This is a genomic window from Mesorhizobium sp. M0659 (genome assembly GCF_040320605.1).
Lineage (GTDB): Bacteria > Pseudomonadota > Alphaproteobacteria > Rhizobiales > Rhizobiaceae > Mesorhizobium.
In genome coordinates this window covers 56049-112079 of record NZ_JAMYPY010000001.1, presented here as the reverse complement: position 1 = coordinate 112079, position 56031 = coordinate 56049, and the positions used below count along the sequence as shown (strand labels likewise).

Below are 56031 nucleotides of genomic sequence, written 5' to 3'. Positions count from 1 at the left end.
TCACTTCATCATGGATGAGCAGGATGCCGTAGCGGTCGCAGATCTCGCGTATACGCGGATAATAGCTGTCCGGTGCGACGAGGGCCGAAGTCGCCGCACCGCCGATCGGCTCCATGATGAAGGCGAGCACGCTGTCCGGGCCCTCGGCCTGAATCTTCTCCTCCAGCATGTCGGCATAGCGGACGCCGCGCTGCTCCATCGAAAGATTGTCGCGGTCGCGCCATGCCGTCGGCGCCGGCACGGTCGGCATCACCCGCATCATCGGTGTGAACGTTTCGGCCAGCGCATCGTCGCCGGTTATCGAAAGCGAACCCAGCGTGCCGCCATGATAGGAGGGAAAACGCGTGATAACCTTCCAGCGCTTCGGCTGGCCGGTCGCGACCGCCCATTGCCGCGCCAGCTTGATGCAGGATTCCGTCGCCTCCGAACCGCCGGAGACGAAGAAGATTCGGTCCATGCCCTCCGGCAGTTTGCCGGCGAGCTCCCGCGCCAGTTCTTCCGCCGGCTCGTTTTCGAAATGCAGGCGGTAGGCGAAGGTGGCGCGGTCCATCTGCCGCTTCATGGCGTCGAGCACGTTGCGGTTGGAATGGCCGATATTGGCGACCATCGGTCCGCTCGATCCGTCGATGAAGCGGCGGCCGTCCTGCGTCCACATATAAATGCCTTCGGCGCGGTCGATCAGCGGCCGGCGCAGGCTGGAGAGGTAGAACAGGTGCGAGGGCGCGCGCGTTCCTGAACCAGTTGATGAGGGCTTCTGCATGTCAGGACTTTCCGAGGTAGCGATCGATTACATTCCTGGTCACGCGCTCGACCATCGGGTCCTGCCTGAGCAGGCCGGCGACCCATTCGCAGCTTCCGGCGTGGAAAACCTCGCCCTTGCCGCGCGGGAAATTGACGATCATGCCGTTGCCGCGTTTGACCTTTTCCAGATTGGCGTCGGTCGCCTCGCCAAACAGCGTTTCGGCCGTAAAGCGGCCATCCTCGTCGGTGAGAAACTGGTCCTCGATCGGGATATCGGCGCTTTCCTCGACCTGGCTCGCCATGCCGACGGCCAGCACCTGCAGCCCGTCAGGCGCACCGCTGTCCGGTGTCGGATAGGGCAGGCCGCCGCGGATCTCGAAATCGAGCCCGTCGACCTCATAGCCATAGACATGACTGTCGGCGCCAAGCAGGTCGCCATAATAGATTCCGGTGCCGGCAAAGGCCCAATGCTCGGGCCGATAGACCGGAAAGCCGCGCACGCCGCGCGGCGCGCAGCCGCCCCAGCCGGCATAGACGCCCCTCGTTGCGTTGAGGCCGAAGGTCAGAGCGCCGGGACGGCCGATCTCCGGCGCTTCCCAGGAGTTGGTGGCGCGGGTGACGTCGCCGCCATAGGCCGGGTCTTCGGCCCGCGCGCGGTATTTGTAACAGACCTGCCGGCGGCCTTCGTCCTCCAGCCTTGTCTGCCACATGAAATTGCCGGCAAAGCGCGCCGCATGGCCGCCGCGCTCGACGTAGCTGTCGACGGCGTCCCGCATTTCCCAGGTCCAGTACTCGTCATGGCCGCCGAAGACCACGCAGTCATAGCCATCGAGGATTTCGGGCGAGAAGTGCAAATCGTGCTGGCTGGCGAGATCGACGCCGTAGCCGGCGCGCTCGGCAAAGCGGAAGAAGTGGCAGTCATAGCTCGCCCAGCCGGAGGAGGTGTATTTCTTCGAATGTCCGGTGGCGTACGCCCATTCCATGTGCGGATAGCGCGGCACTGTTTTCGGCGGCACCGCGACCTCCAGGGGCACGCGCGGCGCGTCCTTGGGCAGCACGACAAAGCCGCGGCACCACGGCCGCTGCGTCGACACCATGCGCGCATACTGGTCGCGGCCAGGTCCGGTGATACCCTGATAGGCGTTGGAGCCGCCCCAGGTGTTGTAGGACAGCCAGGTGCCCGTCGCCGCCACCTGCAGCACGCGACCGGGTTTTCTGCCGGGCAGGGGCGCGACGATGATGAGGTGATGGCAATGGATAGGCTCGCGCCCGTCCGCCGTCAGCGTCAGCCGATAGGCGCCGGATGGCCAATCGTCGCCGATGCGAAATTCGAAAGACGCCTCCCAGCCGCAGCCTTCGACCGAGCACTGGTCGGGCGTATCCTGCCAGCGCGCCGAAAGCCCCGTTTGCTCGAAGACCTTTGTCTCGCTGCCGCCGTCGCGGACAATGACAATGCTGAAGCGCGGCGCCGTCGAGCTGACATGCATCGTCACGGTCTCGCCGGCGCGGTAGGAAAATCGATCAGAATAGCACCAGATCTCGCCCCGCTCGCCGTCCATTCCCGGCCATTCATAGTAATGGCCGCGCACTGCCTCGCGGCGCTGCTCGGGCGTCAGTCCGAAATCGGGAAATTCGGTTGGCAGATGGGTCATGAACACCGGAAAAGTGACAGGCCGCCATTTCGGCCATCTGCCGGCCAAGCGTCAAATGGAAACGATCGGGCCAGCAATTGCATACGACACAATTGCTTGGCCGCTCTTGGCCGCACCCGGCAAACCGACTATCTCAGGCGAGGCGGTATGTTCCGCCTCGGGAGCCGGCATGCTGAGAGTGCAGAAGGTCAAGGTCGATGACATCTACGTGCCGACGGCGCGCAAGAAGACGCTGCATCCCGAAACGGTCCGGCACCTGGCCGAAGACATACTGGAAAACGGCATGAAGACGCCGATCCAGGTTCGCAATGACGGCAAGCGCCACATCCTGGTCGAGGGCCTGCACCGGCTGGAAGCCGCCAAATGGCTCGGCGAGACCGAGATCGACGCCTATCTGGTGCAAGCCAAGCGCCACTGAGGCGCGCGACCGATCGACAACAGCCAAACCGATCATTTTTCCGCGGATTTTTTCGCAGGGCATGTCGGCACGCGGCGTGCTCGCTCGTCCTTGGGGGGAACCTGAGGAGACCGACATGTCCAGACGAATCTATTTCGCCATTCTTGCCTCGGTCGCTGCCTTGTTTGCAGCGCCCGGCCCAGCCAATGCAGAGGAGACCAAGCCCGCCATGACCACCGAAGCAACAGCCATGCCGAAGCCGGAAAAGTCCGGCCTGCTGCCGATCGACGGCCTGAATTACTACTATGCCGTCTACGGCAAGGGCGAACCGCTGCTTCTGCTGCATGGCGGCCTTGGCACGTCCGACATGTTCGCGCCGTTGCTGCCTAGACTGGCGGAAAACCGCACCATCATTGCCGTCGACCTGCAGGGCCATGGCCGCACCGCGCTCGGCGAGCGACCCTTCAGCCTGGAGGGGATGGGCGACGACATGGCTGGTATCGTCAAGGCGCTCGGCTATGACAAGGTCGACGTGCTTGGCTATTCGCTGGGCGGCGGCGTCGCCTTCCGCATGGCCGTTCAGCATCCCGAGACGGTGAGACGTCTGGTCCTGGTCTCGACCGGCTTCGCCGCCAATGGCTTCTATGACGAGATGCGCGGCCAGCAGGCGCAGGTGAGCGCGGCCGCCGCCGATTTCATGAAGGACACGCCGATGTACAAATCCTACGTCGCCGTCGCCCCACGTCCCGACGATTTCCCCAAACTGCTCGATGCGCTGGGCAATTTCATGCGCAAGGATTACGACTATTCCGCCGATGTGGCGAAGCTGAAGATGCCAGTCATGCTGGCCTATGGCGACAGCGACATGTACAAGCCCGAGCACGAGATCAAGTTCTACCAGATGCTCGGCGGCGGGCTGAAGGATGCCGGCTGGATGCGTGAGAACCTGTCGCAGAACCGGCTGGCCATCATTCCCAACCGCACTCACTACGACGTCTTCTTCGCACCGGAACTGACGGCCGCGGCACTGCCCTTCCTCAATGGCGAAACCAAGGTGAAGACCTGGGACGAAGTCCTCAGCGAAACGAAATAGCTTGCCTGAAAATACATGCCGGCCGTCTCGAAGAGGCGGTCGGCTTTTTTGTGCCTGCGAAGCTACGGAGCCTTGGCGCAGCCATTGGTCCTATCGGCGCAATCGATGGCGCCATCAGGGCTTTTCAATTGACCGGAAGGTACCTGTCGATATCATCAAGAGACCTTCAGTGCGATGGGTTCGAATGATGACGAAATACCAGGGCGGATGCCATTGCGGGGCAGTGCGCTACGGCTCCGAGGCGGCGCCGCTTAACCAGCGCGTCTGCCACTGCCGGCGCTGCCAGAAGGTCATAGGCGCGGCGTTCAACGCCCGCCTTTTGTTTCGCATCGACGATGTCACGGTCGAGGGAGAGGTGGCGACGGTCAACACCTCTCCGGACCTCAAGCGCGGCTTTTGCGCCGCTTGCGGCACCACGCTGTTTTCCCGACGCGACTCCGCCGGCATCGTCGGCATCACCACCGGCTCGCTCGACGATCCCTCGCTGTTCAAGCCGGAAATGCATATGTGGACCGCCTCGAAGCAGCCCTGGCTGCAGCTCGATGACGGCCTGCCGCACCATGAAGGCGCGCCGCCTCCGAACTGACGCCGGCCTTACCGGAAATTAATCCCGAAACCACGACATAGCCGGCAAAGCGTCATTGGCGGGCCATGATTGCCTGCCTATCTGTCGTCTGCGGGCCGGTATCGAGGAGACGACCGATGAGCGACAGAATCAGCACTCTGGACGAGCTTTTGAGCGATCCGATGGTCCTCCTCGTGATGGAGCGTGACCGCGTGCGCCCCGAACAGGTTCGCCTGCTGCTCGAACGTGCCCGCCGCCCGGCCGCCGACGCCGTGCCACCGGCGCATGTGGTGGCGAAAAGCTGCATGCAGCAATGGCTGGGAAGGTAAGGCTATGATCCTTCGTCCGGCCAATTCCTAATAACTTGATTCAAACTTTGTTGGTAATTTCTCGTTAGTAATCGAGGCCGGTTTGTCCGGCGGCGTCTGTTTGCCTTCGGTCTGTTGTGTTTTGCGTACAGGTCCAGATGCGGATTTCAGGCGTCGTCAGTTTCATGTTGGCATCGCTGTGGCTTGCCGGCTGTTCGTCCACAGCGGGCGTCGATGGCTTGCAGCCGTCGAACGAGACGACCAGTTCGGTCGTGCGTCCGAGCGCGCCGGTCACAGCGGCTCCGGCGGAGACCGCCGACCTCGCGCCGATGCGGTCCGACATGGTGGCCGACAACGCTGTGGCCGACAATGCGCCGCCCTTTTCCATGGTCGAGGAAGAAGAGGCCATCGTCGCGGGCACGCCGCAGGGGAGCACCAGACCACAGCTCGAGCCCGCCGCTCTGATGTCTGCGCCGAAGCGGTTGACGCGCGCGGCGCCGGCCATGCTGGCCTCGCCGGTCACCCGCTACGGTTTCCGCGACGCCAAGCCGATCAATTTCGGCAAGGCTTCGCCACGCTACCTTGCCGTCCACGGCGTCGACGTCTCGCGCTGGCAGGGCAATGTCAACTGGCGCAAGCTGCGTGCCCAGGGCGCCAACTTCGCCTACATCAAGGCGACCGATGGCGGCGACCATCTCGACCCGATGTTCATGAAGAACTGGCGCAATGCCGACGCCGCCGGGCTGAAGCGCGGCGCCTATCATTTCTTCTACTGGTGCCGCACTGCGGGCGAGCAGGCCGACTGGTTCATCCGCAATGTGCCGAGGGTCGAAGGCGCGCTGCCACCGGTAATCGATGTCGAGTGGAACGGCGAATCTTCCTGCAAGCGGCGGCCGTCGCGGGCCACCGTGCTGGAAAAGATGAAGGTGTTCATGGACAAGCTGGAGCGCCATTACGGCCAGCGGCCCATCATCTACACCGCGCCGGATTTCTATCGCGACAATCTCAAGGGTGCGTTTCTCGATTATCCGTTCTGGCTGCGCGCCGTCGCGCGGCATCCCTCAAAAGTCTATCCCGGCCGCAAATGGCTGTTCTGGCAGTATTCCGGCTCCGGCCTGTCGCACGGCGTGACCGGCCGCATCGACCTCAACGTCTTCCATGGCGACGAGCGCGCCTGGCGGGCATGGGCAGGCGGGCAGACGACCGTCGCCGACGCCGACTGAACGTCAGGCAGGTGCCGGTGCGCCTGCGCTGCCTGCCGCTGCGCCTTGGGTTGAATTTTCAGCATCTCGCTAACGATCCGCTCACTCTGTCCTTTAGCGGTATCGCAACAGCCTTCCGGTAACGTGCCCGTGATCGGGTTTCGGAGGGGTCCATGCGCAATCCAGTTGTGGCTGTCGCTCTTGCCGCCGCTGTCGGCTACGGGTTTTTTAGCTCGCTCGGCCACATGCCGGGCGGAAGTGGCGCTTCGCTGGCTGAGTCGAAGCAGAACGTCGTGTCTTATTCCACCGAGGACAAGGCGATGCAGGCCGCCAAGGACAGCGGCCGCTCGACCCTCAAGCGCTTCCACGAACTGATGAACGCCGGCACGCCCGGCACCTACACGGTAAAATTCCCGCTGACCCAGAACGGCGCCACCGAGCATATCTGGCTGCAGCTGGTCGGCTACAGCGAAGGCTCTTATATTGGCCTGCTCGCCGACGTGCCGGTCAATGGCAACAAGTACAAGATGGGCGACAGGATGACGGTAACCGAGGCCGACGTCGAGGACTGGATGATCAAGAACGGGAAGGTGATCTACGGCGGCTACACCACGCGCCAGGCGCTTGCGGATATGCCGAAGGAACAGGTCGCCAAGTACGGGTTGACCTTTAAGGATTAGACACGGGCGAGCTTGATCGTGGCGCCTTGAGGGTTATCGAGCCGTTCGCGTTCGCGTATCTCTGCCGTTTGCGCCAGCACCCAGTCGCGAAACACCTTGATTTTGGGCGCGTTGCGGCGGCTCTCCAGATGCACCAGCCAATAGCCGTCGCCGTCCGAGCCAAGCACGTCGAATGGCTGTATCAACTGGCCCTTTTCCAACAGGGCGCTGTAAAGGTTTCTGGTGAGGATCGCGGCGCCCTTGTCGGTCAGCGCCGCCATCGCATCATAGGCCTGCGTACCCAGCTTCGGGCCAGCGATGACGCGATCGGGCTCGAACGGCACGCCGGCAGCCTTGAACCAGATTTCCCACCAGGGATCGTCGGCACAGCATAGCGGCAGTTGGTAGAGATCCTCAGGGCGGTGGATGCCGCCGACGCTTTCGGCGAGTCTCGGGCTGAGCATCGGCGTATAGTCCGCCTTGAACAGATAGTGAGCCGTCAGGCCCGGCCATTTTCCACTGCCGGTGCGAATGCCGACATCCATGTCGCCGCGCGTGAAATCGACCAGCCCGTGCGATGTATTCACCTTCACGGCAAGATCGGGATGCATCAGCTGGAATGTTCCAAGCCATACGGCCAGCCAGTTCGATGCGAAGGTTTCCATGGTCGTCACCGACAGCACGCCGGTCGCTCCACCCTTGGTGGCGACCCATGCGTCGGCCAGGGTCGAGAACGCGCCTGTTGCGTGCGGCGCCAGCTGCTGTCCGGCCTCGGTCAGCGCGATCTGCCTTGTTTTTCTTATGAAAAGCGGCGTTCCGGCACGTTCTTCCAGCACCTTTATCTGATAGCTGGCAGCTGATTGGGTCATGCCGAGTTCTTCGGCTGCCTTGGTGAAACTGCCCAGCCGGGCCGCGGCTTCAAAGACCCTGATGGCTCCTAATGGTGGTAGTTCCCAGCTCATGACGCATCAATCCCGCTGATGCATACTACGCGACGTTCGATTGGAAACCAAGCCCGGAAAACGGCATGCTGCATTCATCGGATCAAACCCTGGAGGATACGGCAATGACCACCACCATCGCTCTCTACAACACGCTTCGCCGCCCGGTGCTCGACCTCTTCACCGCGCCGTTCAGGCCTCGCAAGCGCGGCCTGCTCGACCGCCGCTCGCTGTCGGATCATTTCCTCAGGGATATCGGTATGCTTGACGGACGCGTGCCTCCCGGCACCATTGGCTAACAAGCTCTTTGACCAGGGGAGGGAAAGATGACTGTGCCATCCGAGGATCTGGCGAAGAGCCGCCAAACGATCAACGCCTATGAGGACTATGCCGAACGCTACGACGCTCTGGTGCGGCACGTTCCGAACCAAAGAGAACAGAAATGGCTGAAGCGCCTGGTGAAGATCGCCGGCAAAGGCGGCCGCATACTGGAAGTCGGCTCGGGACCCGGATACGACGCGGACTTCGTCGAAGGGCTCGGTGTCCAGGTTCGGCGCACAGACGCAACGAAGCGGTTTCTCGAGTTGCAGGCCGCACGCGGCAAGCATGGTGAGTTTCTCGATCTCATCACCGACGATCTCGGCGGCCCCTACGACGCGGTGCTCGCATTGTGCGTCCTGATCCACGTGCCGCGCGAGCAGGCCGACCAGGTGCTTGCCAAGATTGCCGGGTCGCTGCGGCCGGGCGGCGCCTTCCTCGTCTCGATGCGCATTGGCGATGGCGAGAAGAGCGGCGAATATCATACGGTCTACTGGCGCAGGGACGACTTCGCGGCCCGACTCGAAAACGCCGGGCTGGTTCTTGTCGGAGACGAATTCAACGTCGGCCGCGATCGCGAAGAGTGGACCACCTTTCTGGCTGTGAGGCCGTCATGACGCGCCGCGGACTGTTTTTGTTCGTGCTGCTCAGCCTCCTGTGGGGCATTCCCTATTTGTTGATCAAGCTGGCGGTTGCCGAGGTGTCGGTGCCCTTCCTGGTCTTTGCCCGAACAGCCGTCGGCGCCCTGGCGCTGCTGCCCTTCGTCCTTGTCCAGCGCAGTTTCGGATGGCTGAAGACACATTGGCGGGCGGTCGCCGCATTCTGTCTGGTCGAGATGATCCTGCCATGGGGGCTGATCACCCATGGCGAAGTCAGCATCGACAGTTCCACCGCGGGACTGCTGATTGCCATGACGCCGGCCGTAACCGTCGCGCTCTCAAAGCTGATGGGCTCGGATGAGCGGCTGGGGATACGCCGCTGGACTGGCCTTTTCCTCGGTTTTGCCGGTGTCTTCGTGCTGGCGCTGCCGACCTTGGGTGGCGGATTTCTCGCGGTCGTCGAGATTCTCATGGCCGCGGCCTGCTATGCCTCGGGTTCGATCATCGCGTCGCGCTGGCTGAACGATGTGCCGGCTACCTCGCTGACGGCAGTCTGTCTGGCAGGGGCCGCGCTGATCTACGCCGTGCCGGCGGCGTTGGCCTGGCCGGCGGCCATGCCGTCGACAACGGTGGTTGGCGCAATCCTCGGTCTTGGCGTGTTTTGCACGGCGATTGCCTTCGCCACCTACTTCCTGCTGGTGCGGGAGATCGGCCCCGAACGGGCGGTCGTCATAACCTATGTGGCGCCCGCCGTCTCCGTGGCAGCCGGCGTGCTCGTCCTTTCAGAGCCGCTCGATATCGGCATTGTCGCGGCCTTCGCGCTCATCCTGTGCGGATCATATCTCGGCACGTGGCGCGCTCCGCCAGAACCGTCCGTGTCCGCGACCTCGGCAAGTTGACCCGCGGCCGCCAGCCGCCGTCAGAAATAAGGGCGCAGGTTCTCGCGAATGCGGTCCAGCACCGTCTTTCCCGATCTATCAGCGGTGAAGGTCTTGCCGGTGATGGTCTCAAAGGCCTGCGTATAGACACGCGACGTCTGCTCGATGAGTTCGGCGGGGATTTTCGGAATACGGTCCTTGTAGGGATCGCAGCGCGCGGTTACCCAGGCGCGAATAAAGTCCTTGTCGAAGCTTTGCGGCCGCTCGCCTGCCTTGAAGCGCTCCTCATAGCTTGCCGCAAGCCAGTAGCGGCTGCTATCGGGCGTATGGATTTCATCGGCAAGGACGATGGCGCCATCCTTGTCCGTGCCGAACTCGTATTTGGTGTCGACCAGGATCAGGCCGCGCTTGGCGGCCAACGCCTTGCCGCGCGCAAACAGCGCCAGCGCATAGCGCGAGACGGTGTCCCATTGCTCTTCCGACAGCAGGCCGCGCGTCAGGATCTCGTCGCGCGTCAAGGGCTCGTCATGGCCGCCATCGAGCGCCTTGCTGGTCGGCGTGATGATGGCCTGCGGCAGCTTCTCATTGTCGCGCAGTCCGTCCGGCAGGCGGATGCCGTACATATCGCGTTCGCCGTTCTTGTATTTCGTCAGCACCGAAGTGCTGGTGGTGCCGGCGAGATAGTCGCGAACGACGATTTCCACCGGCAGAATGTCGAGCCTGGTGCCGACGACGACATTGGGGTCGGGATAATCGAGCACATGGTTTTGGCAGATGTCCGCCGTTTCCTCGAACCAGTAGCGCGCCGTCTGCGTCAGCAGCTCTCCCTTGAGCGGTATTGCGGTCAGGATCACATCGAAGGCGCTCAGCCGGTCGGTGGCGATGATGATGCGGCGGCCATCCGGCAGATCGTAATTCTCGCGGACCTTGCCTTTGTAGTGGTTCGGGAGTTCCGGAATGAAGGCATCCGAGAGAACGCGCAGTGCTGTCATCCTGGTCTCGTGGCTCCTAACAGTTTGGGCGACTCTTAACAAAGTTGGCGGGGCTTCGATACCCGAGGAAGGGCGGTTCGTCCTTTGCGAATAATCAAGACATTGCCTTCGCCGTGCTATCTATTTGCAGCTTCCTGCACTCCTGGGGGACGCGGTGGACGTAGAGCTCAAATTTCTGATTGTCGGATTTGCCTGCGCGATCGCGGGTGGTCTGTCGTTCATCACCTTCGTCAAATGGCGCGAGGTGCAGGCGATGAGCCACTGGCTGCCGGCGCCGGGCAAGATCATCTCGTCGCGCGTCGAGGCGCGTGAAGTCAGAAGGTCGGGCGTCGGCTCGGACAGCAGCGACACCACCGAGATGCGCAATTTTCCGGCGATCACCTTCGAATACAAGGTCGGTAAAAAGAAATATCAAAGCTCGCGCTACAGCGTGAAGGAGAATCTGGGGAATTTCGAAGTCACCGAAACCCTGGCGCAGTTTCCCACCGGCGCTGAAGTGACCGTCTTCTACAATCCGGCCGATCCGGGCAAGGCCGTGATCGAACGCACCCTGCCGGACGGCGCCTTCAAGTTCATGGTCAAGCTCTCGGCCTGGCTGGTGATCGGCACGGTGGTGTTGGTGTTTTCGCTCGGTGGCGTGCTGGAGGCGATCCGGCCGCACCTGCCCAAGCCGCAGAACCTCGGCGCCGGAGCGCTGCTGCTGTTCATGGGCCTGATGATCCTGCGCATGGCCTTCGTCCAGAAGTCGCTTGCCGAGCAGGCGGCAAAATGGCCGGTCGCGCCCGGCCGCATCGATTCCTCCGGTCTGCAGGCGCTACGAAACTACAGCGGCCACCGACGCTGGAGCACCGTTTTCAAATCCCGCATCGTGTACAGCTACGGCGTCGCAGGCCAGCACTACACCTCAGACCGCGTCACCTTCGGCGCCACGGTCACCGCTTCAATGCCCGGCCTCGTCAGCGGCCAAGGGCGCAGCTATGCCGAGGGCGGCAAGGTCGACGTGCATTACGACCCGGCCAACCCCGCCTCGGCAGTGCTCGAATGCAGGGTGCGCGGGCTTTGGCTGCTGTGGGTCTGTTCGGCCGCGTTTCTGGGCGGCGCGGCGTGGCTGGTCGGTTTTATCTGAGGCGCCCACTTTCATGACAAGACATCCAATGATCGTCCGCAGGCTGGCTGTCGTTTCCCTGGCTCTGCTCGGCGCCGTGCAGGCAGCGAGCGCAAAAGAATGTCTGCTCAGCCATGCCACCTACCGCGAGCCGCGTTCGGGCGCGGTGATGCAATTCCGGCCGCTGAACAATGAGCCGGCGGCACTGGCGGCCGAAGTGTTTTCGGTGACCGTGCCCAACACCGACACGCGCTTGCCGGCCGACATCACCTGGACCAATGGCAAAAATTCGCTTCCGCTCGGCACCATCCACCACGCCTGCACCGACGACGACCGCGAAGCGGGGCTGGAGGATGGCAGCGGGATGTGCCGGATATGGATGGGCCAGGTCTATGCCTTGACCGGAGGCGGAGCCGAGCAGCTGAATTCACGCGAAGCGACACCGGCGCCGAAAGGGCTGTTGCTGCCCGATTTCGGCGCGGGCTTCACCGAATTTGCCGATTTCGCCAATGCCAATCCGGACGGCTCGGCCTGGGATGCCTTCACATTGACAGGATGCAGCGATGAATAGCGCCATGAGACCGATTGTCTGGATTTGCGTGCTGTTTGCCGCCGCGGCGATATCAGCCGCTGCATATGCGGACGAGCCGTCGCCGTCGCGCCCGCCGATCGACAAATGCGTCTGGGAAAAAATGGCCGACAAGACGGTTGGGCTGGCCGCTTGGGCGCAGCGCTGCGATTTCGGCTTCCGCCAGATCCATTTCGAGTTCGCCGGCAATGCGCTCGCCATCAAATACAGCGATGGCGGCACGCCCGATCCGCTGGTCGAGGTGTTCGACATTCAATCCGGCGAAACCGCAGAGGCCGCAGTGCTGCGACTGTTGCTGGAAAAGACCGACAAATCAGTCAGCGCCCGCTGCGTGCTGACGCCCTACACCGAGGGCACCGTGCCCACCGGCGTCAAACGCTACACATTCAGCCCCGATGCTGCCTATGCCAAAGAGCTGAAAGCGGTGGTGAGTGATGACGTTCCCGAACCACCCTGCGGCGACTGGGGCGAAATGCCCGACGGCATCCAGTACTTCGAGGTGCCGGCGGGCGAGGGGCACAAGCTGCTGTTTGTGCGTGCGGGGCAGGACGAGCCGCTGTTCGACGATCAGACGCTGCGGGTGTCGGGATAGGATGTTGTCCTGAAGGCTACCGCTTATGCCTCTACATATTCCGCGAGACTGATTCCTTTGGGCACCTCCAGCCCATCGGCACGCAAGCCCTCGATGTGAAAGCGTATAGCGTCGCGAATTTCGATTTCTACTTCTGGCACGGTAGCACCAGTTGCGATGCAGCCGGGTAGGTCCGGCACATAGGCAGAGAAATTGTTGCCTGCTTTTTCAATCACCACCGCGTAACGCATATAGTCACTCCTTCAAACCGGACTGCTTGAGGATGCTGTTCAGTGTTCCTGGCGCAACCTCTTCAGACGGTTTGCCGGCCACGGTGACGCGGCCGGCTTTGGTTTTGTGCTTATATTGGCGATGGCTGCCCTTGGTTGCAACCAGATACCAACCGTCGGTCTCCAGCAGGCGAATGACTTCGCGGACTGTAAGCCGAGGCGGCATGAGTTCTCAGCTGCACCCGCTCGTCGATCCACAAGTATCGCACTTCTCGCAGGTTCCGTTCCGCACCATTGTGAAGTTGTGGCATTCCGAGCATTCGTTGCCGGTATAGCCCTGCATCAATGATTGCTGACGCCGCGTAGAGGCAAGTGCCTTTGCCTCGGCCGCTTCTTTCGCTGCTTCGTCGGTGAACAGCCCGGTTGGGTCGGCTGCCTCTTCGTAAACGATGTCTTCGACCAATTCCTTGGCCCGCTCCTCATAGTCGCGCTTGTAGGCGATGGCTTCGTCGCTTGCTGGTTTCAGCGCTAGCACGTTGGAGCCCGAGAATGCAGTTGGAGTGACACGGGCAGGGGCCGCAGCGGGTGATCCGGCAAAGCCCTTGGGGTCGCCACCTAAGCCCGTCACCAACTTCACTGGTGACGCGCCGCGGGTAAGGCCCTTCGAGAACGGCGTCGCCTTGCCTTCGTTGATACCGCGTCCGAGCGCCGTCTTGTCGAAATCCGACTGGTCGACATGGGCGAGGTCGTGGCGGCCGAGGTAGGACACGGCGAGTTCGCGGAACACGTAGTCGAGGATCGACGTCGCATTCTTGATCGCGTCGTTGCCCTGCACCATGCCGGCCGGCTCGAATTTGGTGAAGGTGAAGGCCTCGACAAATTCCTCGAGCGGCACGCCATATTGCAAGCCAAGCGAGATGGCGATGGCGAAGTTGTTCATCATCGCCCGGAAAGCGGCGCCTTCTTTGTGCATGTCGATGAAGATCTCGCCGATGCGGCCGTCGTCGAATTCGCCCGTGCGCAGGTAGACCTTGTGGCCGCCGACGACTGCCTTCTGGGTGTAGCCCTTGCGGCGATTCGGCAGTTTTTCACGATCGCGGTAGAGGCGTTCGATGACGCGCTCGACGATCTTCTCGGTGACCTGCACGGCACGCTGTGAAGCGGGCGCCGCGATCAACTGCTCGACCGCATCGTCCTCGTCGTCCTCGCTGTCGGCGAGCAGCGACGAATTGAGCGGCTGCGACAGCTTCGAGCCGTCGCGATAGAGCGCGTTGGCCTTCAGCGCCAGCTTCCACGACAGCATGTAGGCGCCCTTGGCGTCTTCCACCGTCGCATCGTTGGGCATGTTGATGGTCTTGGAGATGGCGCCGGAGATGAAAGGCTGTGCCGCCGCCATCATCTGGATGTGGCTGTTGATGGACAGCGAGCGCTTGCCGATCTTGCCGCACGGGCTGGCGCAGTCGAACACCGCGAGATGCTCGGCCTTGAGGAAGGGCGCGCCTTCCAGCGTCATCGCACCGCAGACATGGATGTTGGCGGCTTCGATGTCCTTCCTGGAGAAGCCGAGCGCCGGCAGCATCTCGAACGAGAAGTCGTTGAGCTGCTCATCGGTGAAGCCGAACGTCTCCTTCACCCAGTCGGCGCCGAGCGTCCACTGGTTGAAGACGAACTTGATGTCGAAGGCCGACTTCAGTGCTGCATTGAGCGCCGCGATCTTGTCGTCGGTGAAGCCCTTCGCCTTGAGCGAGCCGGGGTTGACCGCCGGCGCCTGGTTCATGTTGCCGTGACCGACCGCATAGGCCTCGATCTCGGCGATCTGGCTTTCTGAGTAACCCAGTGTGCGCAGCGCTTCCGGCACGGCGCGGTTGATGATCTTGAAATAGCCGCCGCCGGCAAGCTTCTTGAACTTCACCAGCGCGAAGTCGGGCTCGATGCCGGTGGTATCGCAATCCATAACCAGGCCGATCGTGCCGGTCGGCGCAATCACGGTCGCCTGCGCATTGCGGTAGCCATGCTCTTCGCCGAGTTCGATGGCGCGGTCCCAGGCAGCCTTGGCGTGCGTGGCCAATTCCTGCTGCTTCAGGTCGGACGCGACCAGCGGCACCGGATTGACGGCGAGCTTCTCGTAGCCCTGTTTCTCGCCATAGGCGGCACGGCGATGGTTGCGCATGACGCGCAGCATGTTCTGCGCATTGCGGTCGTAATCGGCGAAGGCGCCGAGCTCGCCGGCCATCTCGGCCGAGGTGGCATAGGCAATGCCGGTCATGATGGCGGTGAGTGCGGCGCAGATGGCGCGGCCCTCGTCGGAGTCATAGGGAATGCCCGACGTCATCAAGAGGCCGCCAATATTGGCGTAGCCGAGGCCAAGCGTGCGGTATTCGTACGACTGCTTGGCGATCTCCTTCGACGGGAACTGCGCCATCATCACCGAGATTTCCAGAACGACGGTCCACAGCCGCACCGTGTGCTCGTAGGCGGCGATGTCGATGGTGCCGTCGGCATTGCGGTAGGGCAGGAGGTTGATCGAGGCCAGGTTGCAGGCCGTGTCGTCGAGGAACATGTATTCCGAGCACGGGTTCGAGGCCCGGATCGCACCGGCCGAAGCGCAGGTGTGCCAGTCGTTCATCGTCGTGTTGAAATGCAGGCCCGGATCGGCCGAAGCCCAGGCGGCGTAGCCGATCTTTTCCCAGAGGTCGCGTGCCTTCAGCGTCTTCAACACCTTGCCATCCTTGCGGGCGGTCAGGTGCCAGTCGGCATCGTCCTCGACGGCGCGCAGGAAATTGTCCTTCAGCGACACCGAATTGTTGGAGTTCTGGCCGGAGACGGTGAGGTAGGCGTCGGAATCCCAATCGGTGTCGTAGGTCTTGAACGACATCGAGGTGTAGCCCTGCTTGGCGAACTGGATGACGCGGTAGATGTAGTTCTCGGGCACGGCCGACTTCTTGGCCGCCTTGATCTCGCGCTTCAGCGCGGAGTTGAGCGCCGGGTCGAAACAGTCGTCATCATGGCCTTCGCAATTGATGCAGGCCTTCATGATCGCTTCGAGATGTTTTTTCACGATCTTGGAGCCGGTGACCAGCGACGCCACCTTCTGCTCTTCATTGACTTTCCAGTCGATGAATTCCTCGATATCGGGATGGTCGGCGTCGACAATGACCATCTTGGCTGCACGACGCGTGGTGCCGCCCGACTTGATGGCGCCCGCCGCGCGGTCGCCGATCTTGAGGAAGCTCATCAGGCCGGACGAACGGCCGCCGCCCGACAGCTTTTCGCCTTCGCCGCGCAGCATGGAGAAATTGGAGCCGGTGCCCGAGCCGTATTTGAACAGGCGCGCTTCGCGCACCCACAGGTCCATGATGCCGCCTTCGTTGACGAGATCGTCCTGCACGCCCTGGATGAAACAGGCATGCGGCTGCGGATGCTCGTAGGAGGACTTCGACTTGGTCAGCTTGCCGGTAAACGGGTCGACATAATAGTGGCCCTGGCTCGGACCATCGATGCCGTAGGCCCAGTGCAGGCCGGTGTTGAACCATTGCGGCGAGTTCGGCGCAACGCGCTGGGTGGCGAGCATATAGGCGAGTTCGTCGCGGAAGGCGCTCGCGTCTTCTTCCGACTTGAAGTAGCCGCCCTTGTAGCCCCAATAGGTCCAGGTGCCGGCCAGCCGGTCGAAGACCTGGCGGGCGTCGATTTCGGAACCGTAGCGCTCGGCTTCCGGCAGCTTGGCAAGCTCGGCCTCGTCGGCGACGGAGCGCCACAGGAAGGAGGGGACGTCGTTCTCCTCGACCTTCTTCAGGCGCGCGGGCACGCCGGCCTTGCGGAAATACTTCTGCGCCAGGATGTCGGCGGCAACCTGCGAGAACTGCGCCGGCACATCGATATTGTCCAAGCGGAACACCACCGAGCCGTCCGGATTCTTGATCTCCGAAAGCGCCTTGCGGAATTCGATCTCCGCGTAAGCTGATTGGCCTGGCTTGGTGAAACGACGCTCGATGCGCATTGGTCCGGTCCCTTTTGTCTATATATAGCGCTTTTCCCCGGGGATTTCTGCCCCCAATGCGAAACGCGCATGTCCGCCGTCTGCCGGCGTTCGAAAACACCGGCTCTCCTTGTGGCAGTCTTCGTCGCCTTGCTGGTCGAGCTTCTTACGAAGCCGCTGTTCCAACTCTGCGCCGAACCCTGCGGGGTCCCTCAAAACTGAATTTTTCCTCGATTCCCTCGACCGAGGGAAATTCACACTATCTAGCGTCGAACCTGCCTGCAAACACTAAATATAGTGTTAACAGACAATTTATTCCAGTCCGACAAATCTCCCTTTTCGCTCCCGAAGCCCCCACGATCCAACGCTTCCGCCAGCCTCGTAAACAGGCGGAAATCATGGCCAAAACGCACAAAATCCGGGAAAAATGACCGGGCTCGAAACTCTCCGGTCGCGCCCTCAACAAGAGCACATGGCACATAAAAGGCGACTCGGTTTGCGTCGTCAAGGATTCGTTTGCGTAGCTTTTGTGACCCCAACATCTTGTGTGTCACATATGTGGATAACGGGGACAAAAAGCGGCTGAGGGAAGCCCGATTCTGCCGGCGTGGACCGCTGGTGAGCGGTTCACCCGAGACAGGCCCGGCCGGATTCTGGCTCACAGCCTTTTCATTTTAGCTGGCGTGCATTATGTCTTTGGCGTCGCGCGGGGGCGCGTCTTGTCAATTCCAAGAGCATCCGTTACGCCCCGCCCATGACAGTTACCGTCCGTTTTGCCCCCTCACCAACCGGCCGCATTCATATCGGCAATGCCCGCACCGCCTTGTTCAACTGGCTGTTTGCCATGAACAACAAGGGCCGTTTCATCCAGCGCTTCGACGACACAGACATTGCCCGCTCGAGGCAGGAATTTTCCGACGCCATCCTCTACGACCTGCACTGGCTGGGGATTTTTCCCGACGCCACCGAATACCAGTCGCGGCGCTTCGAAACTTACGACGCGGCGGTGGAGCGGCTGCAGAGAGCCGGCGTTGTCTATCCCTGCTACGAGACCCCCGAAGAACTCGACCTGCGCCGCAAGGTGCGCCGCACGCGCGGCCTGCCGCCGGTCTATGGCCGCGAGGCGCTGGCGCTTTCGCAGCAGCAGATCGCCGAATACCGCTCCGATGGCCGCCGGCCGCACTGGCGCTTTCTGCTGCCGAATTTCAGCAGCGATCCGCTGCAGCCCGAACGCACCGAAATCCACTGGAACGATCTGGTGCGCGGCGAGGAAACCGTCGATCTGGCCTCACTGTCCGATCCGGTGCTGCGGCGCGAGGACGGCACTTATCTCTACACGCTGCCTTCGGTCGTCGACGATATCGAGATGGGGGTCAGTCATGTTATCCGCGGCGACGACCACGTCACCAACACCGGCGTGCAGATCGCGCTGTTCAAGGCATTGGGCGCCGAGCCGCCTGTCTTCGGCCACCACAATCTCTTGACCACGGCCTCGGGCGAGGGCCTGTCGAAGCGCAGCGGTGCGCTGTCGATCGAAAGCCTGCGCGAGGAGGGCATCGAACCGATGGCTGTGGCTTCGCTGGCCGTCCTTGTCGGCACCTCGGAAAATGTCGCGGCGGTGCATGACATGCCGGCACTGGCCGCGCGCTTCGATCCCGCCGCCACGTCGAAATCGGCGGCCAAATTCGACCCGGACGAGCTGTTCGTGCTCAATCGTGCGCTCATGCACCACATGCCGTTTTCCGAGGCGCGGGATCGGCTGATCGTGCTCGGCATCTCCGGCGACAAGGCCGAGCCGTTCTGGCTGGCGGTGCGCGGCAATCTCGACCGGCTGAGCGACGCGGTCGGCTGGTGGCGCATCCTTGCCGACGGCCCGCAGCCCGCGCCGGAATTTTCCGACGAGGATCGCGACTTCCTGCAGCAGGCCTTCGACCTGTTGCCGGAAGAGCCGTGGACCGGTACGGTCTGGAAAGACTGGACGGCCAGGATCAGGGAAGCCAGCGGCCGCAAGGGCAAGGCGCTGTTCATGCCGCTGAGACTGGCGCTTACCGGACTTGCTTCCGGGCCGGAGCTTGCAGATCTATTGCCGCTGCTGGGTCGGGAAGGAACGTTGGCCCGACGACCCTGACCTTGCGCTGGTCCGGCGGGATCAGCGACACTGGCGACACCACCGGTTTGACGGCAAGGCGCTTGATGGCAGCGCGGTCGAGCCCGCCCTGCATATTGGCCAGCGTCTCCGGATCCGCGCCCGGATCGGGTTTGGCCGCCGGCACCGGAATGAATGGCGTTGTCTCGGTATCAGGCTGCGATTGCTCGGGCGGTGGCGGGTTGCCGCCGATGATCTCGAAATTTCCGGCCTGCGCATTGCAGCCACAAGCCAGCGGCCGCGACATGTTGGGCTGTTTGTAGAGATAGGCGGTCGGCAACTCGCTGTAGGGCCTGCCGGTCACCGACGACGTCATGTTGGCCGAATCGTCTTCCATGCCGCGCGAATAGAACACCTGCATTTCGGTGCCGGGGCAGCTCGATTCGCAATTCTTCTGGTCGCGCTCGAAATCGCCGAGCGAAGCCGAGTTCGACATCGGGAAGAAATAGCCGTCGCAGGTGCGCACGCAGCTCGTATGGAACTCGCCGCCGACCGTCGGGAAATCCGGCACGCCGGGCTGATTGAGCACCCGGCGCACATTGCGCTCCTCGCCGGGATCATCGGGCTGATCGAGCGTGTCGATCTGCCGGTTGCCGCCGAAAAGCTGGTCGAACAGATTGCCGTCGTCGGGTTCGCGGCTGGCTTCCTGCAGCGGCTCCCGGCGCGGCGCGGGCTCGTCACGGCAGCCATTGGCGTCGAGCGCGGCCAGGATGCGGCCGCGGTCGCGCCGCAAGCCGCCGCCGGCAAGCTGCGCGCGCTTGGCTTGCAACGCATCGAGATTGGCGTTCATGCGATCGATGCTGTTGTTCAGCGCAGCACATTGGCTGACATTGCGCGAAAACAGCGAAAACCCGCAATTCGCATCGCTCGCACGACCGCGCACCTTTGATAGCTGTTCGAACTGGCGGGAGATGGCCTTGTCATACTTCCGCACCATGCTGGAATTGCCGCCGCCATTCGATGAAGAAGCAAGCTCGGCTTCCAGTTGACGGCAAACGCGGGAGGCGGCCTGCGGTTCAGTGGTGGCGACGGCCGAAAGCACAAGCGCGCCGAGCAGCGCAGCCAGATGCTTCAGCCTCCATCGTCCGCCCGTCATTGCCCGAACCCCGCTTGCCTGCCTGTCTACCGGATTCGCGGTTAACCGTTCCCTCAATCTACAACCAAAGATGGTCTTAGCCCATAGACGCGTTGCAGGAGGGGTTTGGATAGCGGCAACTGTGCGGTCTCACCGCTGCATGAAAAAGGCGCAATCGCCCCGGAATATCCCACGATCCAGCAATGCCCCGGGAGCTGGCATGATCGCGATTAGCCGCCGAACTGCGCTGCAGTTCGGTCTGTTGTGCCTGGCGGCGCCCGCCGCCCGGGCGCAGGGAAATCCAGCCGCTCCGGACTGGCGCAGCAAATTGGTCGAAGCCGCGCGTGAGCAGATTGGCGTCACCACCTTCTACGACCCGGCCTATGTCCGCCTCGACTATCCCGGCGGCGATGTCGCGCCGGATCGAGGCGTGTGCACGGACGTCATCGTGCGCGCCTATCGCCGCGCCTTCGAGCTCGACCTGCAGAAGCTGGTGCATGAGGATATGGCGGCCAATTTCGCCGCCTATCCCAAGACCTGGGGTCTGAAAGCGACCGATCGAAACATCGACCACCGACGGGTCGGCAATCTTGCCGCATTTTTCGGGCGCAACGGAGTTTCCTTGCCCGCCAGCGAGTATCCTCCCGACTTTCAGCCGGGCGATATCGTCACCCAGATGCTGCACGGCAACCTGCCGCACATCGTCATCGTCTCATCCGAACGCTCGGCGGACGTGCCGGAACGAGCGCTGGTCATCCACAATATCGGGTCGGGCGCCCGCGAGGAGGACACGCTGTTCGCCTTCAAGCAGACCGGGCATTACCGCTTCGCGCCTGCGTGAGAAACTCAGCCGAAATGAACCACCGCCTGCGCCTTGTGCGCCGCCTCGACCACCGCCAGCGCCGTCATATTGACGACGCCGCGCGACGTCACCGACGGCGTTAAAATATGCGCCGGCTTGTCGGTGCCAAGCAGGATCGGACCGACATGCAGCGCGTCCATCATCGTGCGCAGCGCGGTCAGCGTGATGTTGGCGGAGTCGAGGTTGGGGAACACCAGGAGATTGGCTTCGCCCTTCAGCCGCGAATGCGGATAGACGCGCTGGCGCAGATGCTCCGATAGGGCTGAATCGGCATGCATCTCGCCGTCGCATTGCAGGTCGGGCGCAACGCGCGCCAGGATCGCCGCCGCCTGCCGCATCTTCAGCGCGCTGGGAGAATCGCGCGAGCCGAAATCCGAATGCGACAGCAGCGCCGCCTTCGGCTCGATGCCGAAGCGCTGGATTTCCTCGGCCGCCAGAATGGTCATTTCGGCGATCTCCTCGGCCGTCGGGTCGACCGAGACATGGGTGTCGGTGAGGAAGATGATGCCGCGTTGCGAGATCAGCATCGACAGCGTCGACAGGTCGCGGTCCTTGACGCCTGCGCGTGGTCCGATGACCAGCGTCACATTGCGCAGATGCCGCTCGAAACGGCCCTCGAGGCCGCAGATCATGGCGTCGGCATCGCCGCGCTTCAGCGCCAGTGCCGCAATCACCGTATTGTCGGTGCGCACCATGGTGCGCGCGGCCTCCGTCGTCACGCCGCGCCGGCCGGCAAGCTCGATCAACAGGTCGACATAATGGCGGTAGCGCGGATCGTCCTCAGGGTTGATCAGGCCGAAATCGACGCCCGGCTTGATACGCAGGCCGTAGCGCTTCAGCCTGACCTCGATGACATGCGGGCGGCCGATCAGGATCGGCTCGGCAATGCCTTCCTCCAGCACCACCTGGGCTGCGCGCAACACGCGCTCATCCTCGCCGTCGGCATAGATGACGCGCTTGGCGGTCGACGCCTTGGCCGACGAAAACACCGGCTTCATCACCAGGCCGGAGCGGAAGACGAAGCGGTTGAGCTGGTCGATATAGGCGGCGAAGTCGGTGATCGGCCTTGTCGCGACGCCGGTGTCGCAGGCAGCCTTGGCCACCGCCGGCGCGATGCGCAGGATCAGGCGGGGGTCGAAGGGCGAGGGGATCAGGAAGTCGGGTCCGAAGATCGGCGTCTCGCCGGAATAGGCACGGGCGGCGACGTCGGATGGTTCCTCGCGGGCAAGGGCAGCAATCGCCCGGACCGCGGCCATCTTCATCTCCTCGTTGATGGCGCTGGCGCCGCAGTCCAGCGCACCGCGGAAGATGTAAGGAAAACAAAGCACGTTGTTGACCTGATTGGGAAAATCGGAACGGCCGGTGCAGATCATCGCGTCGGGACGGGCGGCGCGCGCGACCTCCGGCATGATCTCGGGATTGGGGTTGGCCAGCGCCAGGATCAACGGCTTAGGCGCCATATGATCAAGCAATTCCGGCTTCAGCACGCCGGCGGCCGACAGGCCGAGAAAAACGTCGGCGCCAGGGATCACATCGGCCAGCGTGCGCGCCTCGGTGTCCTTCACGTAGGGGTCTTTCCAGCGATCCATCTCGTCGGTGCGGCCCTTGTAGGCGACGCCGAAGCGGTCGGTGACCCAGATATTCTCTACCTTGGCGCCAAGCGAGACCAACAGGTTGAGGCAGGCGAGCGCTGCCGCACCGGCGCCTGAGGTGACGATCTTGATGTCGGAAATGGTCTTGCCGGCGAATTCCAGCCCGTTGAGCACGGCGGCGGCGACGATGATGGCGGTGCCATGCTGGTCGTCATGGAAGACGGGAATGCCCATGCGGGCCTTCAACTGCGCCTCCACCTCGAAGCATTCGGGCGCCTTGATGTCCTCGAGATTGATGCCGCCGAAAGTCGGCTCCAGCGCCGAGATCGTCTCGACCATGCGCTCTATGCCCGGCGCGTCGATCTCGATGTCGAAGACGTCGATGCCGGCGAATTTCTTGAACAGCACCGCCTTGCCTTCCATCACCGGCTTGGAGGCGAGCGGGCCGATATTGCCGAGCCCGAGCACGGCCGAGCCGTTGGAGACGACGCCGATCAGATTGGCGCGCGCTGTATAGTCGGCGGCGGTTGCCGGATTGTCGCGGATTTCGAGGCAGGGCGCGGCAACACCCGGCGAATAGGCCAGCGCCAGATCGCGCTGGTTGCCGAGCGGCTTGGTTGCCTGAATCTCGAGCTTTCCCGGCCTTGGATGCTTGTGGAAGTAGAGGGCGGCTTCGTCGAGGTCCGAACGTGCCGTTTTCTTGTTCTCGCCTTCCATGCGGCCGCTCCCTCAAACCTGCTTTGCAGCCTTTTAGCACGCAAAAATGGTTTTTCGCGACGCCAAATGACGCAAGGGCGGCTAAAACAACCGGGGCCGGAGATATCGAACTATTTCAAACAATTGCGCTGAAATGCTGCCGATTATCCATCGAGCCCTTTAGAACGCGCTGACATAGAGGCCGCCATCGACCGGGATGTTCTGACCGGTGAGATAGCCGGCATGGACCGAGCACAGAAAGGCGCAGATCTGGCCGAACTCTTCCGGCGTGCCGAGCCGCTTGGCCGGAACGTCGGCGCTGATGCGGGTCTTGCGCGCTGCGGCCGCTGCCGGGTCTTCCATCGTGCCGGCCTCATGCGGGCCGCGCAGCCGGTCGGTGTCGAGCTTGCCCGGCAGCAGGCTGTTGATGGTGACGTTGCGGTCGATCACCGTTCGTGCCACGCCGGCGAGGAACGAAGTCAGCCCGGCTCGCGCGCCGGACGACAGATCGAGGCCGGGAATCGGGACGTAGACCGACAGCGAGGTGATGTTGACGATGCGGCCGAAGCCGCGCTTGGCCATGCCGTCGATGACGGCCTGCACCAGTTCGATCGGCGTCACCATGTTCTGCGTCACGCCTTCGAGGATCTTTGCGCGGTCGAGTTCGCGGAAATCGCGCAAGGGCGGGCCGCCATTGTTGTTGACCAGGATATCCGGGTCGGGGCAGGCGGCAAGGAGCGCGTGCTGCACGTCGGGTTTCGAGACGTCGCCGACGATCTCGGTCACCTTCACGCCGTAGCGTTCGCGCAGTTCGGCTGCGGTTTTTGCCAGCAACTCGGCATTGCGGCCGTTGACAACGAGATCGCAGCCGGCCTCGGCCAGCGCCGTGGCGCAGCCGCGGCCAAGCCCTTTGCTCGATGCGCAGACGATGGCCTTCTTGCCCTTGATGCCAAGATCCATGACGATTTTCTCCTGTGAATGGCGCGGCACGCTAGCCCTTTGGCTGGCCCAATCGCAACCGTCATACGGTTGTTGCATGAATCGGGGCATAGCCTGCGCGAAAGCAACGGTGACGATCTGATGTCCGGTACAGAAACCCGCACTTTCCGCAGCATGTTCATATCCGACCTGCATCTCGGATCGAAGGCGGCCAAGGCCGAGTTCCTGATCGATTTCCTGCGGTATCACGACGCCGATATCATCTATCTCGTCGGAGACATCGTCGACGGCTGGCGTCTGCGGCGCAGCTGGCATTGGCCGCAGAGCCACAATGACGTCGTCCAGAAACTGCTGCGCAAGGCGCGCAAGGGCACCTCGATCACCTATATCGCCGGCAATCACGACGAATTCGCGCGCCAGTTCCAAGGCGTGCATTTCGGCGGCATCGTCGTTGCCGACCGCGCCGTCCACGAAACCGCCGATGGCAGGCGCCTGCTGGTCATCCACGGCGACCAGTTCGACACCGTCGTCCACAATGCACGCTGGCTGGCCTATCTCGGCGACTACGCCTATGACGCGGCGATGCTGGTCAACCGCGCGGTGACGAGGCTGCGCCACCTGCTTGGGCTTCCCTACTGGTCGTTCTCGTCCTGGGCCAAGGTCAAGGTCAAGAAGGCGGTCAACTTCATCGGCTCGTTCCAGACCGTGCTGACTGAGGAGGCCCGCCGCTCGCATGTCGACGGCGTCATCTGCGGCCACATCCATCACGCCGCGATCGAGACTTATGAGGATGTGCAGTACATCAACACCGGCGACTGGGTGGAGAGCTGCACGGCGGTGGTCGAACATTTCGACGGCAAGATGGAGATCATCCACTGGGCGCTGGTGCTGCCCGAAGCACCGGACGAGCCGTTCATCCCGCTGCTCATCGAAGACAGGGTCGTCGAAGCGGCATAACCCTCCTGTTGATCGACTGGTCCAGGCAGTTTCGGACCGCTTTCGCGCATGTTAAGGGATCGATCTGCGTTGCAGCCTTTTGTGCAGCGTAATTGGATCGATTCATGTCGCTGCCGCCGCTCTCGCCCGAACAACTCGTCAAGCCGCACCATTTCGAACTGCGCATGAGTCTGATCTTCGCGACATTATTCGTGTCGCTGGGAACGCATGTGCCTTATTTCCCGCTGTGGCTGCATGCCCAGGGTTTCCACGCCGAGCAGATCGCCATCATCCTGGCGGCGCCGATGTTCCTGCGCGTGGTGACAACACCCCTGCTGACCGCGCTGGCCGACCGGGCGAAGGACAGGGCGGATGTCTATATTGCGCTGGTGGCCGCGACGATGGTGCTTTCCGCCGGCTATTTCCTCAACCCGACCTACGCCATGGTGCTTGCCGTATCGCTGGCGCTGACGGTGGTGTGGACGCCGCATTCGCCGATCGCCGATTCGCTCGCGCTGTCGGGTGTGCGCCGCTTTGGCTCGAACTACACCGCGATGCGCAAATGGGGCTCGATATCCTATCTCTGCGCCAATGTCGCAGGCGGATTTATCCTCGCCTGGACGAGCCCGCAGGCCGTGCCGGTAATCATCTTTGCGGCATTGTCTGCCGCGCTCGTCGCCGGATTGCTGGCGCCGCGGCTTGGCCGCCCGCGCCGGGCTTCGCCGCTATCTGCCGCCGACATCCAGCATCAGGCGCCGAGCCTTCTCAATCCGTATTTCCTGTATTTCACCCTCGGCGTCGGCATCATCACCGCCAGCCATGCCTTCCTCTACGGCTTTGTCTCAATCTACTGGAAATCGGTCGGCATAAGCGATTCCGTCGTTGGCCTGCTGTGGGCCTGGGGCGTGGTGGCCGAGGTCTGCATGTTCGTGTTTTTCAACCGTATTTTTGCCTCCGTCTCAGTCGTCAAGGTGATGCTGATCGCCGGCGTCGGCTCCATCGTGCGCTGGATCGCCTTTCCGTTGATCTGGCCACTCGGGCTTGGCGTTGCCGGTTTCTTCGGCGTCCAGACCCTGCATTCGGTGTCGGTGGCGATGGTGTTGATCGGCCTGCAGAAGATGATCGGCGAAACGGTTTCGGAAGAACGCACGGGTGCGGCGCAAGGCATTGCCTATTTCTTCAACGGCTTCTTCATGGCGGCGGTGACGCTGGCGTCCGGCCCGCTTTATGAGCGCTACGGCGTCGACGGCTTCCTGGCGATGATCCCGATCGCCATCATCGGCCTGGCGCTGATCGGGCTCGCCGCGCGTTCAGCCCCACAGCATCCTGTCAGGCGGTAACACCAGCGACCCCTGGTACACGAGGCCGGGCTGGCGGTCGCGGGCAAGCAGCAGCGGACCGTCGAGGTCGACGAAGTCGGCGCCTTGCGCCAAAAGCACTGCCGGCGCCATCGCCAGCGACGTGCCGACCATGCAGCCGACCATCACGCCGAATCCCAGCTCCCGGGCGCGGTCGCGAAGGGTAAGGGCGGCGGTCAGGCCGCCGGATTTGTCGAGCTTGATGTTGACGGCGTCATAGAGGCCGACAAGCGCTTCGAGGTCCTTCGCCTCGTGGAGGCTTTCGTCTGCGCAGATCGGCACCGGATGCGCGATGTGGCGCAGGATGGCATCATGGCCAGCGGGAAGCGGCTGTTCGATCAGGGCTATCCCATGTTCGGCGGCGAAAGCGAGATTCTCGATGATGTTGGCATCGGTCCAGCCTTCATTGGCGTCGAGGATGATGCGGCTGTCGGGCGCCGCTTCGGTCACGGCGCGGATGCGGGCCAAGTCGTTGTCGCCGCCGATCTTGACCTTGAGCAGCGGCCGTCCGGCATTGGCGCGGGCTTGCGCCGCCATCGCCTCCGGCTCGCCCAGCGACAGCGTGTAGGCCGTCACCAGCGCCGACAAGGGCACAGCGTGGATGGCGTCTGCGACCGCAACGCCGCTGATCTTCGCCTCCAGGTCCCACAAGGCGCAATCGATGGCGTTGCGGGCAGCACCCGCCGGCATCGCATCGAGCAGGTCCTTGCGGCTGATGCCGCCTTCTATCTGCCGGCGCATGGCCTCGGTGGCGTCGCGCACCCCCTCCATGGTCTCGCCATAGCGCTTGTAGGGGACGCATTCGCCCCATCCGCGATTGTCCCCATCGCTGATCGTGCAGGTAATGACTTCGGCTTCGGTCTTCGACCCGCGCGAGATGGTGAAGGTGCCGGCAATGGGAAAACGCTCGGCCTCAACCGAAATGACACGCGCCATAATTTTCTGCTCCGGCTATGCGACAACGCGTCGTCGGCAAATCGACAGGTACGACCCGTCAGGCTAAACAGGACGCCATGTTGACCATCGGCAAACGCGACGCAAGCGGCAACGCCGCCAAGGAGGCCGACCACCAGCCCCGCGTTGCGGTCGGCGAGGAGGGCGGCGTCCTCGGCTGCGCTTTCTCCGGCATCTGGACGACGACGACAGTGGCGCTGATCGACGCCGAGATGCGCAAGATCGAGCAGCGCAAAGGCTTCCAGACGCTCGCTTTGGATCTTTCCCACATCGAGAAGATGGACACCGCCGGCGCCTGGCTGATCGATCGCCTGGTCAGTGTCTTCGAAAAGAAGGGTGTCGAGATCAAGATGCAGGGGCAAAGCGATGTCGCCTCGATCCTGCTCGGCGCCGTTGGCGAAGCTGTCCGGCGCGAGCCCGAATCGCGCGGCGTCCGGCGCCCCAACATCATCCTCCGCGGGCTGGAGGCGGTCGGCCGCCGCATCTATGAGATGCGCGACGACTTCCTCGCCTCGATGAACATCCTCGGCGCCACCATCGGCGGCGCCCAGATGAAGCTCGGGCGCGGCCATGCCATCAATCCGGCGGCGATCTTCAACCAGATCGATCGCATGGGGGTCGGCGCCATCCCCGTGGTGGTGCTGATGTCGGCGATCGTCGGCGCCATCGTCGCCCAGCAGGGCGCCTACCAGCTCAATTATTTCGGCGCCAACATTTTCGTTGTCGATCTGGTCGGCGTGCTGATCCTGCGCGAACTCGGCGTGCTGATGACCGCCATCATGATCGCCGGCCGCTCCGGCAGCGCCATCACCGCCGAGATCGGCTCGATGAAGATGCGCGAGGAGGTCGACGCGCTGAAGGTCATCGGCCTCAACCCGATCGGCGTGCTGGTGTTTCCGCGCCTGGTGGCGCTGGTGATCGCGCTGCCCTGTCTCACCATCGTCGCCAATTTTGCCGCTCTTGGCGGCGGCATCCTAGCCGCCTGGCTTTATTCCGGTATTGCGCCGACGGCCTTCATCGACCGGCTGCGCGGCGCGATCGATATCAGCACCATCTTCGCCGGGCTGATCAAGGCGCCGTTCATGGCCATGATCATCGGCACCATTGCTTCCGTAGAAGGCATGAAGGTCGGCGGCAGCGCCGAATCGCTGGGTCTGCACGTCACCGCCTCGGTTGTGAAATCGATCTTCGTTGTCATCATCCTCGATGGCCTTTTTGCCATCTTCTACGCATCGATCGAGTTCTGACATGATGCGCAGAAACTCAAAGGCGACCAAGGCTATGCAGGGAACGGGCGAAAGCGATATCGTGCTGTCGGTGCGCGACATCACCGTTGCCCTGGACGACAAGCTGATCCTCGATAAACTGGCGCTCGACATCAAGCGCGGCGAAATCCTCGGTTTCGTCGGCGCCTCGGGCGCCGGCAAATCGGTGCTGCTGCGCACGATTCTCGGCCTGCTGCACAAGCAGTCCGGCACGATCAAGCTGTTTGGCCTCGACCTCGAAAAGGCCAGCGACATCGAACGGTTGCGCATCGACATGCGCCTTGGCGTGCTTTTCCAGCACGGCGCCCTGTTTTCGGCGTTGACCGTGCAGGAAAACGTGCAGGTGCCGATGCGCGAATATCTCGATCTGCCGAAGAAACTGATGGACGAGCTGGCCTTGCTCAAGATCGAACTGGTCGGCCTGCCGCCGGACGCCGCGCAAAAATTTCCCTCGGAGCTTTCGGGCGGCATGATCAAGCGCGCCGCACTGGCGCGGGCGCTGGCGCTCGACCCCGACATCGTCTTCCTCGACGAGCCGACGTCCGGCCTCGACCCGATCAGCGCGTCCGAATTCGACGAATTGGTGGTGAAGTTGCGCGATACGATGGATCTGACGGTCTATATGGTGACGCACGATCTCGACACGCTGTTTACCGCTTGCGACCGCGTGGCGGTGCTCGGCAACAAGAAAATCCTGGTCGAAGGCACGATCGACGACATGCTGAAAAGCGAAGAACCGTGGGTCAAATCCTATTTCCGCGGAAAACGCGCTCGGCAACTTGATCTTGCCGCGCGCGCATAGACATAAGTGGGGCAATGGAAACCAGAGCCAACTACGTAATTGTCGGCATTTTCACCCTGGCTGCGATCCTGGCGGCGTTCGGGTTCGTCTATTGGACCGCCCAGATCGGTGATCGCGGCGAGACGGCGGAGCTGCGCGTGCGCATTCAGGGTTCGGCCTCCGGCCTCGGCCCCGGCAGTCTGGTGCTGTTCAACGGCGTCAAGGTCGGGGTGGTCAAGCGCGTCTATTTCGACCGCAATGACCCCAATGCCGCCATTGCTACGACCGAGATCGACCAGACAACGCCGCTCACCAAATCGACGCAGGCCGATATCGGCATCGCCAGCCTTGCCGGCCAGGTCAACATCGAATTGAAGGGCGCCGATCCCAAGGAACCGAACCTGCTGGAAGAGGCGGCAAAGGAAGGCAGGACGGCCGAGATCATCGCCAATCCGTCAGCGGTCACCAACCTGCTGCAGACGGCGCAGAACATCTTCACCCGCGCCGACAAGGTGCTTTCCGACCTAGAAGGTTTCACCAGGGATGTGCGCGGGCCGCTGACCCAGACCGTCAAGAACGCCCAGACATTTTCCGATGCGCTGGCCAGGAATGCCGACGGCATCGACAAGTTCCTGACCGCCGTCAGCGCGCTGTCGGATGAGCTGAAGGGTGTTTCCGGCAAGCTCGACGGCACGCTGAAGGCTGCCGAAGGCCTGCTCAATGCCGTCGACAAGGACAAGATCAAGAGCATCGTCGCCAATGTGGACGCCGTCACCGCCAATCTGAAGGAGACCAGCGGACAGCTCGACGGAGTGATCAAGAACGTCGATACCGCGGTCGGCTCGGTCAACGATTTCGCCACGCGCACGCAAGGCACGCTGGCAAAGGTCGACAATGTGCTCGACGGCATCGATCCGGCGCAGGTGCGCGTGGCGCTCGCCAACATTCAGAAGGCCAGCGAAAATGCCAACAAGGCCGCCGCCGACATCGCCAAGGTGACCGACAAGTTCGCCGACCGGGCCGACGACATCGACGAGACGATCAAGGACGCCAAACAGCTTGCGTCGCGCCTCAACGATGCCTCGGTGCGCGTCGACGGCATCCTGAAAAGGGTCGATACGCTGCTCGGTTCGGGCCAGGCCGACGGCGTCATGGCCGATGCCAGGGACACGCTGAAGTCGTTCAAGCAGGTCGCCGACACGCTGAACGCCCGGCTTGGCACGATCACCGACAACATCGCGCGCTTCTCGGGCCAGGGCCTGTCGAATGTCGAGGCGCTGGTCCAGGACAGCCGGCGTTCGATCAGCCGCATCGAAGAGGCGGTGACCGATCTCAGCCGCAACCCGCAGCGCATCCTGTCGGGCGGCGACGGCGAGGTCCGGCAGTTCGATGGCAGGGCACGGCGTTGACTTCCGTGCCCGCCCGCAGCAATTACATGGACCGCGGATGCGGATTCATCATACGATCCGGGGACAGTGGGGATCACGCGTGACGTTCGGGTTGGGTGGGTATAGATCGGCGGCCGTTTTGCTTGGCCTGACGCTGGCTGGTTGCGCGGCATTGGGAGGCAAGCCGGCGCCGCTCGATACGTTCGAGCTGTCCGCCCCGTCGATCGACGCCCATGGCCACAGCCGCCGCCAGATCCTGATCGCCCAGCCATCCGCGCTCAAGGCGCTGGACAGCCAGAACATCGTCATCAAGCCGTCAGATCGCTCGATCCAGTATCTCAAGGGCGCGCAATGGGCCGACCGGCTGCCGCTGATCGTGCAGGCGAGGCTCGCCGAAACCTTCCAGCGCTCCGGAAGCTTTGCCGGCGTCGGCAAGCCGGGCGAGGGGCTGGCGATCGACTACCAGGTGATCGTCGAGATCCGCTCCTTCGAAGTCCGCGTCAATGGTGGCGAGCATGCCGAGGTCAATCTCTTCGTGCGCATCCTGAACGACCGCAACGGCGAGGTGCGCGCCTCGAAGAGCTTCACCGCATCCGCTCCCGTCTCGGGCAGCGGCAATCCGGCCTATGTCAGCGCGCTCGACAGCGCCTTCGGCGAGGCGGCGAAGGATATTGTGGGCTGGACGGATTCGGTGATCTGAGCGAACCCGGCGAGGCGCTTGAGACCCAGGAACCTTAGCCGCCTGGCAGACGGTTGGTGATCAGTTCTGCCTTCATCCAGTGGGTTTCACTCTGGACATGTCCTGCCCGTACATATTTGCCCATGCGAATGGGCATGTCTGCCTCAGCAAATGCTTCGGCAACCCTAGCCACAAAGCCTTCTTGCTTGGCCTTATCCAGGGACGCAGCCAGATTATCGAAGAGGTTGGGGCTGAAAGGCCCACGATAGAGCGTGGGAACAGGAGTGATGCCCAGTTCCTCAAACCGGGCCAGGGTCAAATCCCACGGTTGAATTTCGGCCCCGATGATCCATGCAAAGCCAAGAAAAAATGACGGCAGCGCATCATACGCAACCGAATGTCGGGCATAGAGGTTCTCGCCGACAATCCGTTCATCGTCAGCAAGTTGCGGTGAAACATTTGCTGCAAATGCCTTCAGCCAGTCTCGGGATGGATGATACGGCTATCGGGACTGCGCGCGTGAGAGCCATCGCGATGAAGGGTTGTGTTCTCTCCATCCATCTTCTCGGTGACCACAAGATCAGCCACCCTTAGTCCTTCAAGCGACGCCATGACCTTGTCGTCGCTGGTGGCTCCGACCGATATCGGCAGATGAAAGGTGCGACCGTATTTCCTCATGCTGGAGGCATAGCTTGCAGCCCATCGCGCCAGCAAGGGCAGCCTGAGTTCTTTGCGCTCGTCATTGTTCGATCCATGACAAACGAAAAAGGCGGGAAATTTCCCGCCTTTTTCATTTTGATGCAGCAATCGTAGCTAGTGCAAACGGCCGCTCGCATGGGCCAGCATGGTGTAGACCTTGCCGGTGTCCGACGTCAGGTAGGTCTGCGCCATGATGTTGTCGCGGTCGTTGCGCGAGACGTCCTTGAGCAGCTTCTCGAAATCGTCGCAGTAGCGGTCGACAGCGGCGCGGAACTCCGCCTCTGCCTGATATTTGCGGCGGATTTCATCGAAGGTTTGCTGGCCCTTGAGCGTGTAGAGGCGGCGCGTGAACACGTCACGCTCGCCGCGCCGGTAGCGGTTCCACAGCTCGATAGAGGCGTCGTGGTCGATCGCCCGGGCGATATCGACCGAGAGCGAGTTGAGCGACTCCATGACATGCAGCGGCGAGCGCTGGGCGGGAGTTGCGCGCGGTGCTTCCGCGGGCGCTGCCGGCCTGGCGACTTCCTCCTCGCGCGATGCCCCGGTCAGGAGATCGCGCACCCACCCGCCTTGCGGCGTGCGGGCGTTGGCGTCGCGCTGGCGCGGTGCTTCGGCAGGGCGTTCGATATCGAGCGTGCCACGCAGGCCGCCGAGCGGCGCCTGCGGAGCAGGGCGCTCCGGCTGTGGCGCCGGCGGCGGGCGGCGTACCGGCTCGGCCGGGCGCTGCACTGGCGCCTGCGGCGCCGGGCGCAGGGCGCGCGGTTCGGCATTGTCGCCGCCGCGTCCCGATTTCGCAACGATGTCCGAAAGTTCCTTGAGCGCGTTGATCTGCTCGGCAACGGCACGGCGGATCGCCGAGGTCGATTCCTTGGCCTCTTCCGGCATCTCGATGACGCCCTTCTTGAGCTCGGCGCGGGTGAGGTCGAGCTCGCTCTTGATCGAGCTTGCGGTGCGCCGCATCTCCTCGGTCGCATCGGCGAACCGGCTGGTTGCCGAATCGACCACTTCCGTTATGGCGATGCGGATCTTGTCGGCTGATGCCAGCGTCTTGCCTTCGGCATTCTGCATCGTCTGGCCGACAAGGTTTTCGAACGAACGCATCACCTTCTCGAGGTCTTCCGACTTCTTGACCAGGCCGACGGCGAGATCTTCGAGCGACGATTGCCGCTCAAGCGTGTGCTCCAGATTGCTCTGCGCCGAGCTCAACAGATCCGAAGCCGAGGACAGCAAGCGGCTGTGCTCGTCGAACTTGGTGGCGATCGAGGCCACTTCGCGCAGGGTCGACGACGACAGTTCGGTAAGCCGCGTCGTGTTCGAATCGACCAGGCGTGCCGAGCTGGCGAAGGTCTGCGCGGCCTTTTCGGTGGTTGCCGCGAAGCTTTGCGTGCTGCCGCTCAGACGTTCGTCAACCTGGCCGAGGTTGATCGCCGCCTGTTCGATCAGCTCACCAAGCTGCGAGCTGGAGACGCTCATGCGGCCGATGAGGTCGGCGACGCTATCGGCGAGCGACGAGCGCGCGCCTTCGACGGCCGACAGCGTTTCGGCGGTGCGGCTGGCGAGCGCGTTGACGAGGGCGGCATTTTCGCTGCGCAGCTTCTCGGTCGCGCGTTCGGTGACCTCTTCCATGCTCTTTTGCAGTTCCGAGCCGCCCTGGGCGAAGCGCTCGACCAGCGGCCGCGCGGTTTCGTCCAGGATCTTCGCCATCTCGGCCGAACGCGCCGCCAGCATCGTGTTGAGCTCGCGGGTATTGGTGCCGATTGTCTTGGCAGCGTCGTTGGTGCTTTGGCCGATGTGCTGGCCGACCGCGGTAAAAGTCTCCGCAATCGTGTTGGCGCGCGAGATCAGCTGAGCTTCTGCGCTGGAAACCTGCTCGTTGAGCTTCTGGCCCATCGTCTCCGTCGTATAAAGAAGGCGGTTCTCGACGTTGGCGACCTGTTCCTCGACGCGCGAAGCTGCGGACGCAACGCTCGCGGCCAGCCGCTCATCGGCGCCGGCAAGAGCCTGCTCCATCTCGCGGGCGTGGACGGCAAGTTCCTGGCCGGTCTGGCGTGCACGTTCGGCAACACGCTGCTCGGTGCTGGCGAAGGCGCCGACGATGTTGTCGGCATGCTCGCCGATCGTCGAAGTGGAGTCGGCGATGCGCGACACCAGGCGGTGATCGGCCTCGTCGAAGATGCGGCTGATCTCGGTGGCGCGGGCTGACAGCGCGTCCGAACCCTCGGCGATGCGCGAGATCAGCTGTTGGTCGGCGGCGTCGAAGATGCGGCCAAGGTCCGAGGCGCGGGCGGCCAGCGCTTCGGCGGATTCGCCGATGCGCATGCTCAGCCGCTGGTCGGCACCCTCGAAGTTACGCAGGATGTCGCCGGCGCGGTCGGCCAGCGACTGCGCCGTCTCGACCGCGCGGGCGACCAGCTTCTGGTCGGCGGCGTCGAACGTGCCGGCGATCTCGCCGGCGCGGGCAGCCAGCCGTCCGGCCGTTTCTTCGGCGCGGGCGAGCAGCGAGTTCGACGTCTCGTCATGCCGGGCAAGCAGCACGCTCGTCGTGTCTTCGGCGCGAGCAAGCAAGGCATTCGTCGTATCCTCGGCGCGAGCAAGCAGGGCGCTCGATGTGTCCTCGGCACGGGCGTGCAGACGGCGATCCGCGTCCTCGAAGGTCCGGGCGATGTCCTCGGCCCGGGCCAAAAGGGCGGCCGAGGTCTGCTCGGCACGCTCGGCGATCTTGCGGTCGGCATCACTGAAGGCAGCACCGGCCTGTTCGTGCAGCGCGCTGGTGACTTCCATCACCTTCTCACGGAGCGCGCCGGCAACGAAGACGGCGCTCTTTTCAAGCACGCTGCGGACATTGTCGACACCCACCGACAACGCGCGCTCCATGGTTCCGGCGCGCTCTTCGATGATGCCGGTCTGCTTGCTGAAGGCCTGCTCGATTTTCTCGACATCGGCAGCGATTGCCGCCGAGATATCGGTGCTTCTGCCGGCAATCTGGTCGATATGGCCCGACAGAGAGCGGTCGACATCCTTGCGTATGTCGGCGAGCTTTGCCAGATCGTCTTCCAGCGCCTGGGTCAACATGTTGCGGCCTTCGGCCAGCTTGCCGACATGGCCGGCGATGATGTCGTCAACCTCACCGCGGCTTGCCGACAGCTTCTGCAGGTCGGCTTCCAGCGCACGTTTCAGGATGTCTCGGCCCTCGGCCAGCTTCTCGACCTGGCCTGCGACCAGTCCGTCGATGCTCGACCGGCTCTCGGCCAGCTTGGCGAGGTCGTCCTCGAGAGCCTTCGACAGCGTCGCGCGATCCCGGACGAGCTTGTCGCTGTGGCCCTCGATCAGGCTGTTGACATTTTCCAAATCCGCTTCCAGCACCCGTGCGAACTCGCCACGGTTTTCGCTCAGCTTCTGCGACTGGTCGGCAATGGCGCTCCTGATCGCATTGAGATCGGCTTCGAGCGCCCGTGTGAGGATGTCGCGGCCCTCGGCGAGCTTCTCGACCTGTCCGGCGACCAGCCCATCGATGCTGGAGCGGCTCTCCGCCAGTTTGGCGATGTCGTCTTCCAGTGCCTTTGAGAGCGCCGAACGGTCCTGGACGAGCCTGTTTTGATGATCGGCCATGATGCCGCTGACATTGTGCAGATCGTCCTGAAGCGCCTGGGATAGCGTCGAACGATCCTGGACAAGCCGGCTCGAGTGGTCGGTGATCAGGCTGTTAACATTCTGAAGGTCATCCTTAAGCGCCTGGGATAGCGTCGAACGATCCTGGACAAGCCGGTTCGAGTGGTCGGCGATCAGGCTGTTCACATTCTGCAGGTCGGCCTCCAGTGCCCTGGAAAGCTGACCGCGCTCTTCCGCCACCTTGTCGGAATGACCCGCGATGGCGCCCTTGATGGTGTTGAGGTCGGCTTCGAGCGCGCGCTTGAGGATATCGCGCCCCTCGGCCAGCTTCTCGACCTGGCCGGCGACCAGCCCGTCGATGCTCGACCGGCTCTCGGCGAGCTTGGCGAGGTCGGCCTCGAGCGTCTGTGACAACAGGCCACGATCGTCGGCAAGCCGGCTCGAATGGTCGGAGAGCAGGCCCCTGATGCCGGATAGGTCGTTCTCCAGCGCCTTGCTGAGTTCGGTGCGGTCCTCGGCCAGTTTCGCCGAGTGGTTCTCGATCACGCCCTTGATGCCGATAATGTCGTTTTCGAGCGCCTTGGTCAGGATGGCGCGGCCTTCGGCGATCTTTTCAACCTGGCCGGCGACCAGCCCGTCAATCGAGGCGCGGCTGTCGGCGAGCTTGCCGAGATCGGCTTCCAGGGCGCGCGACAGAATGTTGCGGCCTTCGGCCAGTTTACCGACATGTCCGGCGACCATTTCGTCAATGATCGTACGGGCTTGCACAAGTTTTCCGGAGTCTTCATGCAAAGCCTGGTTGAGCCGGTTGCGGCCTTCTTCAAGCCGCTCGAGATGGCTGCCCAGCGACGCGTCGATGGCGGCGCGCGACTCGTTGACCTTGCGCAGATCCTCTTCCAGGGCGCGCGAGATCAGGTTGCGGCCTTCGGCCAACTTCTGCACCTGGTTGGTTACGGCCGCATCGATGCCGGCACGGCCCTCGGCGAACTTCGCCAGGTCCGCCTGCATGGCAGCCGCCATGCGTTCGCGGCTTTCGGACAGCTTGCGGCTGTGGTTTTCGACGGCGTCCTCGATGCCGACGCGGGCATCGGCAAGACGCTGGATATCGGTGTCGAATGAGCGCGACACGACATGGCGGGCCGCTTCCATGCGGCCGGCGAAATCGCTGGCGCGGGCTTCGAGCATCGACGAGGTCGACGAGACGATGTCGGCCATGTCGGCGCCGATCTGGGTCTTGCCCTGATCGATCATCGCCGACAAATGATCCTTGCTCTCGGCAAAGGTGTGGGCGATCTCGCGGGCGCGCTCGACCAGCGTTTCGTTGATCTGGCGGGCGCGCGCCTCGAGCGCGGCGTTGAGCTTCTGCGTGCCGGTATCGAGTGCTTCGGCACGGGTCTGGAATTCGCTGATCAGCGCCTGGCCGCGCTCGGCCAGCGTCCGCTCGATGTCGTTCAGGCTGGACTCGAATTCCGAGCTCAGGGTGCGGGCGGCGCCGCCGAGCAGCGACACCATGCCTGTGGTGCGGTCGTCGAGCAGGTCGGTCAGCGACCGGGTCAGGCCGTCTGTGGTGTCCGTCAGCTTGGCGATGCGGGTGTCGAGCAGCGAAGCAAAGGCTTCGCCCGATGTCGACAGCCGGTCGGTGATCGAATCCAGCCGGGTTTCGACGGAATCGAAGATCGACATCGAGCTTTCATTGATGCGGTCGATCAGCGTGTCGCCGGAATTGGTGATCGTCATCGACAGCTTGGTCGACGCGTTGAGGATAGAGTCGCGAATAATGTCGGAGGCGGCGCCGATCTCGTCCTTCAGCGTTTCATGCGCGCCGGTGATCGAGGCGCGCACGCGCTCGGCATGAGTGACGACGGCTTCGCGCTCGCTGCCCAGCCCGTCGACCAGCGACCGGATGCGCGATTCATTCTCCGAATAGGAGCGTTCGATCTGGTTGACCTCGCTGTGGACCAGAGTTTCGAGCTCGACGGCGCGCGCCAGCGTGCGCTCGATGCCTTCGCCCATCGCCGCCACTTCACGGCGAACGGCCTGGCCGATCATCATCACGCGATCCTGGGCGAGGTTTTCCGGCTCCGCCAGACGGAAAGCCACTTCCGTCATCGACTGGGCGGCAATGCGCATTTCCTGCGCGCGGCGGATCATCGCCGCGAAGGCCCAAAACAGGACGACCGGTATGATTGCCGCGATCGCCAGGCCGATCAGTTCAGGGCGGGCCAGGATTTGATCGAAAGTACGAATTTTCCAGATGCTGGGGCCAAACAGCAGATTGGCGAGGCCGCCGGCGCCGGCGATCCAGGCCAGCGACACGAACGCCACGACCCAATAGATCGTGCTCGACGCGCGCCGGTTGAGGCTGTGCAGCAGCGTCTTGTAATCTTTTTGGCGGTCATCGTTTGCCGGCTTGAAGCCGGCTGGCTGGGCGCTGTTGCGCGATTCGACCGGGCGCAGCTCGGCGGGCTTGGCTGCCGGCTTCGCACTCTGGTTTTGTTGGATGGGCGCGTTTTGAGCGGGGGCGGGCTTCTGGGGGCGGCCTTCGCGCGCCAGTTCGTCCGCGGCCTGCGATATCTGCGCTTCCAGATCTTCCATCGACGCCGCGATATCGAGATCGCCGCTGCCGTCTCCGCTGAGATCGAGGTCTAGCGCCTTTTCGAGTTCCCTGGCTACGTCGCTGTCGAGAGTTCTGGTCGTCGTTGGTTTCTTCGCCATGCCTTCGCTACCCTGTACTAGCTGCCGAGGGACTTCTTATTTTTGCCTGATTCTGGCTCGTCTTATCCCACGCAGGAGGCTGAAAATGGACCTTCGTATCGTAATGACACACAGGGGTAAAGAAAACATGCATTCCGCGAGATACGTAAAACTTTAAATATAAGGTTAACGACAACGTGATCTAACCGCCTCAGCGGCAACAATTTTCCAGCCCAGTCATTAACGCGTTGGCGACGGGAATCGCCTAGTTTTTCGGCGATCGGCACAAGGAGTTTCAAATTGGTACGCGGTGAAAGCGGCATTGCCTTCTCAATGCCGGGCGGCGATGCGTCGGGACCGGCCCGTTCGCGCCCAGTGGATCTGGCCCATCTGGCCCGTCAGACAATGGGCGATCGCGCCCTCGAACAGGAGGTATTGGCACTGTTCGTACAGCAGGCGCTTTCCGTCCGCGACAGAATTGTCGATGCCGACGTCAGGGAGCGACTGCTTCTGGCGCATGGGCTGAAAGGTTCGGCGCGCGGGGTCGGCGCCTTTGCCATCGCCGACTGCGCCACCTCGATCGAACAGCAGCCGGAAGATGCGCGCATCCTCAAGCGCCTCGGCGCCCTGATCGAGGAAGTGCGCGATTTCATCGCCGCCATCAGCCGGTAATGGCTGCCGCTCGGCAGCGGCCACCGGGATGAATCGACGGGGCCAGGGCGTGCTTTGGCCGCTTTCCGAAAAACGTCACAAAGCGGCGCTTTCGCGCGGCAGTTGACTTGTCCGGCGGAGTGATTATCTCGGCTGGGACTCCCTTCAGGTGACAAATGACCAAGCTGACCTTCATTGCCCATGACGGCACTCCTTTCGATGTCGAGGCCGAAAACGGCTCGACCGTCATGGAGAATGCGATCCGCAACGCGGTGCCGGGCATCGAGGCAGAATGCGGCGGCGCCTGCGCCTGCGCGACCTGCCATGTCTATGTCGACGAAGCCTGGACGGCCGAGGTCGGCGAGCCGGAGGCGATGGAAGAGGACATGCTGGACTTCGCCTATGACGTCCAGCCGAACTCGCGCCTGTCCTGCCAGATCAAGGTGCGCGACGCGCTTGACGGCCTCCTCGTGCGCGTGCCGGCTCGCCAGGGTTGATCTCCCGTAGCATCTGATTTTTCCCGCCGCCGCTTGGCAGCGGACCAATGCTCATGCAGTCTCGCGCCAGTTTCGCCCCAGTTTGACAATGAGGCTCGCCTGGCATGACCGATGTAATCAAGACGGACGCACTCATTGTCGGGGCGGGGCCGGTCGGCCTGTTCGCCGTGTTCGAACTCGGCCTCTTCGACATGAAGTGCCATCTGATCGATATCCTCGACCGGCCCGGCGGCCAATGCGCCGAACTCTATCCGGAAAAGCCGATCTACGACATTCCAGGCTGGCCCTCGATCTCGGCGCAAGGGCTGGTCGACAAACTGCTCGAGCAAATTCACCCGTTCAAGCCGGATTTTACCTTCAACCGCATGGTCTCCAGCCTGGAAAAGCTGGACGACGGCTCATTTCGGGTCACCACCGACGAGAACGAGGTGTTCGAAACCAAGGTGGTGGTGATCGCCGCCGGTGGCGGCTCGTTCCAGCCCAAACGGCCGCCCATTCCCGGCATCGAGGCCTATGAGGGCAGGAGCGTCTTCTATTCGGTGCGCCGTATGGAGGAATTCCGCGGCCACGACCTCGTCATTGTCGGTGGCGGCGATTCCGCACTCGACTGGACGCTGAACCTGCAGCCGGTGGCAAAAAGCGTGACACTGGTCCACCGGCGCGCGGAATTCAGGGCGGCGCCCGACAGCGTCAACAAGATGTATGCCATGCAGGAGATGAAGCAGCTGGAGTTCCGGGTCGGCCAGGTGAGCGGCCTGACCGGCGCCGACGGCGAGCTGGCCTCTGCTACCATCAAGGGCGGGCCTGACGGCGACATCGAGGTGCCGTGCACGCGCATGCTGCCATTCTTCGGCCTGACCATGAAGCTGGGACCAATCGCCGAATGGGGGCTCAACCTTCATGAGAACCTCATTCCGGTCGATACCGAGAAATTCCAGACCTCGGTGCCAGGCATCTTTGCCGTCGGCGATATCAACTGGTACCCAGGCAAGCTGAAGCTGATCCTGTCGGGTTTTCACGAGGTGGCGCTGATGGCGCAGGCCGCCAAGCGCATCATCAGCCCCGGTGAGCGCATCGTCTTCCAGTACACGACGTCGTCGACCAGCCTGCAGAAGAAGCTCGGCGTCGTGGAGTAGGTCCTACAGGGCTTTCCGGATCACTCCACCAGAACGACCGGCGCCTCGGCGTCGTCGCGGCCGCGCAGTGACTTCTCCGGCATCAGAGCCAGCGTGATCAGCGCCAGCACGAGCGTGACCGCCGCGGCAAGGAAGATCATCATGAAGGGCGTCGCCGAGACGATCTGTCCGGCAGCCGGCGCGCCTTCGCCGGCAAGCGGCAGGCCATAGCCGAGCGCGACGGCGCCGAGCATGGCGACGCCGAGCGCACTGCCCAGCGAACGCAGGAAGGTCAGCACGCCGGTGGCAACGCCGAGATGCGCGCGGTCGACGGCGTTCTGCACCGATACGGTGGCGACCGGGAAGGTGGTGCCGCTTCCAAGGCCGATGCAGATGGTCAAGAGCTCGACGACCAGCAGCGAGGCGCGGCCAGCGACCAGGCTGAGCACGCCAAGACAGATAATGGCGAAGAGAACGCCGACCATGGCGATGCGCTTATAGTGGAAGAAGCGCGGTATCGTGCGGCCGCTGAAGGTCGCGCCGGCGACCGTTCCGAGCAGCAGGCCGAGCATGGCAAGGCCCGACTGGCTGACCGACAGGCCGATGATCGACTGCAGATAGACCGGCAGATACACCGACAGGCCGATATTAGCGGCCTGCAGCAGGAACATCGACGCCGTGCCGGCAAGCACGATCGGATTGCTCAGCACTTCAAGCGAAATCAGCGGCTCGGCCGCACGCATCAGCCTGAGCGCGAACGCACCCCAGAAGACCGCCGAACAGGCGAGCAGGCCGACGATCTCGCGCGAGGCCCATGGATAGGCGCTGCCGCCCCAGTTGAGGGCCAAAAGCAGCAATGCCGTCGCCACCACCAGAAGCAGCGCGCCCGGCGCGTCGATGCGATGCCGCTTTGCGGCGACCGGCAGTTTGCGCAGCGGCTTGTTGATGATGGCCATGGCCAAGATGCCGAGCGGGATATTGATCCAGAAGATCAGCGACCAATGCAGATGTTCGGCAAATCCGCCGCCGAGCAAAGGCCCGGCGATGCTGGCGACCGCCCAGGTGCCCGAAATCCAGGCGGCATAACGCGCGCGTTCGCGCGGCGGCACCAGGTCGCCGATGACGATCTGCGCCAGGGCGAACAGGCCGCCGCCGCCCGCACCCTGGATCGCCCGGCCGATGACCAGCACGAACATGTTGGGGGCCATGGCGCTGACCAGCGATCCCAGAAGGAAGATCAGGATCGCCGCATAGACGGTCGGCCGGCGGCCATAGACGTCGGAAATCTTGCCGTAGAGCGGCGCCATGGCGGTCGCCGTCAGGAGATAGCCGGTCACGATCCACGGCAGGTAGTCGGCATGGCCGAGCGAACGGCCGATGGTCGGCATGGCCGGCGCGACGATTGTCTGGTCAAGCGCTGCCAGCAGCATCGACAGCAGGATGCCGGCGATGATGACGTTCTTCTCGCTTTCCGTCAGCGGTGCGGCGGGAGGCAGCCTAGCCGGCTTGTCGACAGCCTGGTCCATATCAGTTCATCCATAACGTTTGAGAGCGATTGCGCGGCGCCAAATGGCCGCTCCGCTACGCGCCGCCTCAATTGGTCTTGATCTGGTGTTTCGAAGCTCGGGCCTTGCCAGCCTGACATATCTTGCGAGCCTGACATATGTCGTCCCGTATAGGCCGATTTCGACCTATGCCCGAAAATTTTCTGGGGCTGGCCTCATGTTTCGGCAGAATTGGCTTGGTATCAGTCCGTGTTTCAGCCGGGCGGAAGCTGGCCGTTCTCGACGCGCTGCATGCGGTAGCGCAGCAGCCGCAGGATGCGGCTTTCGAAATTCACGCCTTCGACGCGGTCGAAGCGCAACTGGTCCTGGTCATGCCTGGCGAGTTCGGCCGCGGTGATCTGCGCCGCCTTCGCCTTTGCCCCGGCGCAGGTCTTTTGCGCAAAGCTCGCGTTCAGCGCGTCTTCGAGCAGACGGCCGTGGTTCTTGGCGATCTCGACATGACGCTCCTCATGGCGCTTGATGTCGGCCGACAGCGTGTCCCAGAACAGTCTGACATCGGGATCGGCCTTGCGCGGCCTGCGCCACTCCGGAAGGATGACCTTGACCTTGACGGTGACGGCGGCCTTGGCGATGCGGCAGGTGTCTGCGGTTTGCGAGTAGCTGATGCGGGTGGTGAACGCCATCTGGGTGGCGCCTGGATGCCGCATCCCGGTGCTTTTCACCTCGGGTCCATGCTTCGACAATTGCGTCTCGATGTCATCGAGCGTGCTGCCGCCGATGGCAAAATAGCTGTAAGTCTTCACCAGATTGGCAGCATTCGCCGGCAGGACGGTCAAAGCCAGCATCAGGGCGCAGAGCAGGGGTCGTTTCATCATGTTGCCTCTTCACTCACCTTGCTTTACGGCCGTTGCCGGCGCAACGGAATTGATCTTCCACCGATCACGCATCGTTGATGGATTGCAAGCGCTCGATGAGCCCCATGCCAATGAGCCACATGCCAACGAGACACATGGTTGAAGGACAATGACGACAAGGCGATGGCAACTGGCGCATAAGTGCCATCTCGACCTTGGCGAGAAAGCCATTGTGGTCGGCATTCTCAACGTCACGCCGGACAGTTTTTCGGATGGCGGACTGTTCATCACGCCTGACCAGGCGGTGGCGCAGGCGCACCGCATGGTGGAAGAAGGCGCCGCCGTCGTCGATATCGGCGGGGAATCGACGCGCCCCGGCGCCTCGCCCGTGACGCCTGAAGAAGAGCAGACCCGCATCCTGCCGGTGATCGCAGCACTTGCCAGTTCAGGCGAAGCCCTGATTTCGGTCGACACCTATCGCGAGGAAACCGCGCGCCTGGCCGTCGCCGCCGGCGCGCATATCGTCAACGATGTCTGGGGCTTGCAGCGTGAACCCGGCATCGCCCGCGTCGCCGCCGAGACCGGCGCCGGACTGGTCATCATGCATACCGGGCGCGGGCGGCAAAAACTGCCCGATGTCATCGCCGACCAGTTTTTGTTCCTCAAGGCTTCGCTGGAAATCGCCAGGCGCAGCGGCGTTGCGGACGATCATATCGTACTCGATGCCGGCTTCGGCTTCGCCAAGGAGACGGCTGAGGAAAACCTCGACCTGATGGCGCGGTTTTCCGAGCTTAAGGAGCTCGGTTTTCCCTTGATGGCCGGCACCTCCAGAAAACGCTTCATCGGCACCGTCACCGGCCGCGAAGCCGGCGCGCGCGCCGCCGGGACGGCAGCCACCAGTGTCATCCTGAGGCTGAAGGGCGCCGATCTGTTTCGCGTTCACGATGTCGCAATCAACATGGACGCACTGGCCGTCGCCGATGCTATGCTGGCGCGTGAAAAGCCAGGACTCTGAGCCCAGGACACCAAGAAATGCCAGGACACTAAGAAATGCCAGGACACTAAGAAATGCCAGGACACTAAGAAAGCCAGGACACTAAGAAATGCCAGGACACTAAGAAATGTACGTCATCCGCATGAAGAACTGCGCCTTCTTTGCCCGGCACGGCGTGCTGGATGAGGAAGAGGCGCTTGGCCAGCGTTTTTATGTCGATGCCGAGTTGACGGTCGAGCCCAGCCGCCCACTGGAGGATGATTCCATCGAGGACACCGTCAATTACGGCATCGCCTTCACGGTGATTGAAAAGATCGTCACTGGACATCGCCGTTTCCTGATCGAGGCGCTGGCGCTCGAAGTGGCGAAGGCACTGACTTCACGGTTTCCGCAGATCAGGAAGGCCGAGATCACCGTGCGCAAGCCCAACGCACCGGTGCCCGGCGTGCTCGATTACGTCGAGGTGACCGTTGTCTGGCCAGAGTAGCAATAACACGGTCTATCTCAGCCTTGGCGGCAATCTCGGCGATCCCTCGGCCTCGATGGCCACGGCGGTGCGCCTGCTGGACGCCGACGAGAACACGCGTGTAATCGCCGTCTCCTCGCTCTATCGCACGCCGCCCTGGGGCAAGCTCGACCAGCCGGATTTCCTCAACGCCGCTGCCGAAATCTCGACCGCGCTGGCGCCAAGGGCGCTGCTCGACCTCTGCCTCGAGGCCGAGCGCAAGCTGAAGCGGGTGCGCGAGGAGCGCTGGGGGCCGCGCCTGATCGACATCGACATATTGGTGTTCGGCGACCGCACAATCCACGAAACCGGGCTGGAGGTGCCGCATCCCCGAATGCTGGAGCGCGCCTTCGTTCTGGCGCCCCTGGCCGAGATCGCGCCGGATCTGGCGGTGGGCGGCAGGAGCGTGACCGAGCGGCTCAGCGCCGTCGATACGTCAGGCATAGAGCGGCTGGCTTCCGGCCGCGACTGGTGGCTGGGTTAACCGGAGAAGCCGCCGCCATCGAGAAATGCCTGTTCGTCCGCCGTCGTCTCGCGGCCAAGCATCTTGTTCCTGTGCGGAAAGCGGCCGAAACGCTCGATGATGTCGCGATGCTCGATGGCGTATTTCACATACTCCGGCGCCCTGGCGGTGGTGAGCTCGACCGATCTGTGCTGGTCGGCGGGCAGTTCCGAATGTTCGTAGGGCAGGTACAGGAAGACGCGCAGGTTTTCTTCCAGCGCAAGGTCGTGGCCGGCAGCGATCGCCTTGGCGGCAAAATACCGCGCCAGCGGATCGGTGGCGTACATATGGCCTGAGCCGCGAAAGCAGTTGCGCGGAAACTGGTCGAGCAGGATCATCAGCGCCAGCGAACCCTCGGCATGCTCCGACCATGCGTCGCACTCGCGCCGCGCGGCGGCAAAGTGCAGGTCGAGAAACCTGCTGCGGAAATCCGCGTCGAAGACGTCGTTCTTCTCGAACCACGCGTCTTCGCCGGCCTCGCGCCAGAATTTGGTGACGGCGAGCGCGCGCTCATCCAATGCGGTCATCAGCTTTCCCCCTGATCGGCGGGCTCGGGCTTGTGCAGCACGCCGGCCGTCTCTTCGTTCAGCGCCTGGCCGGGCCGGCGCGGTTGCGTCAGCGGCGTCGGGATCGGCGTGCCGGTATTGCCCCTGAGGAAACGTTGCCCGGCGCGGACGCCTTCGGCCAGCTGCGTCTCCAGTCGGGCATTGTCGCGCCGTCGCACATCCTCGATGACATCGGCGACATCTTCCGGCTCGACGCCCAAAACCTCGAGCGCGGAACCGCCGAAGACGAGGGCCGATTCGAAGGTCTCGCGCAGTTGGAAGTCGACGCCGGCGCGGATGAGCGAGAGCGCGGTGCCGCGATCGTACGCGCGTGCCAGGACGGTCAGCAGCGGGAACTCCGCCTTGATCAGTTCCGCCATGCGCACGGCGGCGTCCGGCTTGTCGACGCAGATCAGCACGGCGCGCGCGCGGCCTGCACCTGCGGCGCGCAGAATGTCGAGCCGCGTGCCGTCGCCATAATAGACCTTGAAGCCGAAATCGGCGGCCGCCTGGATCATTTCGACATCATTGTCGATGATCGACACATCGATGCCGCGCAACAAAAGCGGCTGGCTGGCGATCTGGCCGAAACGGCCGAAGCCGATGACCAGCACACTGCCGGTAAGGCCGTCGGCGATGTCGACGCCTTCAAGCGACTGCTCGTCGCGCGGCGTCACATATTTGAGCGCAATGATGGCCAGCGGCGTCAGCACCATGGAGATGATGATGATCGCGGTCAGCGTTGCGTTGGCCCGGCTGTCGATGATGCCAACCGCCGCCGCGGCCGAATAGAGGACGAAGGCGAATTCGCCGCCTTGCGCCATGATCACGGCGCGTTCCAGCGCTTCACGATGACCGCTCTTCAGCAAGCGGGCGACGAGGTAGATGCCGAGCGCATTCATCGCCATATAGGCGACGACATAGACGGCGATCAGCCGCCAGTTGTCGGCCACCACATGCAGGTCGAGCGACATGCCGACGGCGAGGAAGAAAAGGCCAAGCAGGATGCCGCGGAATGGCTCGACGTCGGCCTCCAGCTGGTGGCGGAAGGTCGATTCCGACAACAGCACGCCGGCGAGGAAGGCGCCCATCGCCATCGAGAGGCCGGAAAGCTGCATGACCAGCGCCGACCCCAGCACGACCAGAAGGGCTGCCGCCGTCATGACTTCGCGCGCCTTGGCGTCGGCCAGGATGCGGAAGAACGGGTTGAGCAGATAGCGGCCGGCCACCACCAGCCCGACGATGGCGCCAAGACCGATGCCGATTTCGGCCAGCCTCTGCTGCAGGGTCATCTCGGCGCCGCCCGGCGCCAGGAAGGCGACCAGCGCCAGAAGCGGCACGATTGCCAGATCCTCGAGCAGCAGGATGGAAACGATGCGCTGGCCCTTGGGGCTCGCCATCTCGCCGCGCTCTTCCAGAAGCTGCATGACGATAGCCGTCGAGGTTAGGACGAAACCGGCGCCGGCAACGAAGGATTGCGCGATCGGAAAGCCGCCGGCGAGACCAACACCGGTAAGCAGCAAGGCGCAGACGCCGACCTGCAGCGCGCCGAGGCCGAAAATCTCGCGGCGCAGGCCCCATAGCCGCGACGGCTGCATCTCCAGCCCGATGATGAACAGGAACATGACCACGCCGAGTTCGGCGACATGCAGGATGGCCTCCGATTCGGAAAAAATGCCAATACCGAACGGGCCGATGACCACGCCCGCGGCAAGATAGCCGAGGATCGAGCCCAGCCCCATGCGTTTGAAGATCGGAACGGCGACGACGCCTGCGGCAAGCAGCGCCACCACCTGAATGAGATCGCTGCCCGATGCTTCCGCTGCCATGCCTCTGGTCCCTGTGTCCGACAGCACTCCTTGCATGCACCGGGAGCGGGAGGCAAGGGCGGGAAGCCTGCCAGAATGGGTAGGGTGCCGTGGCAGCGATTCCCCCGTGGAACAACAGTCTGCGCTTGCCTGTCGGACGGCTGGTATCTATATCTGGCAAATGCCTGATTATTCGTCCCGGCCGTCGCCGCTGCCACATATCCCGATGGATGCGCTTAGCGAAGTTCTGCAAGACTTTCGCTTGAGTGGCGTCAACTATGGCCGCTGCGAACTCCGGCACCCATGGAGCATAGACTTTCCGCAACAACAACTGCTTCGTTTTCACTTTGTCGGCCAGGGTCCATGCTGGATTCACACCGAAGCGCAAGGCTGGCAGGAGTTGCGCGATGGCGATCTGGTGCTGCTGCCGCAAGGCATCGCCCATCGGCTGGCGAGTGCGCCGGACGTGGTGGGCGACTCGCTCGAGGGCTGCCAGGTGATCAAGTTGGGCGGCAACGTTTGCGAAGTGATACGCCAGGGAACGGGCGCGACAAGCACCCTTTTCTGCGGCTCCATGTCCCTCGGCTCCTATGCGCTCAATCCATTGATCACGTTGATGCCGCCTCTCATCAAGGGTTGCGACGTGGCCGGCAATGACCCGATGGTCGGTCCTTTGCTGGCCGCCATGACGGTGGAGGCCGCGCAACCGCAGATGGGCAGCGCCACCATCCTGTCGCGTATGGCGGATTTGCTGACAGCCAGGCTCATCCGGTGCTGGGTCAATTGCAACGGCGCCTCGACCACCGGTTGGCTCGCAGCCATCCGCGACCCCCATATAGGCCGCGCTCTGGCGGCCATGCACCGCGATCCCGGCCACAACTGGACGCTGGGAAGCCTCGCCGGTGTGGCAGGCCAATCGCGTTCGATTTTCGCCGAGCGCTTCAGCGCGGTATTGGGGGAGGGTGCCGCACATTATCTCGCCCGCCTCCGCATGCAGCTTGCCCGCGAGTTACTGGGCCAAAACGGCTTGTCGGTTGCCGAAGTCGCTACCCGTTTGGGCTATGATTCCGAGGCGTCCTTCGCCCGCGCGTTCAAGCGCATCACCAATGTCTCGCCAGGCGTTGTGCGTCGCACAATTCCCGGACGAATGGATATGAATTTCGGATTTTAAGGTACATAACATCCGGGCGGACTCGCCTATCTAAGATCTCCAAACTGTGGAGATCTTTCCGTGACTGACACAACATTACAGCTTGAAGACGCCGCCATCGGCCTTGATGCCGATGCACCAGCCGCGTGGAGCGCGGCCACCTGGTTCGCGGTCCTTTCATTGGCGGCCACCAGCTTTGCCCTGGTGTCCGCCGAGTTCTTGCCGGCAGGGCTGTTGACGCCGATGGCGCGCGATCTCGGCATCAGCGAGGGAACGGCCGGACAGGTCGTCACCGCCACCGCTTCCGTTGGCGCCGTGACGGCCATGTTGAGCAATGTTCTCATCGGTCGATTGAACCGCAAGGCGGTGCTGGTTGGCCTCATGGCCCTGGCGGTCGGTTCCAATATTCTTGCGGCGCTGGCGCCCAATTTCTGGCTGCTGTTGCTGGGCCGGGCCGGGTTGGGGATCGCTCTTAGCGCTTTCTGGGCACTTTCCGTTGCCGTCGTGGCGCGGCTGGTTGGCGCCAATGCGACAGGTCGCGGCATGGCGATCGTGACCCTCGGCGTCTCGCTGGCCACCATTGCCGCGCCGTCGATGGGTGCGTTGATCAGTGACTGGCTGGGATGGCGCAGCGCCATGGCCATGACGGCGGGGCTGGCCGCGCTTGCCATGCTGCTGCAGCTTCTCAGCCTGCCGACCTTGCCTGCGGCGGCAAGCAACAGCCTTGCAGACGTCTTTCGGCTGACACGGCGGCGTGGCATCCAACTCGGTATGCTTGCCATTGTTATGCTGATGACCGGGCATTTTGCCGGCTCGGTCTATGTGCGCCCGTTCCTCGAACAGGTGACGCTCCTCACAACCGGGCCGATTGCCCTGGCGCTGCTCGGGTTCGGCATCGCCGCTGTGATCGGCAATATTGCCGGTGGCCGCCTGGCCGACACCAACATCCACATGGCCCTCGCAGTAACCGCCGCGTTGATGGCGTTTGCGGCACTCGCTTTGGTGCTTTGGGGCGCGCAAACCGGCGTTGCCTTCGGCTTTGTTACGCTGTGGGGCTTCGCCTTCGGCATGGCGCCGGTGGTGCTGCCGACCAATATGTCTCGCGCGGCACCTGATGCGCTGGAAGCAGCAGGCAGCCTGATGGTCACTTCCTTCCAGGTTGCCATCACCGTCGGTGCGGTTGTCGGCGGCTATGTCGTGGACACCTATGGCGCTACGGGACCTTTGACCCTAACCGCCGTCCTTGCCGCGGCGACGGCCGCACTGGCGCTGCTGCAGCCTCGTGGCTGAAACCTTGCTTCGTCTGACACGGGCGGCCTCAATCAGGCCGTCCGCGCCGTTGCAGCAGCGCTGCACAGGTTTATGCGCCGCACACGTTGCGTTTTGCCGCAATCGGCGGCTATGGGACGCCAGGCTTCGGCCGTTGGAAGGCAGCGACGATCAAGTTCTGCCTTCGTGAGGAGAATGACTGACATGAAGAAGTTTTTGCTCGTCGGCGTGGGTGTCGCCATGCTTGCCGCATCGGCCTGTTCGAAGGCGCCTGAATGCACGCAGGAGATTGCCGCCAGAAGGCGCAGGAGATGACCGCCGCGCTGCAGGAGGCGATCACCAAGGATCCGTCCAAGGCCGCCGACCTGACCGCCAAGGTGCAGGCTGTGACGACCAAATATCAGGGCGCCACCACGCCGGCCGACGCCTGCAAGGCCTATGACGAGCTGACGGCCGCCATCAAGGGCTGATTCTTCGTTCGGAAATTGAGAAAGGCGGTGGCTCGAGTAGCCGCCGCCTTTTTTGCTGGTGTTCTTAAAGCGCATCGCGCTGACACGAAGGACGGCCGGCACGCACAGGACCCTGACACGTTGGCCTTGCTGTGGCTTGGGCCGTCGGAGACGCTGACATCGTCGGTTGCGCGCCACATGTCCGGTCGCGGCAGAAAGGTGCCGCCCGAGCGGCCCGTGCTTGAGGAGCGCCAACCTGGCCGCAAGGTGGCGTGTCCTTCCCGACATCGAGCTGAGCGGAACAGCTCAGCTATCGCGCAGTGCAACCCCGTTCCGCGCTTTTTTCGGGAACCGCTTTAGAGTCAGTTTTTGGCGATGGAGCCGACTTCGACGGCGTCGACGCGCTTGAGGCTCATGCCGATGACCGGCACCAGCTGCTGGTCGACGCGCACGGCGATGGTCACCGTCATCGAATTGTCGTCGGGAATGCGGGCCTGCATGACGCCGCGCAGCTGGTTGCGGTTGATGGTGAAGACGACTTTGCGGGCATCGACCACGTTGCCGCCGATGATGTCCAGGCCCGACCCGGCGGCGCCGCCCATGAAATTGCCCTTGTAGTCGCGGCCCTTGCGCTCGACGGTCGCCGACATTTTCTGGGTGAAGACACCGACCCGGCAGTCGCCATCGAGCGTCATGCCGGTCTTGTTGTCCGGCGTCGAGCCGTCGAAGCTGCAGGTGAACTTCGTGCCCTTGTATTTGCCGGCGATGATTTCGCCCGGGCCAACCCATTTGCCTTCGACGGTGCGGAAGAACTGCTTGTCGGGCTCGGCTGCAAAGGCTTTCCCGGTCGGGCCCAGAGGTGCTGCAAGCGCGACCAGGGGCAGGACGCAGGACAAGATTACGCTTTTCATAGACGACACCCGGCAACAAGGAGGCTGTTGTTGGACGACCATGAACAAGATTGGTTAATGCTTGGTGACCGCGAGAGGGCGTTCACTTGGTCGAGGCGGGTGCTTCATTCTCTTTTTTGGTCGCAAACGAGGTCAGCGCCGACAGGAAATCCCCCATGCCCGGCCGCCTGCCGGCAATGAAGGGCAGGGGCCGCGCCGTCTCCATGGCAGCAATGCCGATACGCGCCGTCATCATGCCGTTTACCACGCCTTCGCCGAGTCTCGCCGACAGCCGTGCGGCAAGCCCATGGCCGACGATCTGCTGGACGAAGTTGTCGCCGACGGCGATCGAACCGGTCACCGCCAGATGGGCAAGAACGCTGCGCGCCAGCCGGAAAAAGCCCAGCGTGCCGGGCCTGCCGCCGTAGAGTTCGGACAAGCGGCGGATCAGGCGCCCGGCCTCGAACACGACATAGGCAACGTCTACGAGTGCGCGGGGGCTGACGGCGGTGACCAGCGACACGCGTTTGGCTGCTTCGAGGATCATCACCTTGGCTCTCGCATCGAGCGGCCCGAGAATCTCGGTCTCGGCCAGTCGCACCAGATTGCCGCCATCGATGATCTCGCCGCGCAATTCGGCCAGGGAGCGCCTGCCGGCCGCGGTTTCGGGTTTCGCAGCGACAAAGGCCGAAAGCTCGTCGACGACGGCCCTTGCAGCCTTCGGATCGTCGCGCGCCACGGCATCGAGCGCCCGCTTTTGCAGTTTTTCGACCTCGGCCAGCCGGGCGATAGCCAGGAATTCGCGCACCAGCACGACTGCGAGGGCCAACACGGCAATTGCGGCCATTCCCGCTGCCAGCCACCCCAGCCACTCTGCGCGCTCGAACAGGTCGCGGATGAGCTGGTCGGTCCACAGGCCGACGGCGAGCGAAACCAGCACGCCGACCGCGCCGAAAAACAGGCTGGCAAACAGCGAGCGCCTGCGCGGCGCGGTCGCCGGCGGCGGTTCGGCGGCGACAATGTCGGGTTCGTCGAAGACATCGATCTCGGCCGGCACGACGACGGTGCGCGGCTTGCGCGGCGGCTCGGCATGGGGGCGGCGCGTTTCCTGCTTCGGTTCGGCCTCCGGCTCGATGCGGAAAGCTGCCGGTCTGCGGGGCGCGGTCATGCCAGATGGTCTCCGATCAGGAACTGCAAGGCGCGGTCGAGCCTGATATGCGGCAGCGACAGCGTGACGCCTTCGGCGGTGCGTTCGAGCTTTGGCGGGCGAAAGCGCACGAAACGGATCGCCGGATCGTCGCTGCTCTGCCGATGGTCAGATTCGGAAACGTCGAAAACCGCATCAATTTTTTCCGGCAAGTCCCCCGGAAATATCGCGGTTTCGGTTTTGCCATCGAAGGTTTCGTCGTTGATCTTCTCGCCTTTCAGCGGCGTGCCGATGATCACCGGCAGGGTGTCGCGGCCTTGCTTGACCGTGCCTTCGCGCGTCGCGCGCACCGCCGCCATGGCGACCACGTCGACATCGGCGCCGGTGAAATTTGCCCGCGCCACGGCGCGGTCGGCAAGCCGCCGCACGATTGCCTGCAGCCGGTCATGGCTTTCGTGATGCAAATGGTCGGCCTTGGTCGCGGCAACCAGGATGCGGTCGATGCGGCGTGAAAACAGGTCGGTGAGGAAATTGCCTCGGCCAGGACGGAAACAGGAGAGGATTTCGGTCACCGCGCGTTCCAGGTCGGCCATCGCGCCGGGGCCGGCGTTCAACGCCTGCATGGCGTCGATCACCACGATCTGGCGGTCGAGGCGGGTGATGTGTTCGCGGAAGAACGGTTTCACCACATGCGTCTTGTAGGCCTCGTAGCGGCGCTCCATCATCGCTTGCAGCGAGCCGGAGCGCGGCCGTTTCTCACCCTTGAGCAGCAAGGGCGCGAAGGTCAGCGCCGGCGATCCCTCGAGGTCGCCAGGCATCAGGAAACGGCCGGGCGGCAAGGTCGAAAGCGCCCGCTCGTCGAGCTTGCAGGCCTTGAGGTAGGCGGCAAAACTCTCGGCGAGGCGCCGCGCCGTCATCTCGTAGGCATCGGCATTGGGGTCGATGGTCGCCGACAGCGTCCGCCAGTCCTGCGACACGTCGGCCCGCACCGGCAGCATCGCCATCTCGAACGCCTCGCGCGAAAAATCGGCGAAGGATTTGCCGAGCAGCGGCAGGTCGAGCAGCCATTCGCCGGGGTAGTCGACGATGTCGACCGACAATCGGCCGCTGGAAAACATCCGGTTCCAACCGGAGGCAGACTCATATTCGATGGTGAGCCTGAGTTCCGAAATGGCGCGCGTCGAGTCCGGCCAGGTGCGGTCGTTGACCAGGGCGGAGATATGGTCCTCGTACTGAAAACGCGGCACGGCATCGTCCGGCTGTTCCTCGAGGAAGGCGCGCGCGATCCGGCCCGACTTCTGCGCCTCGAAGAGCGGCAGGCGCCCGCCATGGATGAGATTGTGGACGAGAGCCGAGATGAACACCGTCTTGCCGGCCCGGGACAGGCCGGTGACGCCCAGCCGAAGCGACGGCGAAAAAAGCCCGCTCGCACGCCCCGACAGCGTATCCAGGGCAATTCTCGCTTCGTCGGTGAAAGTGGTCAGCGATGATGCCAAAATCTGTTCTCTCAGGCGTGCTCTTGCGCCGATATAGGCTTTGCGGTTCAAGTTTGAAATGGCGCCCGGCCTCGGCCGGCTCGGCTCAGAGATCGACGGGCGTCAGGAAGGCTTCGAGGTAGCCGGCGCCTTGCGAGGCTTCCGCAAGGTTGCCGCTGAAGCGCACGACCGCAAGGCCGGATGTCGGGAAACCATGGTTCATGATGGCCCGAGCAGCCTCGTCGCCGTCGCCCGAGACCGCCATGGCAAGGTCTTCCGTCATCGGATTGTGGCCGATGACCAGCAGCGAGCCGGGGCCGCCGTTGCTGCGGATGATGGCGAGGTAGCCGGCGGCATCCTCGCTGTAGAGCGTGTCGAAGAACAGCACCCGGCCGGTATCGGTGTGGCCGGCGATGCCTTCCAGCGTCTGGCGCGCCCGCTTGGCGTTGGAGCAGAGCGTGATATCGGGGATGTAGTTGCGGGCACGCATCGCAGTCCCCATCATTTCGGCATCGGCAATGCCGGATGCGTCGAGCGGGCGATCGAAGTCGCGCACGCCGGGAAGGGCCCAGCCAGCCTTCGCATGCCTCAACAGATACAGTCTGCTCACCGGACCCCCAATGGTGTGCTGCCCACCAATGACACAACTGGATTAGCCACGAGAAAGGCCTGAGGCACAATGGGCGGCGACGCCCAAGCGCAGCGAATCATGTGCGAATTCGCCCGCGCCCTTGCTATGGAAGGCTTTGCTGAGGATCGCCCGCGCGGCATTAACAATTGCGTGAAACGCGCGCGGATTACGCTTGTGCAGCCTTCTCTGCGCGAATATATAGGCGCCAAATTTGGGGTTGTTGGGTGAGTCGAATGAACGATATCGTTACAGCCAATTACGTACCCTCTGAAGACGAGCCGTTCATGAACGAACGGCAGAAATCCTACTTTCGCCTGAAGCTCGTCACCTGGAAGACCGACATACTGCGCGAAGCGCGCGAAACCCTCGAAATCCTGCAGCAGGAAAACGCCAACCATCCCGATCTCGCCGATCGCGCTTCCTCGGAAACCGACCGCGCCATCGAGCTTCGGGCCCGCGACCGCCAGCGCAAGCTCATTTCAAAGATCGATTCGGCGCTGCAGCGCATCGATGAAGGCACATACGGCTATTGCGAGGAAACCGGCGAGCCGATCGCGCTGAAGCGGCTGGATGCGCGTCCGATCGCGACCTTGTCGATCGAAGCGCAGGAGCGCCACGAACGCCGCGAGAAGGTCTATCGCGACGATTGAGCCGCTGCCGTCAGGCAGGACTGTTTCATCAGAAATGGCCGGGTTTCCCGGCCATTTCTGTTTTTGGCCGAAGGGTTTAGTCCGCCCCCAAGTTAAAGCGCGTCGCGCTGAAACGGACGACACGCTTAAGCGGCGTTCGATCGGGAATCGGCAAGATGTGACGGTTCGCCGGGCTTTATCGTTTCTGGCTGGCGAGTTCGCCGAGCAGCTTGGTCATCTCGTCGTCGAGAGACTGCGGTGCCTTCGCAGCCGGCTTGCTTGCCGGTTTGGGGTGCGAATCGTCGAGCGAGACCTCGAGCTCCCGCATCAGGGTATCGTCGATGGACTCATGCTTCGGTGGCGGGGCCTGCCGGGCAGTATTGGCGGCGGAGCCATAGGCCGGCAGCGGTGTCACATTGCTCGCCTGGTAGATTTGAGCCGGTTTCGGCGCCGGCGCGGCCTGGCGCGGCGGAACGGCGGCCGGAGCAGCCCTTACCGGTTGCGGCGGCGGCGCCTGCCTTGCGGGCGTGGCCGGAGCGGGTTGTGCTGCGCGCGGACGCGGCGCCTGTTGCTGCTGGCCAACACCGCCATCGCCGGTCAATGCCGGACGGCGTGGCGCTGCAAGTCTGATATCGCGCTCGACGACAACGTCGGTCGGGCCGCCGATCAAAAGCAGGTGTTCGATGTCGTCGCGACGGATGAGCACCAGCCGGCGGTGGCTGTCGACCGCCGTCGCGTCCATGACCGCCAGCCGTGTCTTGCGGTTCCTGCCGCCGGCAACGAAGGTGCCGAAGGTCAGGTTGCGGACCAGCCTGATGATGATGAGCACGATGACCAGCAGGACAAGGGCAGCAAACGTCCACAGCAGCGCTGCGGCATATCCGGGACCCGCCACATTATCCAGCCACTGCATCGGTGCCCCCAAT

The 56031-nt window shown here is 63.2% G+C and carries 54 protein-coding genes (1 of these 54 cut by a window edge); 31 read left to right on the top strand and 23 right to left on the bottom strand.

Annotated features, from left to right (window positions below):
• Together NKI31_RS00560 and NKI31_RS00555 are read right to left on the bottom strand one after the other, a co-directional pair.
• Positions 1-760, bottom strand: the 5' portion of a protein-coding gene (locus NKI31_RS00560) for an aminotransferase family protein (protein ID WP_023743111.1). The gene continues 614 nt to the left of window position 1, outside the view; only the first 760 of its 1374 coding nucleotides appear in the window; the start codon lies at positions 758-760; the stop codon falls past the left edge of the window.
• 1 nt (position 761) lies between these two features.
• Positions 762-2393: a N,N-dimethylformamidase beta subunit family domain-containing protein gene (locus NKI31_RS00555; RefSeq protein ID WP_352650019.1), complete on the bottom strand. Its 1632-nt coding sequence runs from the start codon at positions 2391-2393 to the stop codon at positions 762-764.
• Between the two features lie 169 nt (positions 2394-2562).
• Here NKI31_RS00555 and NKI31_RS00550 point away from each other — a divergent pair, with 169 nt between their 5' ends.
• From NKI31_RS00550 to NKI31_RS00525, 6 genes are all read left to right on the top strand, one after another.
• A complete protein-coding gene (locus NKI31_RS00550; protein WP_023694150.1) occupies positions 2563-2811 on the top strand; it encodes a ParB N-terminal domain-containing protein in 249 nt (82 codons plus the stop codon).
• A gap of 115 nt (positions 2812-2926) precedes the next feature.
• Complete coding sequence (locus NKI31_RS00545; RefSeq protein ID WP_023834154.1) at positions 2927-3883, top strand: alpha/beta fold hydrolase; 957 nt, start codon at positions 2927-2929, stop codon at positions 3881-3883.
• Positions 3884-4070: 187 nt separating this feature from the next.
• Positions 4071-4469 (top strand): GFA family protein, encoded by a 399-nt coding sequence (locus tag NKI31_RS00540; RefSeq protein ID WP_352650351.1) that lies wholly within the window; start codon positions 4071-4073, stop codon positions 4467-4469.
• Positions 4470-4585: 116 nt separating this feature from the next.
• Positions 4586-4777: a hypothetical protein gene (locus NKI31_RS00535; RefSeq protein WP_023669058.1), complete on the top strand. Its 192-nt coding sequence runs from the start codon at positions 4586-4588 to the stop codon at positions 4775-4777.
• A 137-nt stretch (positions 4778-4914) separates the two neighbouring features.
• A complete protein-coding gene (locus NKI31_RS00530; protein ID WP_023690159.1) occupies positions 4915-5979 on the top strand; it encodes a glycoside hydrolase family 25 protein in 1065 nt (354 codons plus the stop codon).
• A gap of 152 nt (positions 5980-6131) precedes the next feature.
• Positions 6132-6638, top strand: a complete 507-nt coding sequence (locus NKI31_RS00525) for a DUF2314 domain-containing protein (RefSeq protein ID WP_023697597.1) — start codon at positions 6132-6134, stop codon at positions 6636-6638.
• Here the strand turns inward: NKI31_RS00525 and NKI31_RS00520 are convergent.
• Entirely contained in the window at positions 6635-7579 is a 945-nt protein-coding gene (locus tag NKI31_RS00520) for a LysR substrate-binding domain-containing protein (RefSeq protein WP_023697598.1), read from the bottom strand. The genes NKI31_RS00525 and NKI31_RS00520 overlap by 4 nt on opposite strands.
• Before the next feature lie 65 nt (positions 7580-7644).
• Between NKI31_RS00520 and NKI31_RS00515 the strand changes: the two genes are divergently transcribed.
• Genes NKI31_RS00515 through NKI31_RS00505 form a run of 3 tightly spaced genes read left to right on the top strand, consistent with a single transcriptional unit; the run spans position 7645 to position 9374 of the window.
• Entirely contained in the window at positions 7645-7857 is a 213-nt protein-coding gene (locus tag NKI31_RS00515) for a hypothetical protein (protein WP_023697599.1), read from the top strand.
• A 27-nt stretch (positions 7858-7884) separates the two neighbouring features.
• Positions 7885-8493 carry a class I SAM-dependent DNA methyltransferase gene (locus tag NKI31_RS00510; RefSeq protein WP_023669053.1) on the top strand — a complete coding sequence of 203 codons (609 nt, stop codon included), beginning with the start codon at positions 7885-7887 and terminating at the stop codon, positions 8491-8493.
• The gene (locus NKI31_RS00505; RefSeq protein WP_023697600.1) at positions 8490-9374 is read left to right on the top strand and encodes a DMT family transporter; all 885 of its coding nucleotides are present in this window, start codon (positions 8490-8492) and stop codon (positions 9372-9374) included. The genes NKI31_RS00510 and NKI31_RS00505 overlap by 4 nt, the downstream gene beginning before the upstream one ends.
• A gap of 20 nt (positions 9375-9394) precedes the next feature.
• Here the strand turns inward: NKI31_RS00505 and NKI31_RS00500 are convergent, their stop codons facing one another.
• The gene (locus tag NKI31_RS00500) at positions 9395-10336 is read right to left on the bottom strand and encodes a phosphoribosylaminoimidazolesuccinocarboxamide synthase (protein ID WP_023826152.1); all 942 of its coding nucleotides are present in this window, start codon (positions 10334-10336) and stop codon (positions 9395-9397) included.
• Between the two features lie 163 nt (positions 10337-10499).
• On the opposite strand from NKI31_RS00500, the gene NKI31_RS00495 reads away from it, so the two are divergent.
• The 3 genes from NKI31_RS00495 to NKI31_RS00485 are packed head-to-tail and all read left to right on the top strand — an operon-like array spanning position 10500 to position 12631.
• Positions 10500-11471, top strand: coding sequence for a DUF3592 domain-containing protein (locus NKI31_RS00495; protein WP_352535374.1), 972 nt, complete (start codon positions 10500-10502; stop codon positions 11469-11471).
• A gap of 13 nt (positions 11472-11484) precedes the next feature.
• Entirely contained in the window at positions 11485-12021 is a 537-nt protein-coding gene (locus NKI31_RS00490) for a hypothetical protein (protein WP_245261341.1), read from the top strand.
• 4 nt (positions 12022-12025) lie between these two features.
• Complete coding sequence (locus NKI31_RS00485; protein ID WP_352650014.1) at positions 12026-12631, top strand: hypothetical protein; 606 nt, start codon at positions 12026-12028, stop codon at positions 12629-12631.
• Between the two features lie 23 nt (positions 12632-12654).
• Here the strand turns inward: NKI31_RS00485 and NKI31_RS00480 are convergent, their stop codons facing one another.
• The 3 genes from NKI31_RS00480 to NKI31_RS00470 are packed head-to-tail and all read right to left on the bottom strand — an operon-like array spanning position 12655 to position 16837.
• Complete coding sequence (locus NKI31_RS00480) at positions 12655-12861, bottom strand: type II toxin-antitoxin system HicB family antitoxin (protein WP_023669048.1); 207 nt, start codon at positions 12859-12861, stop codon at positions 12655-12657.
• A 4-nt stretch (positions 12862-12865) separates the two neighbouring features.
• A complete protein-coding gene (locus tag NKI31_RS00475; protein ID WP_023669047.1) occupies positions 12866-13066 on the bottom strand; it encodes a type II toxin-antitoxin system HicA family toxin in 201 nt (66 codons plus the stop codon).
• Between the two features lie 6 nt (positions 13067-13072).
• Positions 13073-16837 (bottom strand): vitamin B12-dependent ribonucleotide reductase, encoded by a 3765-nt coding sequence (locus NKI31_RS00470; protein ID WP_352650012.1) that lies wholly within the window; start codon positions 16835-16837, stop codon positions 13073-13075.
• Between the two features lie 733 nt (positions 16838-17570).
• On the opposite strand from NKI31_RS00470, the gene gltX reads away from it, so the two are divergent.
• Positions 17571-18944, top strand: coding sequence for a glutamate--tRNA ligase (gltX, locus tag NKI31_RS00465; protein WP_023690149.1), 1374 nt, complete (start codon positions 17571-17573; stop codon positions 18942-18944).
• On the opposite strand, the gene NKI31_RS00460 is transcribed toward gltX, so the two are convergent.
• Complete coding sequence (locus NKI31_RS00460) at positions 18862-20058, bottom strand: DUF2865 domain-containing protein (RefSeq protein WP_352650009.1); 1197 nt, start codon at positions 20056-20058, stop codon at positions 18862-18864. The two genes, gltX and NKI31_RS00460, sit on opposite strands and share 83 nt — an antisense overlap.
• Positions 20059-20257: 199 nt before the next feature.
• On the opposite strand from NKI31_RS00460, the gene NKI31_RS00455 reads away from it, so the two are divergent.
• Positions 20258-20878: a DUF1287 domain-containing protein gene (locus NKI31_RS00455; RefSeq protein ID WP_352650007.1), complete on the top strand. Its 621-nt coding sequence runs from the start codon at positions 20258-20260 to the stop codon at positions 20876-20878.
• 5 nt (positions 20879-20883) lie between these two features.
• On the opposite strand, the gene NKI31_RS00450 is transcribed toward NKI31_RS00455, so the two are convergent.
• Together NKI31_RS00450 and NKI31_RS00445 are read right to left on the bottom strand one after the other, a co-directional pair.
• Positions 20884-23208 (bottom strand): NADP-dependent malic enzyme, encoded by a 2325-nt coding sequence (locus tag NKI31_RS00450; protein WP_352650005.1) that lies wholly within the window; start codon positions 23206-23208, stop codon positions 20884-20886.
• A gap of 159 nt (positions 23209-23367) precedes the next feature.
• Positions 23368-24147: an SDR family oxidoreductase gene (locus NKI31_RS00445; protein ID WP_023694170.1), complete on the bottom strand. Its 780-nt coding sequence runs from the start codon at positions 24145-24147 to the stop codon at positions 23368-23370.
• A 120-nt stretch (positions 24148-24267) separates the two neighbouring features.
• On the opposite strand from NKI31_RS00445, the gene NKI31_RS00440 reads away from it, so the two are divergent.
• Positions 24268-25083, top strand: a complete 816-nt coding sequence (locus tag NKI31_RS00440; protein ID WP_352650002.1) for a UDP-2,3-diacylglucosamine diphosphatase — start codon at positions 24268-24270, stop codon at positions 25081-25083.
• Positions 25084-25187: 104 nt separating this feature from the next.
• Positions 25188-26402 carry an MFS transporter gene (locus NKI31_RS00435; protein WP_352650000.1) on the top strand — a complete coding sequence of 405 codons (1215 nt, stop codon included), beginning with the start codon at positions 25188-25190 and terminating at the stop codon, positions 26400-26402.
• Here the strand turns inward: NKI31_RS00435 and dgcA are convergent.
• On the bottom strand, positions 26373-27356 hold the full coding sequence (dgcA, locus tag NKI31_RS00430) for an N-acetyl-D-Glu racemase DgcA (protein ID WP_023694173.1): 984 nt from the start codon (positions 27354-27356) through the stop codon (positions 26373-26375). The two genes, NKI31_RS00435 and dgcA, sit on opposite strands and share 30 nt — an antisense overlap.
• 77 nt (positions 27357-27433) lie before the next feature.
• Between dgcA and NKI31_RS00425 the strand changes: the two genes are divergently transcribed.
• From NKI31_RS00425 to NKI31_RS00410, 4 genes are read left to right on the top strand one after another with little or no spacing between them, the layout of a single operon-like run.
• Positions 27434-28621, top strand: coding sequence for an MlaE family ABC transporter permease (locus tag NKI31_RS00425; RefSeq protein ID WP_023708615.1), 1188 nt, complete (start codon positions 27434-27436; stop codon positions 28619-28621).
• Position 28622: 1 nt separating this feature from the next.
• Positions 28623-29441: an ABC transporter ATP-binding protein gene (locus tag NKI31_RS00420; RefSeq protein ID WP_023694175.1), complete on the top strand. Its 819-nt coding sequence runs from the start codon at positions 28623-28625 to the stop codon at positions 29439-29441.
• Between the two features lie 14 nt (positions 29442-29455).
• Positions 29456-30829: an MlaD family protein gene (locus tag NKI31_RS00415; protein ID WP_023690141.1), complete on the top strand. Its 1374-nt coding sequence runs from the start codon at positions 29456-29458 to the stop codon at positions 30827-30829.
• Between the two features lie 37 nt (positions 30830-30866).
• On the top strand, positions 30867-31508 hold the full coding sequence (locus NKI31_RS00410; RefSeq protein ID WP_502881984.1) for an ABC-type transport auxiliary lipoprotein family protein: 642 nt from the start codon (positions 30867-30869) through the stop codon (positions 31506-31508).
• A gap of 34 nt (positions 31509-31542) precedes the next feature.
• Here the strand turns inward: NKI31_RS00410 and NKI31_RS00405 are convergent, their stop codons facing one another.
• The 3 genes from NKI31_RS00405 to NKI31_RS00395 are packed head-to-tail and all read right to left on the bottom strand — an operon-like array spanning position 31543 to position 38510.
• Positions 31543-31965 (bottom strand): RNA ligase family protein, encoded by a 423-nt coding sequence (locus NKI31_RS00405; protein ID WP_352650349.1) that lies wholly within the window; start codon positions 31963-31965, stop codon positions 31543-31545.
• On the bottom strand, positions 31962-32294 hold the full coding sequence (locus NKI31_RS00400) for a hypothetical protein (RefSeq protein WP_352649997.1): 333 nt from the start codon (positions 32292-32294) through the stop codon (positions 31962-31964). Before NKI31_RS00400 ends, NKI31_RS00405 begins: the two co-directional genes overlap by 4 nt.
• A gap of 6 nt (positions 32295-32300) precedes the next feature.
• On the bottom strand, positions 32301-38510 hold the full coding sequence (locus NKI31_RS00395) for an apolipoprotein A-IV repeat region-like domain-containing protein (protein ID WP_352649996.1): 6210 nt from the start codon (positions 38508-38510) through the stop codon (positions 32301-32303).
• Between the two features lie 312 nt (positions 38511-38822).
• Between NKI31_RS00395 and NKI31_RS00390 the strand changes: the two genes are divergently transcribed.
• From NKI31_RS00390 to NKI31_RS00380, 3 genes are all read left to right on the top strand, one after another.
• Entirely contained in the window at positions 38823-39161 is a 339-nt protein-coding gene (locus NKI31_RS00390) for an Hpt domain-containing protein (RefSeq protein WP_023706163.1), read from the top strand.
• Between the two features lie 155 nt (positions 39162-39316).
• Positions 39317-39637, top strand: coding sequence for a 2Fe-2S iron-sulfur cluster-binding protein (locus NKI31_RS00385; protein WP_023748747.1), 321 nt, complete (start codon positions 39317-39319; stop codon positions 39635-39637).
• Between the two features lie 104 nt (positions 39638-39741).
• Entirely contained in the window at positions 39742-40773 is a 1032-nt protein-coding gene (locus NKI31_RS00380) for an NAD(P)/FAD-dependent oxidoreductase (protein WP_352649994.1), read from the top strand.
• 20 nt (positions 40774-40793) lie between these two features.
• Here NKI31_RS00380 and NKI31_RS00375 read toward each other — a convergent pair whose 3' ends face one another.
• Complete coding sequence (locus NKI31_RS00375; RefSeq protein ID WP_352649992.1) at positions 40794-42278, bottom strand: MDR family MFS transporter; 1485 nt, start codon at positions 42276-42278, stop codon at positions 40794-40796.
• A gap of 233 nt (positions 42279-42511) precedes the next feature.
• Complete coding sequence (locus NKI31_RS00370; protein ID WP_031209330.1) at positions 42512-43132, bottom strand: DUF922 domain-containing Zn-dependent protease; 621 nt, start codon at positions 43130-43132, stop codon at positions 42512-42514.
• Between the two features lie 148 nt (positions 43133-43280).
• Between NKI31_RS00370 and folP the strand changes: the two genes are divergently transcribed.
• The 3 genes from folP (at position 43281) to folK (ending at position 45094) form a co-directional block, all read left to right on the top strand.
• On the top strand, positions 43281-44126 hold the full coding sequence (gene folP / locus NKI31_RS00365) for a dihydropteroate synthase (RefSeq protein WP_352649990.1): 846 nt from the start codon (positions 43281-43283) through the stop codon (positions 44124-44126).
• A 106-nt stretch (positions 44127-44232) separates the two neighbouring features.
• Positions 44233-44592 carry a dihydroneopterin aldolase gene (folB, locus tag NKI31_RS00360; RefSeq protein ID WP_023673502.1) on the top strand — a complete coding sequence of 120 codons (360 nt, stop codon included), beginning with the start codon at positions 44233-44235 and terminating at the stop codon, positions 44590-44592.
• Positions 44576-45094 carry a 2-amino-4-hydroxy-6-hydroxymethyldihydropteridine diphosphokinase gene (gene folK / locus NKI31_RS00355; protein ID WP_352649988.1) on the top strand — a complete coding sequence of 173 codons (519 nt, stop codon included), beginning with the start codon at positions 44576-44578 and terminating at the stop codon, positions 45092-45094. Before folB ends, folK begins: the two co-directional genes overlap by 17 nt.
• On the opposite strand, the gene NKI31_RS00350 is transcribed toward folK, so the two are convergent.
• Both NKI31_RS00350 and NKI31_RS00345 read right to left on the bottom strand, forming a co-directional pair.
• Positions 45091-45639, bottom strand: a complete 549-nt coding sequence (locus NKI31_RS00350; RefSeq protein ID WP_352649986.1) for a DUF924 family protein — start codon at positions 45637-45639, stop codon at positions 45091-45093. The two genes, folK and NKI31_RS00350, sit on opposite strands and share 4 nt — an antisense overlap.
• Positions 45639-47486 (bottom strand): monovalent cation:proton antiporter-2 (CPA2) family protein, encoded by a 1848-nt coding sequence (locus tag NKI31_RS00345; protein ID WP_023806023.1) that lies wholly within the window; start codon positions 47484-47486, stop codon positions 45639-45641. The genes NKI31_RS00350 and NKI31_RS00345 overlap by 1 nt, the downstream gene beginning before the upstream one ends.
• Before the next feature lie 160 nt (positions 47487-47646).
• Between NKI31_RS00345 and NKI31_RS00340 the strand changes: the two genes are divergently transcribed.
• From NKI31_RS00340 to NKI31_RS00330, 3 genes are all read left to right on the top strand, one after another.
• Positions 47647-48636, top strand: coding sequence for an AraC family transcriptional regulator (locus NKI31_RS00340; protein ID WP_023673498.1), 990 nt, complete (start codon positions 47647-47649; stop codon positions 48634-48636).
• A gap of 60 nt (positions 48637-48696) precedes the next feature.
• Positions 48697-49905, top strand: a complete 1209-nt coding sequence (locus NKI31_RS00335; protein ID WP_352649983.1) for an MFS transporter — start codon at positions 48697-48699, stop codon at positions 49903-49905.
• Positions 49906-50195: 290 nt separating this feature from the next.
• On the top strand, positions 50196-50354 hold the full coding sequence (locus tag NKI31_RS00330) for a hypothetical protein (RefSeq protein WP_352649981.1): 159 nt from the start codon (positions 50196-50198) through the stop codon (positions 50352-50354).
• A 341-nt stretch (positions 50355-50695) separates the two neighbouring features.
• Here the strand turns inward: NKI31_RS00330 and NKI31_RS00325 are convergent, their stop codons facing one another.
• From NKI31_RS00325 to NKI31_RS00310, 4 genes are all read right to left on the bottom strand, one after another.
• Positions 50696-51244: a hypothetical protein gene (locus tag NKI31_RS00325; protein ID WP_023673495.1), complete on the bottom strand. Its 549-nt coding sequence runs from the start codon at positions 51242-51244 to the stop codon at positions 50696-50698.
• An 82-nt stretch (positions 51245-51326) separates the two neighbouring features.
• Complete coding sequence (locus NKI31_RS00320) at positions 51327-52391, bottom strand: YcjF family protein (protein WP_352649979.1); 1065 nt, start codon at positions 52389-52391, stop codon at positions 51327-51329.
• Entirely contained in the window at positions 52388-53866 is a 1479-nt protein-coding gene (locus tag NKI31_RS00315; RefSeq protein ID WP_352649977.1) for a YcjX family GTP-binding protein, read from the bottom strand. Before NKI31_RS00315 ends, NKI31_RS00320 begins: the two co-directional genes overlap by 4 nt.
• 85 nt (positions 53867-53951) lie before the next feature.
• Complete coding sequence (locus tag NKI31_RS00310) at positions 53952-54455, bottom strand: SixA phosphatase family protein (protein ID WP_023688651.1); 504 nt, start codon at positions 54453-54455, stop codon at positions 53952-53954.
• Positions 54456-54524: 69 nt separating this feature from the next.
• On the opposite strand from NKI31_RS00310, the gene NKI31_RS00305 reads away from it, so the two are divergent.
• Together NKI31_RS00305 and dksA are read left to right on the top strand one after the other, a co-directional pair.
• A complete protein-coding gene (locus NKI31_RS00305) occupies positions 54525-54704 on the top strand; it encodes a hypothetical protein (protein ID WP_023696495.1) in 180 nt (59 codons plus the stop codon).
• 5 nt (positions 54705-54709) lie between these two features.
• Positions 54710-55126, top strand: coding sequence for an RNA polymerase-binding protein DksA (gene dksA, locus NKI31_RS00300; protein WP_023673491.1), 417 nt, complete (start codon positions 54710-54712; stop codon positions 55124-55126).
• 175 nt (positions 55127-55301) lie between these two features.
• On the opposite strand, the gene NKI31_RS00295 is transcribed toward dksA, so the two are convergent.
• On the bottom strand, positions 55302-56018 hold the full coding sequence (locus tag NKI31_RS00295; RefSeq protein ID WP_352498218.1) for a hypothetical protein: 717 nt from the start codon (positions 56016-56018) through the stop codon (positions 55302-55304).
• Positions 56019-56031: the final 13 nt, after the last annotated feature.

Coding starts and splice junctions, on each gene's coding strand:
- NKI31_RS00480 (WP_023669048.1), bottom strand. CDS start 12,861: ATGCGTTACGCGGTGGTGATTGAAAAAGCAGGCAACAATTTCTCTGCC.
- NKI31_RS00340 (WP_023673498.1), top strand. CDS start 47,647: ATGCCTGATTATTCGTCCCGGCCGTCGCCGCTGCCACATATCCCGATG.
- NKI31_RS00470 (WP_352650012.1), bottom strand. CDS start 16,837: ATGCGCATCGAGCGTCGTTTCACCAAGCCAGGCCAATCAGCTTACGCG.
- NKI31_RS00330 (WP_352649981.1), top strand. CDS start 50,196: ATGACCGCCGCGCTGCAGGAGGCGATCACCAAGGATCCGTCCAAGGCC.
- NKI31_RS00445 (WP_023694170.1), bottom strand. CDS start 24,147: ATGGATCTTGGCATCAAGGGCAAGAAGGCCATCGTCTGCGCATCGAGC.
- NKI31_RS00475 (WP_023669047.1), bottom strand. CDS start 13,066: ATGCCGCCTCGGCTTACAGTCCGCGAAGTCATTCGCCTGCTGGAGACC.
- NKI31_RS00345 (WP_023806023.1), bottom strand. CDS start 47,486: ATGGCAGCGGAAGCATCGGGCAGCGATCTCATTCAGGTGGTGGCGCTG.
- dksA (WP_023673491.1), top strand. CDS start 54,710: ATGAACGATATCGTTACAGCCAATTACGTACCCTCTGAAGACGAGCCG.
- NKI31_RS00440 (WP_352650002.1), top strand. CDS start 24,268: ATGTCCGGTACAGAAACCCGCACTTTCCGCAGCATGTTCATATCCGAC.
- NKI31_RS00325 (WP_023673495.1), bottom strand. CDS start 51,244: ATGAAAAGCGTAATCTTGTCCTGCGTCCTGCCCCTGGTCGCGCTTGCA.
- NKI31_RS00520 (WP_023697598.1), bottom strand. CDS start 7,579: ATGAGCTGGGAACTACCACCATTAGGAGCCATCAGGGTCTTTGAAGCC.
- NKI31_RS00515 (WP_023697599.1), top strand. CDS start 7,645: ATGCTGCATTCATCGGATCAAACCCTGGAGGATACGGCAATGACCACC.
- folP (WP_352649990.1), top strand. CDS start 43,281: ATGACGACAAGGCGATGGCAACTGGCGCATAAGTGCCATCTCGACCTT.
- NKI31_RS00530 (WP_023690159.1), top strand. CDS start 4,915: ATGCGGATTTCAGGCGTCGTCAGTTTCATGTTGGCATCGCTGTGGCTT.
- NKI31_RS00460 (WP_352650009.1), bottom strand. CDS start 20,058: ATGACGGGCGGACGATGGAGGCTGAAGCATCTGGCTGCGCTGCTCGGC.
- NKI31_RS00415 (WP_023690141.1), top strand. CDS start 29,456: ATGGAAACCAGAGCCAACTACGTAATTGTCGGCATTTTCACCCTGGCT.
- NKI31_RS00535 (WP_023669058.1), top strand. CDS start 4,586: ATGAGCGACAGAATCAGCACTCTGGACGAGCTTTTGAGCGATCCGATG.
- NKI31_RS00455 (WP_352650007.1), top strand. CDS start 20,258: ATGATCGCGATTAGCCGCCGAACTGCGCTGCAGTTCGGTCTGTTGTGC.
- NKI31_RS00525 (WP_023697597.1), top strand. CDS start 6,132: ATGCGCAATCCAGTTGTGGCTGTCGCTCTTGCCGCCGCTGTCGGCTAC.
- NKI31_RS00390 (WP_023706163.1), top strand. CDS start 38,823: ATGCCGGGCGGCGATGCGTCGGGACCGGCCCGTTCGCGCCCAGTGGAT.
- NKI31_RS00305 (WP_023696495.1), top strand. CDS start 54,525: ATGGGCGGCGACGCCCAAGCGCAGCGAATCATGTGCGAATTCGCCCGC.
- NKI31_RS00490 (WP_245261341.1), top strand. CDS start 11,485: ATGACAAGACATCCAATGATCGTCCGCAGGCTGGCTGTCGTTTCCCTG.
- NKI31_RS00555 (WP_352650019.1), bottom strand. CDS start 2,393: ATGACCCATCTGCCAACCGAATTTCCCGATTTCGGACTGACGCCCGAG.
- NKI31_RS00550 (WP_023694150.1), top strand. CDS start 2,563: ATGCTGAGAGTGCAGAAGGTCAAGGTCGATGACATCTACGTGCCGACG.
- NKI31_RS00380 (WP_352649994.1), top strand. CDS start 39,742: ATGACCGATGTAATCAAGACGGACGCACTCATTGTCGGGGCGGGGCCG.
- dgcA (WP_023694173.1), bottom strand. CDS start 27,356: ATGGCGCGTGTCATTTCGGTTGAGGCCGAGCGTTTTCCCATTGCCGGC.
- NKI31_RS00350 (WP_352649986.1), bottom strand. CDS start 45,639: ATGACCGCATTGGATGAGCGCGCGCTCGCCGTCACCAAATTCTGGCGC.
- gltX (WP_023690149.1), top strand. CDS start 17,571: ATGACAGTTACCGTCCGTTTTGCCCCCTCACCAACCGGCCGCATTCAT.
- folB (WP_023673502.1), top strand. CDS start 44,233: ATGTACGTCATCCGCATGAAGAACTGCGCCTTCTTTGCCCGGCACGGC.
- NKI31_RS00540 (WP_352650351.1), top strand. CDS start 4,071: ATGACGAAATACCAGGGCGGATGCCATTGCGGGGCAGTGCGCTACGGC.
- NKI31_RS00385 (WP_023748747.1), top strand. CDS start 39,317: ATGACCAAGCTGACCTTCATTGCCCATGACGGCACTCCTTTCGATGTC.
- NKI31_RS00485 (WP_352650014.1), top strand. CDS start 12,026: ATGAGACCGATTGTCTGGATTTGCGTGCTGTTTGCCGCCGCGGCGATA.
- NKI31_RS00435 (WP_352650000.1), top strand. CDS start 25,188: ATGTCGCTGCCGCCGCTCTCGCCCGAACAACTCGTCAAGCCGCACCAT.
- NKI31_RS00420 (WP_023694175.1), top strand. CDS start 28,623: ATGATGCGCAGAAACTCAAAGGCGACCAAGGCTATGCAGGGAACGGGC.
- NKI31_RS00450 (WP_352650005.1), bottom strand. CDS start 23,208: ATGGAAGGCGAGAACAAGAAAACGGCACGTTCGGACCTCGACGAAGCC.
- NKI31_RS00375 (WP_352649992.1), bottom strand. CDS start 42,278: ATGGACCAGGCTGTCGACAAGCCGGCTAGGCTGCCTCCCGCCGCACCG.
- NKI31_RS00370 (WP_031209330.1), bottom strand. CDS start 43,132: ATGATGAAACGACCCCTGCTCTGCGCCCTGATGCTGGCTTTGACCGTC.
- NKI31_RS00545 (WP_023834154.1), top strand. CDS start 2,927: ATGTCCAGACGAATCTATTTCGCCATTCTTGCCTCGGTCGCTGCCTTG.
- NKI31_RS00510 (WP_023669053.1), top strand. CDS start 7,885: ATGACTGTGCCATCCGAGGATCTGGCGAAGAGCCGCCAAACGATCAAC.
- NKI31_RS00320 (WP_352649979.1), bottom strand. CDS start 52,391: ATGACCGCGCCCCGCAGACCGGCAGCTTTCCGCATCGAGCCGGAGGCC.
- NKI31_RS00425 (WP_023708615.1), top strand. CDS start 27,434: ATGTTGACCATCGGCAAACGCGACGCAAGCGGCAACGCCGCCAAGGAG.
- NKI31_RS00410 (WP_502881984.1), top strand. CDS start 30,867: ATGCGGATTCATCATACGATCCGGGGACAGTGGGGATCACGCGTGACG.
- NKI31_RS00395 (WP_352649996.1), bottom strand. CDS start 38,510: ATGGCGAAGAAACCAACGACGACCAGAACTCTCGACAGCGACGTAGCC.
- NKI31_RS00295 (WP_352498218.1), bottom strand. CDS start 56,018: ATGCAGTGGCTGGATAATGTGGCGGGTCCCGGATATGCCGCAGCGCTG.
- NKI31_RS00505 (WP_023697600.1), top strand. CDS start 8,490: ATGACGCGCCGCGGACTGTTTTTGTTCGTGCTGCTCAGCCTCCTGTGG.